The organism is Chitinophagaceae bacterium (assembly GCA_016710165.1).
In the GTDB taxonomy this organism is placed as follows: domain Bacteria; phylum Bacteroidota; class Bacteroidia; order Chitinophagales; family Chitinophagaceae; genus Ferruginibacter.
Window position 1 is genome coordinate 518,605 of sequence record JADJLJ010000002.1, and the last position, 57,671, is coordinate 576,275.

48 protein-coding genes, 1 tRNA gene and 3 pseudogenes (2 of these 52 only partly in view) are annotated in these 57,671 nt (G+C 44.9%); 20 read left to right on the forward strand and 32 right to left on the reverse strand.

The genetic code is table 11. The features are described from left to right. Positions 1-41: the final stretch of a hypothetical protein gene (locus IPJ02_12710; GenBank protein ID MBK7376383.1), read on the forward strand. 982 nt of this gene lie to the left of the window's left edge; the window shows 41 of its 1,023 coding nt (coding positions 983-1,023); its start codon lies off the left edge, out of view; it ends in the stop codon at positions 39-41. Between the two features lie 97 nt (positions 42-138). Here IPJ02_12710 and IPJ02_12715 read toward each other — a convergent pair whose 3' ends face one another. Further along, on the reverse strand, positions 139-342 hold the full coding sequence (locus tag IPJ02_12715) for a helix-turn-helix transcriptional regulator (protein ID MBK7376384.1): 204 nt from the start codon (positions 340-342) through the stop codon (positions 139-141). Next, a complete protein-coding gene (locus IPJ02_12720) occupies positions 329-805 on the reverse strand; it encodes a hypothetical protein (GenBank protein ID MBK7376385.1) in 477 nt (158 codons plus the stop codon). Before IPJ02_12720 ends, IPJ02_12715 begins: the two co-directional genes overlap by 14 nt. A 135-nt stretch (positions 806-940) precedes the next feature. Between IPJ02_12720 and IPJ02_12725 the strand changes: the two genes are divergently transcribed. Both IPJ02_12725 and IPJ02_12730 read left to right on the forward strand, forming a co-directional pair. Next, complete coding sequence (locus IPJ02_12725) at positions 941-1,543, forward strand: SGNH/GDSL hydrolase family protein (protein ID MBK7376386.1); 603 nt, start codon at positions 941-943, stop codon at positions 1,541-1,543. Continuing rightward, entirely contained in the window at positions 1,543-2,076 is a 534-nt protein-coding gene (locus tag IPJ02_12730) for a hypothetical protein (GenBank protein ID MBK7376387.1), read from the forward strand. Before IPJ02_12725 ends, IPJ02_12730 begins: the two co-directional genes overlap by 1 nt. A 3-nt stretch (positions 2,077-2,079) precedes the next feature. Here the strand turns inward: IPJ02_12730 and IPJ02_12735 are convergent, their stop codons facing one another. The 8 genes from IPJ02_12735 to IPJ02_12770 form a co-directional block, all read right to left on the reverse strand. Further along, entirely contained in the window at positions 2,080-2,997 is a 918-nt protein-coding gene (locus IPJ02_12735; protein ID MBK7376388.1) for a metallophosphoesterase, read from the reverse strand. A gap of 15 nt (positions 2,998-3,012) precedes the next feature. Beyond that, complete coding sequence (gene pyrF / locus IPJ02_12740; GenBank protein MBK7376389.1) at positions 3,013-3,873, reverse strand: orotidine-5'-phosphate decarboxylase; 861 nt, start codon at positions 3,871-3,873, stop codon at positions 3,013-3,015. Between the two features lie 26 nt (positions 3,874-3,899). Beyond that, on the reverse strand, positions 3,900-4,514 hold the full coding sequence (locus IPJ02_12745; GenBank protein ID MBK7376390.1) for an FMN-binding negative transcriptional regulator: 615 nt from the start codon (positions 4,512-4,514) through the stop codon (positions 3,900-3,902). A gap of 109 nt (positions 4,515-4,623) precedes the next feature. Then, positions 4,624-5,991, reverse strand: coding sequence for an FAD-dependent monooxygenase (locus IPJ02_12750; protein MBK7376391.1), 1,368 nt, complete (start codon positions 5,989-5,991; stop codon positions 4,624-4,626). After that, positions 5,991-7,265: a kynureninase gene (gene kynU / locus IPJ02_12755; GenBank protein ID MBK7376392.1), complete on the reverse strand. Its 1,275-nt coding sequence runs from the start codon at positions 7,263-7,265 to the stop codon at positions 5,991-5,993. The genes IPJ02_12750 and kynU overlap by 1 nt, the downstream gene beginning before the upstream one ends. A gap of 30 nt (positions 7,266-7,295) precedes the next feature. Next, positions 7,296-7,715: a four helix bundle protein gene (locus IPJ02_12760; protein MBK7376393.1), complete on the reverse strand. Its 420-nt coding sequence runs from the start codon at positions 7,713-7,715 to the stop codon at positions 7,296-7,298. A gap of 27 nt (positions 7,716-7,742) precedes the next feature. Further along, positions 7,743-8,159, reverse strand: a complete 417-nt coding sequence (locus IPJ02_12765) for a RidA family protein (protein ID MBK7376394.1) — start codon at positions 8,157-8,159, stop codon at positions 7,743-7,745. An 84-nt stretch (positions 8,160-8,243) separates the two neighbouring features. Further along, positions 8,244-9,701, reverse strand: coding sequence for an aldehyde dehydrogenase (locus IPJ02_12770; GenBank protein ID MBK7376395.1), 1,458 nt, complete (start codon positions 9,699-9,701; stop codon positions 8,244-8,246). 201 nt (positions 9,702-9,902) lie between these two features. Here IPJ02_12770 and IPJ02_12775 point away from each other — a divergent pair, with 201 nt between their 5' ends. Then, positions 9,903-10,427, forward strand: a complete 525-nt coding sequence (locus IPJ02_12775; GenBank protein MBK7376396.1) for a 3-hydroxyanthranilate 3,4-dioxygenase — start codon at positions 9,903-9,905, stop codon at positions 10,425-10,427. Between the two features lie 106 nt (positions 10,428-10,533). Then, positions 10,534-11,519: pseudogene (locus tag IPJ02_12780) on the forward strand (amidohydrolase). A 12-nt stretch (positions 11,520-11,531) separates the two neighbouring features. On the opposite strand, the gene IPJ02_12785 reads toward IPJ02_12780, so the two are convergent. The 7 genes from IPJ02_12785 to IPJ02_12815 form a co-directional block, all read right to left on the reverse strand. Beyond that, entirely contained in the window at positions 11,532-12,374 is an 843-nt protein-coding gene (locus IPJ02_12785; protein ID MBK7376397.1) for a glycerophosphodiester phosphodiesterase, read from the reverse strand. 184 nt (positions 12,375-12,558) lie between these two features. Further along, positions 12,559-13,263, reverse strand: coding sequence for an SMC-Scp complex subunit ScpB (gene scpB / locus IPJ02_12790; GenBank protein ID MBK7376398.1), 705 nt, complete (start codon positions 13,261-13,263; stop codon positions 12,559-12,561). Between the two features lie 88 nt (positions 13,264-13,351). Beyond that, positions 13,352-14,233: an ATP synthase F1 subunit gamma gene (gene atpG, locus IPJ02_12795; protein MBK7376399.1), complete on the reverse strand. Its 882-nt coding sequence runs from the start codon at positions 14,231-14,233 to the stop codon at positions 13,352-13,354. A gap of 94 nt (positions 14,234-14,327) precedes the next feature. Continuing rightward, the gene (locus IPJ02_12800; GenBank protein ID MBK7376400.1) at positions 14,328-16,637 is read right to left on the reverse strand and encodes an outer membrane beta-barrel protein; all 2,310 of its coding nucleotides are present in this window, start codon (positions 16,635-16,637) and stop codon (positions 14,328-14,330) included. Continuing rightward, positions 16,634-17,179 carry a carboxypeptidase regulatory-like domain-containing protein gene (locus tag IPJ02_12805; protein MBK7376401.1) on the reverse strand — a complete coding sequence of 182 codons (546 nt, stop codon included), beginning with the start codon at positions 17,177-17,179 and terminating at the stop codon, positions 16,634-16,636. Before IPJ02_12805 ends, IPJ02_12800 begins: the two co-directional genes overlap by 4 nt. Before the next feature lie 115 nt (positions 17,180-17,294). After that, a complete protein-coding gene (locus IPJ02_12810) occupies positions 17,295-17,876 on the reverse strand; it encodes a hypothetical protein (protein ID MBK7376402.1) in 582 nt (193 codons plus the stop codon). A gap of 45 nt (positions 17,877-17,921) precedes the next feature. Continuing rightward, positions 17,922-18,626: a hypothetical protein gene (locus IPJ02_12815; GenBank protein MBK7376403.1), complete on the reverse strand. Its 705-nt coding sequence runs from the start codon at positions 18,624-18,626 to the stop codon at positions 17,922-17,924. Between the two features lie 248 nt (positions 18,627-18,874). Here IPJ02_12815 and secA point away from each other — a divergent pair, with 248 nt between their 5' ends. Then, positions 18,875-22,207, forward strand: a complete 3,333-nt coding sequence (gene secA, locus IPJ02_12820) for a preprotein translocase subunit SecA (GenBank protein MBK7376404.1) — start codon at positions 18,875-18,877, stop codon at positions 22,205-22,207. A 154-nt stretch (positions 22,208-22,361) separates the two neighbouring features. Here the strand turns inward: secA and IPJ02_12825 are convergent, their stop codons facing one another. Further along, positions 22,362-23,309, reverse strand: a complete 948-nt coding sequence (locus IPJ02_12825; GenBank protein MBK7376405.1) for a calcium/sodium antiporter — start codon at positions 23,307-23,309, stop codon at positions 22,362-22,364. A gap of 429 nt (positions 23,310-23,738) precedes the next feature. Here IPJ02_12825 and IPJ02_12830 point away from each other — a divergent pair, with 429 nt between their 5' ends. The 6 genes from IPJ02_12830 to IPJ02_12855 all read left to right on the forward strand — a co-directional run bounded on the left by IPJ02_12830 (position 23,739) and on the right by IPJ02_12855 (position 31,412). Continuing rightward, positions 23,739-25,076, forward strand: a complete 1,338-nt coding sequence (locus IPJ02_12830) for a TIGR00341 family protein (GenBank protein ID MBK7376406.1) — start codon at positions 23,739-23,741, stop codon at positions 25,074-25,076. 196 nt (positions 25,077-25,272) lie between these two features. Next, a complete protein-coding gene (locus tag IPJ02_12835; GenBank protein ID MBK7376407.1) occupies positions 25,273-26,667 on the forward strand; it encodes a Gfo/Idh/MocA family oxidoreductase in 1,395 nt (464 codons plus the stop codon). Positions 26,668-26,787: 120 nt separating this feature from the next. Beyond that, the gene (locus IPJ02_12840) at positions 26,788-28,110 is read left to right on the forward strand and encodes a DUF4147 domain-containing protein (GenBank protein ID MBK7376408.1); all 1,323 of its coding nucleotides are present in this window, start codon (positions 26,788-26,790) and stop codon (positions 28,108-28,110) included. Between the two features lie 200 nt (positions 28,111-28,310). Next, complete coding sequence (locus IPJ02_12845; protein ID MBK7376409.1) at positions 28,311-29,684, forward strand: HAD-IB family phosphatase; 1,374 nt, start codon at positions 28,311-28,313, stop codon at positions 29,682-29,684. Between the two features lie 2 nt (positions 29,685-29,686). Further along, the gene (gene nhaD / locus IPJ02_12850) at positions 29,687-30,961 is read left to right on the forward strand and encodes a sodium:proton antiporter NhaD (protein MBK7376410.1); all 1,275 of its coding nucleotides are present in this window, start codon (positions 29,687-29,689) and stop codon (positions 30,959-30,961) included. A gap of 73 nt (positions 30,962-31,034) precedes the next feature. Beyond that, positions 31,035-31,412, forward strand: a complete 378-nt coding sequence (locus IPJ02_12855; protein MBK7376411.1) for a hypothetical protein — start codon at positions 31,035-31,037, stop codon at positions 31,410-31,412. Positions 31,413-31,458: 46 nt separating this feature from the next. Here IPJ02_12855 and IPJ02_12860 read toward each other — a convergent pair whose 3' ends face one another. The 9 genes and pseudogenes from IPJ02_12860 to IPJ02_12900 form a co-directional block, all read right to left on the reverse strand. Continuing rightward, positions 31,459-32,355: an aldehyde dehydrogenase family protein gene (locus IPJ02_12860; GenBank protein MBK7376412.1), complete on the reverse strand. Its 897-nt coding sequence runs from the start codon at positions 32,353-32,355 to the stop codon at positions 31,459-31,461. 50 nt (positions 32,356-32,405) lie between these two features. Beyond that, entirely contained in the window at positions 32,406-32,801 is a 396-nt protein-coding gene (locus IPJ02_12865) for a four helix bundle protein (protein ID MBK7376413.1), read from the reverse strand. A 211-nt stretch (positions 32,802-33,012) separates the two neighbouring features. Continuing rightward, the gene (locus IPJ02_12870; protein ID MBK7376414.1) at positions 33,013-34,491 is read right to left on the reverse strand and encodes an aldehyde dehydrogenase family protein; all 1,479 of its coding nucleotides are present in this window, start codon (positions 34,489-34,491) and stop codon (positions 33,013-33,015) included. A 116-nt stretch (positions 34,492-34,607) separates the two neighbouring features. Further along, positions 34,608-35,518, reverse strand: a pseudogene (deoC, locus tag IPJ02_12875) (deoxyribose-phosphate aldolase). A 47-nt stretch (positions 35,519-35,565) separates the two neighbouring features. Next, positions 35,566-36,438 (reverse strand): nucleoside phosphorylase, encoded by an 873-nt coding sequence (locus IPJ02_12880; protein ID MBK7376415.1) that lies wholly within the window; start codon positions 36,436-36,438, stop codon positions 35,566-35,568. Positions 36,439-36,538: 100 nt separating this feature from the next. Beyond that, positions 36,539-37,366 (reverse strand): DUF3667 domain-containing protein, encoded by an 828-nt coding sequence (locus tag IPJ02_12885; protein MBK7376416.1) that lies wholly within the window; start codon positions 37,364-37,366, stop codon positions 36,539-36,541. 297 nt (positions 37,367-37,663) lie between these two features. Then, positions 37,664-38,947, reverse strand: coding sequence for an amidohydrolase family protein (locus IPJ02_12890; protein MBK7376417.1), 1,284 nt, complete (start codon positions 38,945-38,947; stop codon positions 37,664-37,666). Between the two features lie 107 nt (positions 38,948-39,054). After that, positions 39,055-40,363: pseudogene (locus IPJ02_12895) on the reverse strand (amidohydrolase family protein). Positions 40,364-40,380: 17 nt separating this feature from the next. Beyond that, entirely contained in the window at positions 40,381-43,476 is a 3,096-nt protein-coding gene (locus IPJ02_12900) for an amidohydrolase family protein (GenBank protein MBK7376418.1), read from the reverse strand. A 214-nt stretch (positions 43,477-43,690) separates the two neighbouring features. On the opposite strand from IPJ02_12900, the gene IPJ02_12905 reads away from it, so the two are divergent. The 3 genes from IPJ02_12905 (at position 43,691) to IPJ02_12915 (ending at position 46,908) form a co-directional block, all read left to right on the forward strand. Then, on the forward strand, positions 43,691-44,137 hold the full coding sequence (locus IPJ02_12905; GenBank protein ID MBK7376419.1) for a hypothetical protein: 447 nt from the start codon (positions 43,691-43,693) through the stop codon (positions 44,135-44,137). Between the two features lie 78 nt (positions 44,138-44,215). After that, positions 44,216-45,391: an amidohydrolase gene (locus tag IPJ02_12910; protein ID MBK7376420.1), complete on the forward strand. Its 1,176-nt coding sequence runs from the start codon at positions 44,216-44,218 to the stop codon at positions 45,389-45,391. Positions 45,392-45,504: 113 nt separating this feature from the next. After that, entirely contained in the window at positions 45,505-46,908 is a 1,404-nt protein-coding gene (locus IPJ02_12915) for an MBL fold metallo-hydrolase (GenBank protein MBK7376421.1), read from the forward strand. Here the strand turns inward: IPJ02_12915 and IPJ02_12920 are convergent. After that, positions 46,905-48,146, reverse strand: coding sequence for an FAD-dependent oxidoreductase (locus tag IPJ02_12920; GenBank protein MBK7376422.1), 1,242 nt, complete (start codon positions 48,144-48,146; stop codon positions 46,905-46,907). The genes IPJ02_12915 and IPJ02_12920 overlap by 4 nt on opposite strands. 102 nt (positions 48,147-48,248) lie before the next feature. Further along, positions 48,249-49,250: a 4-hydroxyproline epimerase gene (locus IPJ02_12925; GenBank protein MBK7376423.1), complete on the reverse strand. Its 1,002-nt coding sequence runs from the start codon at positions 49,248-49,250 to the stop codon at positions 48,249-48,251. Between the two features lie 66 nt (positions 49,251-49,316). Between IPJ02_12925 and IPJ02_12930 the strand changes: the two genes are divergently transcribed. Further along, positions 49,317-50,597 (forward strand): sterol desaturase family protein, encoded by a 1,281-nt coding sequence (locus tag IPJ02_12930; protein MBK7376424.1) that lies wholly within the window; start codon positions 49,317-49,319, stop codon positions 50,595-50,597. Between the two features lie 93 nt (positions 50,598-50,690). On the opposite strand, the gene IPJ02_12935 is transcribed toward IPJ02_12930, so the two are convergent. Both IPJ02_12935 and IPJ02_12940 read right to left on the reverse strand, forming a co-directional pair. Then, the gene (locus IPJ02_12935) at positions 50,691-52,172 is read right to left on the reverse strand and encodes an aldehyde dehydrogenase (NADP(+)) (GenBank protein MBK7376425.1); all 1,482 of its coding nucleotides are present in this window, start codon (positions 52,170-52,172) and stop codon (positions 50,691-50,693) included. A gap of 31 nt (positions 52,173-52,203) precedes the next feature. Beyond that, the gene (locus IPJ02_12940; GenBank protein MBK7376426.1) at positions 52,204-53,100 is read right to left on the reverse strand and encodes a dihydrodipicolinate synthase family protein; all 897 of its coding nucleotides are present in this window, start codon (positions 53,098-53,100) and stop codon (positions 52,204-52,206) included. Positions 53,101-53,379: 279 nt separating this feature from the next. Here IPJ02_12940 and IPJ02_12945 point away from each other — a divergent pair, with 279 nt between their 5' ends. Beyond that, positions 53,380-54,183: a hypothetical protein gene (locus IPJ02_12945; GenBank protein MBK7376427.1), complete on the forward strand. Its 804-nt coding sequence runs from the start codon at positions 53,380-53,382 to the stop codon at positions 54,181-54,183. Positions 54,184-54,550: 367 nt separating this feature from the next. On the opposite strand, the gene IPJ02_12950 is transcribed toward IPJ02_12945, so the two are convergent. After that, a tRNA-Glu gene (locus IPJ02_12950) sits at positions 54,551-54,622 on the reverse strand. 221 nt (positions 54,623-54,843) lie between these two features. Here IPJ02_12950 and gap point away from each other — a divergent pair. From gap to IPJ02_12965, 3 genes are all read left to right on the forward strand, one after another. Beyond that, positions 54,844-55,854: a type I glyceraldehyde-3-phosphate dehydrogenase gene (gap, locus tag IPJ02_12955; protein ID MBK7376428.1), complete on the forward strand. Its 1,011-nt coding sequence runs from the start codon at positions 54,844-54,846 to the stop codon at positions 55,852-55,854. Positions 55,855-55,954: 100 nt separating this feature from the next. Further along, entirely contained in the window at positions 55,955-57,187 is a 1,233-nt protein-coding gene (locus IPJ02_12960; protein ID MBK7376429.1) for a phosphoglycerate kinase, read from the forward strand. Between the two features lie 170 nt (positions 57,188-57,357). Then, on the forward strand, positions 57,358-57,671 hold the 5' portion of the coding sequence (locus tag IPJ02_12965; GenBank protein ID MBK7376430.1) for a LemA family protein. 274 nt of this gene lie beyond the right edge of the window; the window shows 314 of its 588 coding nt (coding positions 1-314); its start codon is at positions 57,358-57,360; its stop codon lies beyond the right edge, outside the window.

The following is a 57,671-nucleotide window of genomic DNA, read 5'->3' on the forward strand; positions in this document are numbered from 1 at the left end:
ATAAGGGAAAAAATAAAACAAAGGATAAGTCCAGGACCTAGCTCGTAAATATATAGCCATGAATCATAAAGTGCCGGTGTTCAGTTACCGGCACTTTGTAGTTTTATAAGACAGGCTTTGAAATCAGGACATCACCAACTAATCATTTTTTTCAAGTATGAATATCTCCTCCACCGGTTTACCAAAGACCCTGGCTATTTTCAAGGCCAGCACCGTTGAAGGGACGTATTTATTTGCTTCCATGGCATTGATCGTTTGCCGGCTGACGGATACTTTATTGGCCAGGTCTTCCTGTGTAAGCCCTTTGATCGCTCTTTCTATCTTGATATTATTTTTCATCAGGAACGGTTTTAGCATTTCGGTATAAGATAAAATTGAACCGTACAATAAAGATGATCAGTACGGTGAACATGTTGTACACCATCACATCAAAAAAGGGGGTGCCATATACGAATAAGAAGGCCAGCAACAGCAGCAGGTAGCTGACACAAACAGCCCATAGCAGCGAAGAAAGCCGGAGTTCGGCAATGAATTCATCTTCATTTTTTTCTTTGGAGAACCCCACGAGCATCGCACCAAGGATGAATAAAGACCCGATCACCGTATTGGTAATATTGGTGTCTATAAACCCAAAGTACGTGGGGTTCCCCGGAAAGCCATCACTTGCGAATGCAAATACGCTGGCATGCATCCAGTTCGCATCAAAATCGTAGTAACGCAGTACCAGGCCTGCAATGCAGGCCGGAACCAGGATGAACCAGCCAAATTTTTTATAGCGGTTCGGTAATAATAACTTGGTAGACATAAATTAATTGTTTTCACAAATGTAAAGTATATCTTACATTAAGTCAAAATAATTTTACATTTTGTAAGAATATTTTAACAAATAAAGTATGGGGATTTTGTGATTAGCCATAAATTTGTACTAATAAAGTATACCATGACAACCTATTCTTACCTGGCACTGGGCGACAGCTATACCATTGGTGAACAGGTACCCTTTGCAGAAAATTTCCCCAATCAAACTGTGCAGTTGTTACGGAAAGAGGGCTTTGCATTTTATGCGGCCGAGATCATTGCAAAAACCGGCTGGACAACAGATGAACTGGACCATGCCATCGGAAATACATCCCTGCTCGGGGGATATGATATCGTTTCGCTGCTGATCGGTGTAAACAACCAATACCGGGGCCGCAGCACAACTGAATTCAAGACCGGGTTTGAACAGTTGCTTCAGCAAGCCATCCGGTTTGCAGATAACAAACCCTACCGGGTCTTTGTGCTCAGCATCCCCGACTGGGGTATTACCCCCTTTGCAGCCGGAAGGGACAGGAGCCAGGTGGCTGATGAGATAGATGCCTTCAATTATGTTTGTGAAAAATCGGCAAAGCAATTCCAGGCCAGCTTTATTGATATCACAACTTCCCAGCGGGTGGATGGGCACAAAGCAGATTTCCTGGTAGCGGATGGTTTGCACCCCTCGGGGAAAGAATATGAAAAATGGGCGGCTAAATTATTTGATGCGATTTTAAAAGAACTCTGATGAAGGATGTCCTGAATTTTTCAGAAACACAGCGGTTCAAAACATGGTGGGCATGGGGTGCCGTGGGGGTGTTGAATATGCTTTTCATTTATGCGATCCTGCAGCAGGTATTCATTGGCAAACCATTCGGCACAAAGCCCGCCCCTGATCTTGTTTTGATCCTGGTTGAACTGTTCCTTCTTGCCCTTTTTATCTTCCTGGGTTCCATCCGGTTGAAGACAAGGATCACCGAAACCGGGATCTATTACCGGTTCTATCCATTCCAGTTCAGGGAAAAAGCCATTGAGTGGCATGAACTGAATGATGCATATATACGGGAGTACAATTCCTTTCATGAATACGGGGGGTGGGGGATACGGACCGGGTCCTCAAGAACAGGCAGGGCCATTAATACGTCTGAATCCTCCAATAAAGGACTGCAACTGAAGTTTGTTGACGGCAGACTTTTACTGATCGGCACAAAAAGACCCGACGAGATCCAGGCCATTGTTGAAAAAATAATGTCAACCGGGAAAATAAACCGGGGAGTATAAGGATCAGTATTCAACCATCTTTCTTTCAACCGTTCCATCTTTATAAAAATCAAACAACGCATAGGCCGGTGCAAAATCCTGGAAGGGGCCGCCCCACCAGTTGCCGCTTACCGCACCGTTGCAGTAATATTTTATGCCGAGGTAATTCACTTCGTCCTGCAGGTGTATGTGCCCGCTCAGGCAGGACCGGATATTGGGATGTTTTTTGAAAAGATCTTTTATTTTCCTGGCATCGGTGTGCAATAAGGCCCTCGAGAGTTTCCAGTCACCGTTGGGCAACATGTCGTTGAAGAACATAGCGCTGCAAAAAGACATGATGGGGATATGGGAAATGATGCAGATGAATTTTTCTTTATTACTGTTCAGTTCATTGTCCAGCCAGTTGAATTGTTCTTCATCCAGCAGGGCAATATAACCTCCCTTGTTTTCCTGCACACTGTCTAAAACTATAAAATGCCAGTTGTGGTGACCAAAACTGTAGTATGTTTTGCTATACCCTGTTTGCCGCAGCCACCAGGCCTTGCCGTAAAGTTCATCGCTTTTTACGTCCTCTTTCAGTTGCCAGCCCCAGATATCATGGTTGCCCAGGCAGTGTCTTACGGGGAGCTTGTTTTCTGCTTCCATTATCTTATTGAACAGGTCCCATTGTATTTGGGTCTTTTCCTTATCGGCAGCCAGGGCATCCATGATACTATCGCCCCCGTTTATGATAAAATCGGGTTGATGTTTCATCTGGTTGATGGTCTGTAAAGCCCTTTTCATTCCGGCTTCAGCCGCATCCAGGGCCTTGATGTGTATATCACTGATGAAAGCAATGGTAAACTGTTTTTTCTTTTCAGCAGATCCTGCATTTGCCAGGGAAGGCAGGACAGAAGCTGCAGAAATAAGAGATACGTTCTGGAGGAATTTTCTGCGTTGCATAAAGATTGGTTTCAGCTATTTAAGATAGGTTGCCATTTCGGCCTGGTACTGGTGCGCAATGGCCCTTGCTTCGGTTGCAAAATCCTCGTTTTCGCTGGCATAGATGATGGCTCTTGACGCATTTACCAGCAAACCGCAATCTGTGTTCATTCCGTATTTACTTACTTCTTCCAGGCTTCCTCCCTGGAAACCCACACCGGGCACCAATAAAAAATGATCCGGAATTATTTTTCGTATGCCTTCCAGGTCACTGGCCCTGGTAGCACCCACCACAAACATCAGGTTGCTAGGGCTTCCCCAACTGCTTACTTTCCGTAAAACGGATTCATACAAATACTCCCCGCCTTGGTTGACCTCCCTGTCGTTGTTGGTCTCCTTGCCGTTGTTGGTCTCCCGACCAACAACCCTAAGCTGTTCAAAATCCTTACTGCCCGGGTTGCTGGTCAGCCCCAGCACGATGGTCCATTTATTCTCAAATTCCAAAAATGGTCTTACACTGTCTTCACCCATGTACGGAGCAACCGTAATGGCATCAAAATTCAGGGTTTCAAAAAAAGCCTTTGCATATTGCGAAGAAGTATTGCCAATATCACCCCGCTTGGCATCGGCAATGGTGAAATGTTCTTTGGGAATATAGTTTACGGTCTTTTCCACTGCTTCCCATCCTTTCAGCCCCATGGCTTCATAGAATGCAGTGTTTATTTTGTACGAAACACAAAGATCCTTCGTGGCATCGATGATCTGTTTGTTGAATTCAAAAACAGCATCGGGATGTGACTGGAGATGGGCTGGTATTTTGCTGATGTCGGTATCCAGGCCAACGCAGAGGTACGACCTCTTTGTTTGTACCTGCTCTATAAGTTGTTTTCTGGTCATGTGACAAAGTTAATTGGCAAAACCGGTCAGTCCAGCCTCCGTATCATTTCCTTGGCGATCTTCCTGGAATGCTCATCCCCCCGTTTCACCAGTTGTTCAATGATATTCCGCTGAGATGCCTCATCCCTGTTCTGGCTGAGCTTAAAGGTGTTTTCCAGGCTTTCTACTTCAATGCTAAAGCCAACAATGGCTTTCATCATGTGGTCAATGTATTCCTTTGGCAGGTTGTCAAAAGCGCCGGCAGACTGTGTACCCACATATTTATCTGAAACTTCTTTCACGGCATTGTACGTTCCTTCTGCATCCATAAAACGGATATTTCCTTTTGCCTGCACCGTCATATAATTCCAGGTAGAGCCCATATGCGGATCGGTGTACCAGTTTGCGCTTACAAAGCAATGCGGACCGGTAAAGATCACCAGCACATTATTATTCTTTTCAAATGCCAGGTGATGGTCGGTCTTCCGCATGATGTGTCCTTCCAGGAAAATTTTACCTTCCTTTTCTTTTATTGCCAAAGGAACCTGTGTTGCTGCCGGGTATTCTTCTCCTATGCCGGTGACCAGGGCAAAGGCATTCTCTTTCATGAAGTCGATGACCTTCTGCCGGTCTTTTTCTGTGTAATAATCGAATTTGTACATGTGGCTGTTCTTTTAAATGCACGAATTTTAACGAATTACACGAATTAAATTCAGACCCAGGTAAATTTAGTTCTTTTTGAAACCTACCAATTCGTGTAATTCGTTTAAATTAGTGTAATCTCTCCAATATCATTTTTTCAATTTCTTCCGATTCCCACCTGGTTTCAATGCCGGGCAACGACATGATCTCCTGCATAATGGCTTCCTGTTTTCTTCCATTCACCAATGCACTGCTGTATCGTATCTGCGGACTGAAAGTAACCTGCGAATAGGCCGGGATCCATTTATCCGGGTGCTTTTTGCTGAAGGCCGCTTCGATCTTCTTCTGCAGCAAAAACTTCGGGTCGGCCACCTTATCCCTCATCTCCACGAAATTATTCAGGGCCAGGTCGGCAATCGCATCGCCATCGGGCTTTCTTAATGACTGGTATTCCGGTAAAATGGCTGACCAGTTTTCGTTGTGCTTATCCAGTAAACTGTTCAATACAGCGCAATCCTCAAAACCGCAATTCATTCCCTGTCCAAAGAATGGAACAATGGCATGGGCAGCATCGCCGATCAATGCAAATTTATCTCCCCGTATCCAGGGGAAGCATTTTACAGTGACCAGGGAAGAGGTAGGGTTTCTGAAAAAATCTTCCTGCAGGGTTGGCATCAGCTTTTCTGCATCGGTAAAGGTCTTTTCAAAAAATGATTTTACTTTTTCCTTCGTATCCAGGCTTGCAAAGGAAGGATCCCCATCAAACGGGAAGAACAGGGTGCAGGTAAAACTGCCATCCATATTGGGCAGGGCGATGAGCATGTAATTACCCCGTGGCCAGATATGCAGTGCATTTTTCTCCATTAAAAATCCGCCATTGGCACCTGCAGGGATATTCAGTTCCTTATAGCCGAAGTCGATATAATATTGCTGGTATTGAAAACGGTCGTGCTGTAAATGGTGGGTGAGGCGGGCTGCAGAGTAGGCACCGTCGCTGCCAAATAGCAGTTTGAAGTTTGTGGTTTGAAGCCTGCCTGTCCGGTAGGCAGGTTTGTGGTTGAGTGTATTCTCAAAAATGATCTCATCCTTTTGCCAGTCGATGCTCCTGCACATTTCATTAAATAAAATTTCAACACCGTTTTTCTCAGCCAGGTCCATCAGCTTGCAGTTCAGTTCACCCCGGGAAACGGAGTTGATGAACTGTCCTTCTTTGCCATAAGGCTGAAAGGCAGTACTGCCATCTGCATTGTGCAGGTACCTGCCGTGCATGGGAATGCATATCTTCCTGATCTCGTCCATTAAGCCAACTTCTTCCAGGGCCCTGATACCCCGGTCGCTGAGCGCCAGGTTTATGGAACGGCCTGCCACCATGTCTTCCTTCCGCATGTCGCCGCGGCGTTCATACACGATTACTTTATATCCCCGCTTTGACAAATAAATGGAAAGCAATGAGCCAACCAGCCCGGCACCAATGATGGTCGATTCCTTTTTCTGCATCACGAATATTTTAAAATTGAGTTTACTATTTCGCCAAACTTCCAGATGTCTTCAAAAGAATTGTATAATGGAACCGGGGCAACACGTATCACATTCGGTTCCCTCCAGTCGGCTATCACACCGTTTTGTTTCAATGCTTCAAAAACTTCTTTTCCTTTTTTAAGCATCAGCATGGAAACCTGGCATCCCTTTGCATCTTTCGGGGTAATGACCTCAATGAGTTTTTCTTTGGCATTTTTATTCAGTTCTTCAATGATAAAGAACAAATAATCGCTGAGCATTTTTCCTTTGGCCAGTAAATTATCCATTCCGGCATCTTCAAAGATATCCAGCGATGCTTTATGTGCAGCCATGCTTAAAACAGGCGCATTGCTTAATTGCCAGCCTTCGGCTGTTGCAATGGGTTTAAATCCCTTCTCCATTTGAAAGCGGGTTGCTTTCTCGTAACCCCACCAGCCCGCCAGTCTTGGTAAATTCTTATTGGCAATATGTTTCTGGTGTATGAATGCGCCGGCCACACCACCGGGGCCACTATTCAGGTATTTATAACTGCACCAGCAGGCAAAGTCAACACCCCAGTCGTGCAGGTGCAGTTCAATATTACCGGCTGCGTGTGCCAGGTCGAACCCGCAGTAAGCACCGGCATCATGTGCTGCTTTGGTAATGGCTTTCATGTCAAACACCTGCCCGTTGTAATAATTCACGCCGCTGAAGATGACCAGCGCCGTTTGACCGGCGTTTTGCTTTATGGAATTGAGTATGTCTTCTGTCCGGATCACGTATTCCCCTTCTCCGGGGCCCACTTCAATAATGGCATCATCCGGGTTCAGTCCATGAAATCTTGCCTGCGATTCGAATGCGTACTGGTCAGATGGAAATGCCTTGGCTTCGCAGATGATCTTAAAGCGCTCTTTCGTTGGCTGGTAGAATGTTGCCATCAGCAGGTGCAGGTTCACCGTAAGCTGGTTCATCACCACGATTTCTTCCGGCAGGCCGCCCACAATCTTTGTTAAGAGGTTCGGGAACATTTCATGATAGCTGAGCCAGGGCTGCCTTGCATGAAAATGACCTTCTACGCCAAAACTGGCCCAGTCTTCCAGTTCGTTCAGTACATAATCCTGGGTGGTCCTGGGTTGCAGGCCAAGGGAATTGCCGGTGAAGTAGATGCATTCTTTTCCGTTGATGACAGGAAAATAAAATTTAGAACGGAAATCCCTTAACGGATCGGATACGTCCAGTTTTTTTGCAAAGTCAGCGTTATTTTGGAAATTCATTTTGGGTTACCATTTACCATTTACTATTTACTATTTACCATTGGCCTTTATTGCAGTCCTCTCCTTGAATTTTGTGCCTTTAACTAAGGTTGTATTTAAATACTTAATAAAACCATTTATCTTTTTATAAATTGCATTTGTTTTTTCATATAGGGTATCAAAAATATCTTTACTGATATATTCCTTATCCAAACACCTGTAAAGCTGTGATTTTAATTCATCGGCCGATCCTGTTGAAATGCTCAAGAACTGAATAAACTCAAGTCTGCTTGCCCTTCCAGACCCTTCAGCTATGTTATCCATTATAGAGCCTGAACTCCTGCCCATTTGATCTTTTAATGAAAATTTTTTTGAAAGCTTTCCATTTTGGGTGAGTAAAAAGATATCTTTTGCAAGTACTCTCGCCAGTTGCCAGATTTCAAGGTCTTCGAATTTTTGTATGGTGCTCATAATGATAAATAGTAAATGGTAAACGGATCATTCTATGGTGGCTATTACTTTTAATTCAATGGCTATTGGTGTGGGTAAACTTTTTACTTCTACGGTGGTGCGGCATGCCTGCACGGCTGTAAAATATTCCGCATAGATCTTATTATAAACAGGAAAATCCTTTTTCATGTTGGTAAGAAAAACGGTCACATCCACCATTTTATCCCAACTGCTGCCACTGGCTTCCAGCACGGCTTTTACATTGGCAAAGCATTGATGACATTCGGCTGCAATATCGTACTTAATGATATTCCCATCTGCATCCTGCTCTAAACCCGGTATGGAATTATCTTTTGCACTCCGGCTGCCGATACCGGAAAGGAATAATAAGTTTCCTACACGCCGGGCATGGGGGTAGGCGCCTAATGGCTTTGCTGCTCCTTCTGTATTGATTATTTCACTCATAATATTTCGCCGCTAAGGCACAAAGCCGCAAAGAAAATAAATAGTATCCAGCAAAACTTTGCGCCTCTGCGTCTTTGCGGTTAATTAAAATTGTATACAAACATTTTTAGACTCTGTAAAGAACCGCAATGCTTCCCATCCGCCTTCTCTTCCAACCCCGCTGTCCTTCATTCCGCCAAAAGGGGTTCGCAGGTCCCGCACCAGCCAGCAGTTGATCCAGATGATACCACTCTGAATTTTAGCTGCCACCAGGTTTGCCTTGCTGATATCCTGCGTCCAGACGGTTGCTGCCAGTCCATATTGCGTTGCATTGGCCAGTTGCAAAGCTTCTTCGGTTGTTTTAAAGGACTGCAGGGTAACCACCGGGCCGAAGATCTCATCGGTATTGGTCTTACAAGCCGGCCCGAGCCCTTCTATTATGGTCGGTTTAATGAAATAGCCCCCGGCACATCTTCCTTCCGGCTTTACGGCATTTCCCCCGCATAATATTTTACCGCCTTCTACTTTTGCCAGGATGATGCAGTTCATTACTTTATCAAAATGGATATTACTTACTATTGCTCCCTGTTTGCTTTTCTCATCCAATGGGTCGCCAACGGTCAGCTGCTTTACTTTATGTACAAATTCAGTTTTGAATTTTTCATAAACAGATTCTTCCACCAATATCCGGCTGCCGCATAAACAGATCTGCCCCTGGTTACTGAATGAGGAACGGATGGTTGTTTCCATCATCTTATTCCAGTCGCAGTCGGCAAAAATGATGTTGGGATTTTTGCCACCCAACTCCAATGAAAGTTTTTTGAACATGGGGGCAGCAATGGATGCAATGCGTTCGCCCGCTCTTGTACTGCCGGTAAAGGAAATGGCTTTTATTTCCGGGTGTTTTACAATGGCTTCGCCGCAATGCTGTCCCAGGCCATGAACAATATTTAAAACACCATCCGGCATGCCGGCTTCTTTGCAGATCCTGCCTAAGAGAAAAGCGGTTACGGGGGTGACTTCCGAGGGCTTGGCAATTACACAGTTACCTGCGGCCAATGCCGGTGCGATTTTCCAGGTAAACAAATACAGGGGAAGGTTCCAGGGAGATATGCAGCCCACAATGCCGATTGGCTGGCGAAGGGTATAATTCACGGCCCTGTCTTCCATGGCGTGACTTTCGCTGGCAAAATGCATGATGCTGGTGGCAAAGAACCGGAAGTTGGAAGACGCTCTTGGAATATCAACCAGTTTACTCAGCCAAAGGGGTTTGCCATTGTCATTGGTCTCTGCCAGGGCCAGTGCATCCAGGTTCTCATCTATGAGGGAAGCGATCTTATTAAGGATATCAAACTTTTTTTCAACCGGCATCACACTCCAGGCCGGGAATGCTTTTTTGGCCGCTTTTACAGCGGCATCAATATCTTTTGAATTACTGTCGGGCACCTGGCCGTAAACAGCCCCGGTGGCCGGGTTCACATTGTCAATGAAATTTCCGCTGAGGGGGCCAATGAAATTTCCCCCGATGAAATTTTCCAGGTGATAAGGAATATCCGGTTGCATGGTTTAAAGGTAAAGAAAAGCTGGATACCGGATGCCGGATGCTGGATGCCGGATGCCAAATGCCAGATCCAAGATCCAAGATCCAGGATGGAATCTGCATCCAGTATCCATTATCTGGTATCCGGTATCCGGTATCCCGCATCCCGGATCCTGCCCTTCCTCCCAAAAAATAATTAACTTACAACTCTAAAAACTCTTGCTATGGCAGTAACAGCCCCTTTTAACCTGAAAAAATGGATTGATGAACACCGTGACACGCTGAAACCCCCGGTAGGAAACCAGTGTGTATATAAAGACGCCGAGAACTTCATTGTGATGGTGGTGGGCGGACCCAATGCCCGAAAGGATTACCACTATAATGAAAGCGAGGAACTGTATTACCAGGTAGAAGGTAATATCGTTCTTAAGATCATTGATGATGGTGTGCCGAAAGACATACCTATTAATGAAGGAGATATGTTCCTGCTGCCACCCAAAACTCCCCATTCACCACAGCGTGGACCCAATACCGTAGGACTGGTGATTGAAAAAGTAAGGGAAACAGAAGAGGACGGATTTTTATGGTATTGTGAGAACTGTGGCAATAAATTATACGAAGAATACAAAGTGATCACCGATATCGTAAAACAGCTTCCGCCCGTGATGGAAGGGTTTTATAATGATGAACAAAAAAGGACCTGCAGTAAGTGTGGAAGTGTGATGGCGCCTCCGGTGAGAAAGGGTTAATTAGTTAATCCGTATATCCGTTATCCGTATATCCGTTAGCCCGAGCATACGTTTAAACAGATTGACCAATTAACGGATTAACGTATAAGCGCATTAACTGAATTACATGAAAATAGACATCCACACGCACATCATGCCCGGCAAAATGCCCAACTGGGTACAGAAGTTTGGCTATGGAGAATTCATTCACCTGGAACACCGCAACTGCAAAGCCTGTATGATGAAGGGCGATAAACTCTTTCGGGAAGTAGATGATAATTGTTTTGATGCGGAAATACGGTTGACAGAGATGGATGATACGGATGTGACCGTACAGGTGCTTTCCACCATTCCTGTTTTATTTAATTACTGGGCCAATGCAGAAGACGGGCAGGAAACCTCCCGTTTTTTTAATGACCATATTGCTGAAACCGTAACAAAAGGCCCGAAACGTTTTATCGGGATCGGAACGGTACCCTTGCAGGATGTGGACATGGCCATAAAAGAAATGGAACGATGTGTAAAAGAATTGAAGATGCCGGGGCTGGAGATCGGAACTAATATCAATGGCATCAATTTAAGCGATCCGCAATTCTTCCCGTTTTACGAAGCGGCTGAAAAACTCAGTTGTGCCTTATTTGTACATCCTGGGAGATGATGGGGGAGGCACAAATGCAGAAATACTGGCTGCCCTGGCTGGTGGGGATGCCGGCTGAAACTTCCCGGGCCATCTGTTCGATGATCTTTGGCGGGGTCTTTGAAAAATTTCCCAAACTGAGGGTGGCATTTGCACATGGAGGGGGTTCTTTTCCCATCAGCATCGGAAGGATCGAACATGGGTTTAATGTGCGGCCCGACCTGGTGGCGGTTGATAATTCAGTGAATCCAAGGGACTATATTGGTAAATTCTGGATAGACAGCCTGGTGCATGATGATAAAGCCATGCGTTATATCATCGATGTGATGGGGGAGGATAAGATATGCCTGGGAAGTGATTACCCGTTTCCCCTGGGAGAGCATCGCCCGGGGAAACTGATCGAAGAAATGGATCTTGCAGGTAGCCTTAAAGAAAAACTGCTGTTTAAGAATGCAAAGGATTGGCTGAATGCATAAACCTTACAGGTTTCAATTGAACAGATCCGGGTAATCACTGATGATCCCATCCACCCCCATCAGTTTATACTTTTCAATTTCAGCTTTGGTATTAATGGTCCAGGGAATGACCTTGATATTTTGTGCATGACATTTTTCGATCAGTTCTTTTGTTACCAGTTTATAGCCCGGGCTGTAAATGGTTGGTATGAAGCCCAGGGCTTTTAACTGCTGTTCCATTGTCCGGGTATCAAGATCCTCAACCAGCATCGCTGTTTTTATCTTCGGGTAGTGCTGGTGTAGGTACTGCAATGTCCTGGGATCGAAGGACTGGATGATCACTTGTTCTTCCACCTGGTTTTCCCGGATCACGTTCATCAGCAGTTCCACAAACTCAGCCGGCGCCGGGTGATAGATATTATCCGTGACCGGCATTGTTTTGGTCTCAATATTATAATAGGGGAAGGGCCTTCTCCGGGTCGTCATTTCCTTTTTTATTGCCTCAAAAACATTGGCCAGCAAAGGTTTAACCGCTTCCATTTTTTGCTGTTGCGGAAAACGGGGATGGGGTTTCAGGCCTACGTCAAAATTTTTGACAGCTTCATAATCCATTTTATATATGTTGTAATCCTTTTCTTCTTTTGCCGTAATGAAAGCACCGCCGGGTTTGGTGGTTATTTCATGATTGAAAAATGGCTCATGGGACAGGATCACCTGTTTGTCTTTTGTGATCACCACATCCATCTCCAGGGTGGTAACGCCCAGGCCAAGTGCATTGATCATGGCCGGGATGCTGTTTTCGGGCATTAAGCCACGACAGCCACGATGTCCTTGTTTATCAAAACCTGTTTGATCTGCCTGGTTGGGTTCTTTCATTTCGCTATTCACCGTTTTAACCTGCCGGGTGGATGTACAGGCAATGCAGAACAGGGCTGCCAAAAAAAGGATCACCTGTTTGCGGAGACCTGCTTGTGAAATACTGTCCTTCATTCATTAAAGTTAAACCAAAAAATAAAGGCATGAACTGATTCATGCCTTTAAAGATATTCCTGAAAGGGGATCAACCTTCCGCCTGTTCATTGGTATTGTTCTCGCCGGTCACTTCTTCCACGATCTCGCCGGTTTCGGTAACCGCCAGTACGGTTTCGCTTAGTTCTGTTATTTCAGCAGTGGCATTGTCTTCTGCTTCTTTAACATGGGTGGCCTGTACCAGTTCTTCCATCAGCACTTCTGATATTTTAGGCAGGTCCTCCGAACTGTTGATGCCGAAGTAGTCCATAAAGGATTTGGAAGTGGCATAGATGAGTGGTTTGCCTACCGCATCTTCATTTCTGCCAGAGATGATCACCAGGTCTTTTTCCAGCAGTTTCTGTACAGCATAATCACAGTTCACGCCCCGGATGGCTTCGATCTCGCTTTTGGTGATGGGCTGTTTGTAAGCAATGATGGCCAGGGTTTCCAGTGAAGCAATGGAGAGGCGCTTTAAGAATTTATCGCCGTTCAGCTGGGCAACGGTCTTGTGGTATTCTTTTTTGGTAAGAAACTGCCATCCGCCGCCGATCTGTTTCAGTTCAAAGGCATAAAACTCAGAATCATATTTCTCTGCAATTCCTTCAATGGCGGCATCCACCTGTTCCTGGGTGGCCCGGTCTTCAATAAAAGCAAGGGCGCTGTTTACCAGTTCAAGCAGTTCGGTATTGTTCAACGGTTTATCGCTGGCAAATATCAGTGCTTCTATGTGAGGAATTATTTCTGAAAGTTCCATGGCCCCTATCCCCTAAAGGGGTATCTGTTTTAGGTTATAAAAATTGTTTTCTGCCTTGTTCTCCGCCAACTGGCGGAGACAGGGGCGTTTAACCCTGTAATGCAGCAGCCCCGCTTACGATCTCTGTCAGTTCGGTTGTAATGGCTGCCTGCCGTGCACGGTTGTAACTTATCTTAAGTGTCTTCAGCAATTCATTGGCATTGTCGCTGGCCTTATCCATCGCGGTCATCCTTGCACCATGCTCACTGGCATTGCCGTCGAGGGTTGCTTTGAATAACTGGGTATTCAGGATCTTTGGCATCAGTTCAGCGATCAGGATGTCTTTGCCCGGCTCAAAAATAAAGTCGGCATTTTTCTGCCCTTCTGCCTTTGCCACTTTTTGTACCGGTAAAAATTGCTCAGCTACAAAACGCTGGGTGGCGGCATTCTTGAATTCGCTGTAAACCAGTTCAACAGCATCCACTTCTTTATTGGCAAATGCATCCATGGCATGTTTGGCAGCGGCCTGTGCTTTTTCAAAGGTCAGCCCGTTTAAAATATCCCAGTAATTATTGATGACCCTGAAGTCAGTCTTGGAAAAATTCTCATAGCCCTTTTTGCCGATCGGTAATATGGTCACATTGCCTTTGGCATGCTGGGCAGCATATTTTTCCTGGATGGTCTGTTTGGCCAGTTTGATGAGGTTACTGTTATAACCACCGCACAAACCCCGGTCGCTGGTAACCACAATGATCATTACTTTTTCCACCGGCCGCTGGGCTGCCAGGGCCATGCTCACATCGCCTTCGCTGTTGCTGACAATATTGCTCAGCATTTCCTGTAATTTCCTGGCATAGGGCCTCATCTGGGTAATGGCATCCTGGGCACGGCGGAGTTTGGCCGCACTCACCATTTTCATGGCTTTCGTGATCTGCTGCGTACTTTGAACACTCTTGATACGGTTACGAACCTCTTTTAATGCACCACTCATAGTTATTCTGTCTGGTTAATTTAACGGCGGCAAAGGTAATAAAAAAGGGGTGTAAAAACCCCTCGAAAAATTATATTTATTCAGGTTTTGATCCCTAAAACTGGGGGGGAGCACCGGTAGGGGGGGCCATCCTCCTGAAATCAACGCCCCGGGTCTGAATGGGTTGCCCGGCAAACCGTTGCAGGCGGTACGTGAAAGTGGCAATGAAATACCGGGTAAGGCGGTTGGTACGGCTGTCAACAATGCTGTTGGCGGTCACACTGCGGTTGATATTGCTGTTTTGTTTGAAAAGGTCGAATGCCTCTATCCGGATGATGCCGTTCTTCTTTTTAAAGAGTTGTTTTTCCAGCGACGCATTCATGATGGCCTGGTTGCGGCTCACATTGCTGGCCAGCCCGGAGTTGATGGTGTAATCAAAATCGTATTTCAGCACCAGCGTTTTGGTGATGTTGAGGTTGATGTTGCTGCTGAAGGTCCAGGCATTGCTCGATGAGTTTTGCAGGGTGGTAAGCGGTTTTCCCGATTTGTTCTTATACTTCACATCGTTCAGGTTGTAGTTAACGCCGGCGCCGAGTTCCAGTATCTCTTTGTAATTGTATTCAAAGGTAAAGCCCTGCCCGATCACCCAGTTGCTGCCGATGTTACGGATGCTGTCGATCAGGTTGATGTTGTGATTGTAATTTGCCGTACCCCTCAAAGACAACACATATTTCCTGTTTTTGTAAGGCCTTGAATACACATAAAAGCCAAGCAGGTTATAATAGCCATTCACATTTTCGGGAATGCTTAACTGTCGGCCTGCCCCTTTATTGATGGTATTGTTCACGATCTGGTTCCTGATGGTGCTGAAGGTAAAATTGGTGAATAATACCTTTCCGCTTATAAAATTGAAATTGTTATAGGAGAAGTTCAGGTTGTGGTTCATCGATGGTTTCAGGTTCGGGTTACCGGTGGTGATGCTTTGCTGGTTACTTACGTCCTGTACGGGCTGCAACTGGCTGAAACTTGGCTGGGTGGCATTCCCGTTATAGCTGAAGTTTAATGAACGGGTGCGGTTGAAATTATACACAAACCGGGCAATGGGAAAAACATTGGCCCGGCGGATGGTCTGGTAGGCACTGTCCTTTGTTATTGAATTGCCCTGCAGGTTCACCGGCTGCACACTGATGCCGATGGTGTAATTGTATTTCTTTTTGGTGGTACGCATGGAAACGCCGATGCGGTTGTTGTAAAAATCATTTTCATAATCATTGCTTAAAAAGCTGTTCAGTGTTTTTGTTTGGGTAGCTGAATCCACGTTATAGGTCTGCCGGTTGTTGCGGCTGTGACTCAGGTTATGCGAATAGCTGAGGTCGAGGCTGCGGTATTTGGTAAGTGGTTCAGAATACGTGAAACGTACCCCGTAGTTGTAGTTGTCGTTTTCCTGGTCGATGAACTGGAAACTGTTGCGTGGACCGATAAAGGGCGGGACATACTGGTAACTTAGATTGGTCACATCCTGCTCCGAATCATTATCCGAGGTTCCCAGGGTTAAACTGGTGGAGAAATTACGGCCACGCTTCCTGAATTTATGATTGTACAAAATGGTGGCTGCCAGGTTGGGTGCCTGCGAATTGGTCAGGTTCCTGTTGTTCCCGTCACTGGTCCTGGTTCCGTTGGTTGTTTCGAAGTAATCAAAAACGGTGTTGTTGTTGGCATCGCTGCCGCTGTAATTTATGCTGGGACTTATTTTCAGGTAATTGAATGAATCGACCTGGTATTCAAAATTGAAAGTGAAACGGTGTGAATTTCCTTTGGTGAGGTTGTTCACATCCTGGTTATTGATAAAACTGTTCGTTTCAAAAAAGTTCTGGGAAGACGTGTATTGAACCTGGCTGGTATTCCGGTGATTGTAAGAATAGCTGCCGTACACACTGATCCGCTTGCTCCATTGGTCGCGGTAATTGAACCCGAATGAATTGGTGGTGGATATGCCGCTGTTGCTGCCTCCGCCAAAATTAGGGCTGTTGCCGCTTTGCATCATGCTGTTCATCTGGCCCATGCCACCCATATCACTCATAACGCTCATACCCTGGCGCATCATGCTGGTAGCCCCGCGGTTACCGCCTCCGCTGAAGTTGAAAAGCGATGTGTTCGTATTGTTGCTGTTAGCCAGTACAGATATCTGTGTATTGTTCCGGAAATAATTTCCGTTCATGGATGCCTGGTATCTTTCTTCGGTTCCATACCCCCCGGTAACTCTTCCAAAAAATCCCCGGTTCTTGTCTTTCTTTATTTCGATGTTCAGGATCTTATCCGGGTCGCCGTCTTTGATGCCGCTTACCGTTGCCTGGTCACCGTAATCATCGATCACCTGTATCTTATCAACAATATTAGCCGGCAGCTCCTTGGTGGCTGTTTTCACGTCGCCGCCAAAAAGTCCTTGCCATTCACTTTCACCCGGCTCACGGCTTTGCCCTGGGCGGTCACGTTCCCGTCTTTGTCAACCTGCCCACCGGGCAGTTTTTTCAGCAGGTCTTCCACCACGGCACCTTCTTTTACTTTGAAAGCATCGGCCCGGTATTCAATGGTATCTTCCTTGACCACGATCGCCGGGGCCACTACGGTCACTTCACTCAGCAATTTGGCATCCTGCGCCAGCACAAAATTACCGGCATCAATGGTTTTTTCCTGTTTGCTTACGGGCACAAAACGGGCCACGGGCCAATAACCCAGGTGGCGGATGACGATGGAAAAATTGGAGGAAGGCACTACATCAAAACGGAACTGTCCTTTGTCATCTGTAAATGAATACGTGGTATCGGTGGGATTTGACTTCACCACCAAACCCACCACGGCATTCTCTATCGGCTTTTTTGAAGCAGAATCTATCAATGTTCCTTTTACCTGCGACCGGGCAGCAAAACCTGAAAGAACCACAAGGAAAGTGAGGTATAATTTACTCATAAACAAAGTTGATATACGAACTAATTCGTGTAAAAATAACCTAGAAAACCTATCACCCGAACTTATTTTGATGAATGGTTTATGTTTTGAGGATTTATTAACAGAAATGACGGCTTTAAAATCTATAAACCAGCGATACAGAGCCGGGAGCTCCACTGAGTTCCATCTTGTCTAAAAGTTTGCGATGCTTGCGGTGTATGGCATAATTTACCGCATCATATAAAAGCAGGAAACCTCCCTGCAGCATGATCGAATTGCCATATCCTTTGAACTTATCGGGATTTTTCTGATGATCGCTTGCCTTGTTCATCCATAAACCACCGCCCACATAAAGCACATCGAGTCCTGCATTGATCAGGTAGGTCTTTTCTGTTTTGCTTTGGTGTTTCAGTACTGCCGCTAATGTTGGGTTATCAATATTTTCCCTGCCGGCTCCCCAGTAACCCAGCCCGGCAATGGCCAGGTTGATACCGCCCCACATCACATTCATCTGGTGAAAATACCGCATCTCCCGGTTGCTGGTATTGGTGGCAATACCACTTACTGCAATGTTTGCCACAGACCATGCACCCAGTACCAGCATGGATCTTTTTGAAATGCCGGTTCTTTCTTTCTCAAACTTTACCAGGTCTGCCTTTTGTGAAAAAGAAGAGAGGGCCATGCCAATAAAGCCAATGAACAGAATGGAACGTTTCATATTTTGTATTTTTCAAAATACGAAACAATATTCTGAAAAGATTGTTCAGGGGAGCAGTTTTATTTTAACCGGTTTAAGTTCCTGGCGGATCCGTATCAGGCCGCCTTCAGCAGTGCTTTGCTGCAGGTCAATCTCCCGGTACAGGTCGCATTCCAGTGAAAGATTTTTTCCTTTCTGACGCATTAATTCCCTGGCAGGAATTACAATTTCGCTTTTAGGTCCATCCTGGCTGAAATGAAAACTGCTGTCGGTATCAGTGCTGTACACTTCTATATGATCCGCTTTGGTCAAAGGTGCCGACTGGTAAGTGATTATTAGATCTTTGGTTCTGCCTGTTTCCCTGGCGGCGTTGGTCAATGCAAAGGGAGCAAAACTGAATTTGTTCTCAAATCTTTTCCCATCGGTATTGGTAAAGTTGATGGTATGGTTGCCATAAAAACCGGTTACCGGCTTTCGGATTTTATAGTAAGCTCCGCCGCCAGCACTGCTGTCCACGTTCAGCTTTTCGCCGTCAAACTCCACGTTGCTGTCATCGCTTAAAACAAGGGTGGTTCCACTGTTACCGGCAAAGCGGAACTGGCAGGTGACGTCCACATATTCATCCCCTTCTGTATGGCTGATGAAATGATCCATGTAGATCTTGTCCTGGTTAACATCTTTGCTGTCTCCAATTTCGTTGCTGCTGCAGGCAGCAAAGACTACTGCCAATGCAATGAAGCCGGCTAAAAAGGGGTTTAGTTTCATTTTCATATTTATGGTTTGCTGTTTATACGGCCAGGGGCTAAAAGGTTAGTTAACAAAAGATTAAAGCCTGGAAAAGGGCTAATATCTTCTTTAAGTCAATAAAATTCAACCCCCAAACATTTACTATCTTTGTCGCCCTGTTTAAACGGGGCAGGCTCTGTCATTATGGCTCGAATCTTATTTCAGCACCATATTTGACAATACAATGGTCTTTATAATAACGTATTTAAGCAATACCCAACAACACTGAATTTATGATCGGCGCAATTTCGAAACTTTTTGGAGGCAATAAAAGTGAAAAGGATGTAAAGAAGATACTGCCACAGGTTGAGAGGATCAACCAGTTCTTTGCACAATACAGATCCCTCAGCAATGATGAATTGCGCAATAAGACCAACGAGTTCAAACAACGCATTGCGGCACACCTGGCCGCTATTGACCGGCAAATAGAAGATAAAAAGAAAGCAGCGGAAGAATTACCCATCGCCGATATCAATGGCCGTGACATCATCTACAAGGAGATCGATGACCTGAAAAAGGAAAGAGACAGCCAGCTGGAAGTGGTGTTACTGGAGATTTTACCGGAGGCATTTGCAACCGTAAAGGAAACCAGCCGCCGTTTTGCTGAGAACACTACGCTGGAAAGTACCGCTACGGAACTGGACAGGACACTTTCCGTTAAGAAAGACAATATCATCATTGAGGGCGATAAAGCCATTTATAAGAACAGCTGGACCGCCGGCGGAAGCATCGTTACCTGGAACATGGTGCACTATGACGTACAGTTGATCGGTGGCGCTGTATTACACTCCGGCAAAATTGCCGAGATGGCAACGGGTGAAGGTAAAACACTGGTGAGTACGTTACCGGCCTACCTGAACGCATTATCCGGCGAAGGCGTGCACATCGTTACCGTGAATGATTACCTGGCCAAAAGGGACAGTGAATGGAACGGCCCCATCTTTGAATTCTTAGGACTGCGGGTTGATTGTATCGATAAACATGAGCCGAACGGAGATGCCCGCCGCAATGCCTATAATGCCGACATCACGTATGGTACCAACAACGAATTTGGTTTCGACTATTTAAGGGATAACATGGTGCATACACCGCAGGAAATGGTACAGCGAAAACACCATTTTGCCATGGTGGATGAAGTGGATAGTGTATTGATCGATGATGCCCGTACCCCGTTGATCATCAGCGGACCCGTTGGTCACAGCGATAATACCCAGCAGTTCTTCGACCTGAAGCCACGTATTGAAAAATTAATAGAGGCACAACGAAAGGCAGTGAACCAGTTCCTGATCGAGGCAAAGAAAAAAATTGCTGAAGGCAATGATGATCCCAAAGACGGCGGCCTGGCCCTGATGCGGGCACACCGTGGTTTACCCAAGAACAGCGCCCTGATAAAATTCTTAAGTGAACCCGGTCACCGGGTGAAACTGCAGAAGGCGGAAAATTATTACCTGGCCGACCAGCAGAAAGAAATGCCCAAGGTGGATGCGGAATTATTCTTTAACATCGATGAAAAGAATAACCAGGTTGACCTGACCGACCAGGGAATACAATTGATCACCAGGGCCGGGGAAGACCCCGAGTTCTTCATCATACCCGATATTGCCACCAAACTTTCTGAAATTGAAAAGAGCAGCCTGGCCGATGATGAGAAATTTCACAAAAAGGAAGCGTTGCTCAATGACTATGCATTAAAGGCCGATCGTATTCACACGGTTCAGCAGTTATTAAAGGCCTATACCTTATTTGATAAGGATGTGGAGTACGTGGTACTGGATGGCGCTGTGAAAATTGTAGATGAACAAACAGGCCGTATCCTGGATGGCAGAAGGTATTCCGACGGGTTGCACCAGGCCATTGAAGCCAAGGAAAATGTAAAGATCGAAGCATCTACACAAACCTATGCCACCGTTACGCTGCAGAATTATTTCAGGATGTATCACAAACTGGCCGGTATGACGGGTACGGCCGAAACGGAAGCAGCAGAGTTCTGGAGCATTTACAAACTGGATGTGGTGACCATTCCCACGAATGTGAAGGTGATCCGTAAGGACGATCAGGATTTTGTTTACAAAACAAAACGGGAAAAATATAAGGCGGTCATTGATGAAGTGGAACGGTTACGCAGCATTGGCAGGCCATCGCTGGTAGGTACTACTTCTGTGGAAGTAAGTGAATTGCTGGCGAGGATGCTGAAGCAAAAGAATATTCCCCATAATGTATTGAACGCAAAGCAACATGCCCGGGAAGCACAGGTGGTAGCCGAAGCCGGACTGGCAGGAGCTGTTACCATTGCCACCAACATGGCCGGCCGGGGTACCGATATTAAACTCGGCCCCGGTGTAAAAGAGGCCGGTGGCCTGGCCATCATTGGTACCGAGCGGCATGAAAGCCGCCGGGTGGACAGGCAGTTGCGTGGACGTGCCGGCCGCCAGGGTGATCCGGGTAGCTCCAGCTTTTTTGTTTCGCTGGAAGATGACCTGATGCGTATGTTCGGCAGCGAACGTATTGCCGGGCTGATGGACCGGATGGGTTACAAGGAAGGCGAAGTGATCCAGCACAGCATGATCACTAAATCAATAGAACGGGCGCAGAAGAAAGTGGAGGAAAACAACTTCGGCATCCGTAAGCGTTTGCTGGAATATGATGACGTGATGAACAAGCAGCGTAACGTGGTGTATAAGAAACGTAACCATGCCCTGTTTGGCGAAAGGCTGGCGCTTGACCTCGATAACGCATTTTATTCTGTTGCCAATGGCCTTATCAATTCTTTCAAAGAATTGAATGACCACGAAGGATTCAAACTGGCAGCCATTGTGAATTTTGGAATTGATACATCCATTACGGCTTCAGAACTGGACAAAGATGATGTGAATGTGCTGAGCGAACGTTTATACAACGAGGCCATTACGCAATACCGCCGGAAAACAGATTCCATCATCCAGCAGACATTGCCCATCATAAAGAATATCCGCAAGGAGCAGGGCGATCATATCGAGAATGTGGCGGTGCCATTTACCGACGGGAAGAAACAGATACAGGCACTGGCCAACCTGGATAAATACCTGGCCAGTGAAGGAAGGGAACTGAATGATGCACTTGAACGCAACATCACGCTGGCCCTGATCGATGATGCATGGAAAGAACATTTACGAGCCATGGATGACCTGCGCCACAGTGTGCAGACGGCAGGTTACGAACAGAAGGACCCGTTGGTCATTTATAAGATCGAAGCATTCAATGCCTTTAAGCAGATGGATGACCAGGTGAACAAGGATATTGTGAGTTTCCTTTGCCATGCACAGATACCGATGGAGCAGACCAATGCCGGGCAGATTCGGGAAGGAAGGGAGCGCCGGACGGATATGAGCAAGATGCGCCAGCGCAAGGAAGAATTTGCAACGGCCGGAGGAGGCCCCGAGCATATCAGTGCAGAGAATGAATACATCGATCCGTCCGGACCGGTAAAGCAGGAACCGATCCGTGTGGAGAAAGCACCGGGCCGTAATGATCTTTGTCCTTGCGGCAGTGGCAAGAAGTATAAGCATTGCCACGGGAAGGATGTATAAAAAAGACTTTCTTTTGTAAAGAATTGGGCTAAAGCCCATGAATAAATTTGTTTCAATTGCCCCGCCCTTTAAGGTGGGGCAATTCATTTACAGCTCACGGGGGCTTTAACCCAATTTTCATAAAGTTGGATAAAAATATTTTTTTAGAGTATTCTTATAGTGAGAATTTCCCTTCAAAGAAAAATATTTTTGCAAGGATATAGAGAAGGAAGATAACTATGAGAATTATGCCTTCCGGTTTTGAAATACCTTTTTTTTTCAGGAATACTAATACCAATAAGGTAGCTGCAAGTAAAACCGGCAGATCAAATTTTAAAAGATTGCTTTCCATAGTGGTTGTGCTTATTGTAGCCCCAAGCCCTATCGGAATAAAGCCATCAAAAATATTACTCCCGATAATATTACCTACCGACATTCCAGCTGATCTACGGATTGCAGCACCAACTGATACCGCTAATTCCGGTAAACTGGTCCCGAGCCCAATAATAACAATACCAATAAAAGATTGGGCAACACCCCATTTTTCAGCAAGTTTCATTGCATTCTCAACCACTAAATGTGAAGAAAAAATCAACACTGAAAAACCAAACACCAGGAATAATACCAAAGTACTGCTTGAATAATCTTTACTATTGGCATTGTCATCGGTATTGACTGTTTTATTTCGCACCAGGATAAAGTAATACAGCAAATACATTATCAGCAAAATAATACCTTCCAACCGGGTGACGATCCCGTCAATTCCAAAAACAAACAGCAATAGTATAGAACTGAGTAATGCAATGCCATCACGCCATAGATCTTTTTTTACTATTGTAAAGTTCAGTAGTAATCCGGCAACCCCAAGTATGAAAGTTATTTGACTGATGCTGCTGCCAATCGCATTCCCGGTGATAATGCCGGAGGATTCTATTCCCTGCAAATGAAGGAGGGAAGCTTTTATCGTAACAAAAACTTCGGGAAGGTCGGTACCCACGGCAAGAATAGCCACGCCAACAAAAGAATGCGACAGGTTGAACCGTTTCGCAATACCGAGGGCGCCGTTAATTATCCATTTTGTTCCAAGCCATAAACCAACTAAACCTGTTATTATTAAAAGCATGATCACGTTTTATTCTCTTTTGATTTTTTTTATGACAGGCAGGTGAACCTAATTTTAAAATACTATTTCACTGCCACAGTTATGTCACGGGCTTTTCCAATAAGGTTTATTTATGAGTAAACATGTTGAGCATACAGGCATTTACGGAAATTAAAACTATCAGTCGGTAAAAAATTAAATCCTTAACATCTTTATTTACATAAAAGCAATTAATCGTATGCTTTATCTTATAAAGCAAGACAAAAATGGGAAATAGGCAAATGATATTTGTCAATGAAATTGCTGATTGTAAATTAACCACTTATTTTTGATCTGCTTACCCTGCTTTTAATGGACTCCTGAGATTTCTTATTGCATATTGTAATTATGGCCTGTCAAATAAGTCCTGAAATTAGTTGCTCAAATACAGCTTTATTTATTAAGCCTTAAATTTGTCTCTCACAAAATCACCAGGTCAGCTTGAATAATTATTTTGATAAATTTAAACTCCATGCAGAGAAAGAAGAACTGCAAACTGTTATCGCAAACATTGATAATGGCGTGGTTTTCCGTGGCACCAATCTTTGGGTACTTATTTTTGCCATATTTGTAGCATCCCTTGGATTAAATGTAAACTCAACTGCAGTTATCATTGGCGCTATGCTTATCTCACCTTTAATGGGCCCCATTATGGGTATTGGTTTAGGCATAGGTATTAATGATGTGGCATTATTACGTAAAGCTGTTTATAATTATAGCATCGCAACAGGCGTGGCATTAACTACTTCTACAATATTTTTCCTGATTTCACCTTTGGATGATGCTCACTCTGAAATTTTAGCCAGGACATCTCCAAACATTTACGATGTATTGATAGCATTGTTTGGAGGATTTGCCGGTATTCTGGCTACTTCCAGCAAACAAAAAGGAAACGTAATTCCGGGTGTAGCTATTGCTACAGCATTAATGCCGCCATTATGTACGGCAGGCTACGGGATAGCGACTTTGCAATTCAGTTATTTTATCGGCGCTTTTTATCTTTTCATCATCAATACGGTTTTTATAGCACTGGCAACTTTTACTATAGTTCGCTTTCTTCATTTTCCCTACAAACACCAGCAGAATATAAGAGCAGAAAGATTTGCAAAACGGATTATCTGGTTAGTTGTGCTGGCTACATTATTGCCAAGTATTTATTTTGGGTATGATATGGTACAGCAAAACAGGTTTATAAAAAATGCCAATCGCTTTATTGCGGGTGAAGCTCATTTCCCAAATGATTATTTATTAAATAAAAGGATTGATCCCAAAAGCAGGAAGATAACCCTGGTGTTTGGCGGAAAAGAAATAGTACCGGAAGAAATAACGCAGTTGAAAGAAGAATTAAAAAAGTATGGCCTGGCTTCTGCATTGTTGGAAGTGAAACAGGGCTTTGCGTATCTGTCAGAGGACAAAAGTAATGAGCAAAATGATCAACTTGCACAGATGACTATTGCCATGGTTGAAAAGGATAAGCAAGAGAAAGAACTTCGCTATAAATTAGACAGTATCAGCAATCTACAGAAACTGGGTACACAGGTATTTGCTGAGTTAAAAGCACAATACCCTGCTTTAAAAAATGCTGTGATACAGTCATCAATTTTATTCAGCGACAGTTCAGCAAAAACACCGGTTTTTCTTGTTTTATTATCACTTTCTGCCAATCTATCCGGGCCGGATAAAAATAAAATGGAGAACTGGCTCAAAGTAAGATTACAGCAGGATAACATTAAACTGATTTTTCAATAAGGAATACAGTAATCCCTGCAGTGTTGAATAAAAAAACCATGAGCTGATCTAACAGATATGTAATTGATTTTATGGCGGCAAAACGGGAATTAAACATTCCTTAAAATATTGATGCCGCTAAAATAAGGTTACATATAGTATTGTAATTTTATGAAACATTAATTAAAACAGGTTAGCAGTTAAAAAATATCCGCACATGTCGTTACGCCAGTTCATTGCTTCCAGGAAATTTCTCCGGTCTCTGAATATATTGAAAGATAGTGTTGAGCTTAAATGGAAAGAGTTTGCTGAATTATTTGGATTACATGAGGATGTATTTGAAAATCCGCGGCATATCAGGTTAAAAAAACCGGTAACTGTAATATTGATAGGTGCAGGCCACAGGGGTAATATCTATGCAGCATATGCTCTTGAAAATCCGGGAGAGTTGAAAATAATTTCAGTAGCTGACAGCAATACCAAACGCCTGAACAGGATAAAATCATTGCACCACATTGAAGATAAGTTTTGTTACAGTAACTGGCATGATGTGTTCAAACAACCAAAATTTGCAGATGCCGTTATTATTGCAACACCCGATAATTTACATACACAGCCCTGCCTGGCTGCTTTAGATGCCGGCTATGATGTATTACTGGAAAAGCATATTGCACCTACAGAAGAGGAATGCAGGCTGATCTTAAAAAAAGCGGAATCCTGTGAACAAATTGTAGGGGTATGTCACGTACTTCGTTATTCTCCTTATTTCAGGGAATTAAAGGAAGTAATAGATGCAGGCCTGATTGGTAATATTATCAGCATACAGCATATGGAACCTATTGAACAAGTGCATATGAGTCATTCTTATGTAAGGGGTAAGTGGAAAAACAGCAAAGAAACTACGCCCATATTACTGGCTAAATCAAGTCATGATACTGATATTATCCGCTGGCTGGTGAATAGTCCGGCAAAAGATGTGCATTGTTTCGGTAACCTGAAATGGTTCACTAACATCAATGCACCTGAAGGAAGTACGGAAAGATGCACAGATGGATGCAAGGTGGAACAATCCTGTCCTTACTCTGCCCTGCAGATATATTTACGGGATAAAAAAAGGTTGTATGTTTTTGACATGCCTGAAAAAAGATCCGGGTGGGATGATTATATTCTTGAGCAGCTAAAGACCACTGATTACGGCCGCTGTGTTTACAGGATGGATAATGATCAGCCGGATCATCTTACTGTTAATATGCTGTTTGAAAATGGGGTAACTGCTGCTTTTTCTATGGAAGCACATGTTTCTTATGAAGGAAGAAGAACAAGGATCATGGGCTCAAAAGGCGATATTTTTGGTAATATGGAAACATTTATCATGAACGATTTTCAAACAAAAAGGCAAACTTCCTGGAGGATGAAAACAGATGCTCATGGAGGTGGTGACCATGAGTTAATGAAAGACTGGATCCATGCAGTAGCCCAACAGGATAAAAGTTTACTGAGTTCATCAATAGAAGTTTCAATAGAAAGCCACCTGATGGCTTTTGCGGCAGAAAAAAGCAGATTAAACAGGACCATTGAAGAAGTAAAACTTTTCAGGGAAGGGCTGATCTAATAGGTATACCGGGCGTATCTTAAAATAGCTTTCGGCTTATTATCTGGTATAGTTTCCGGTACAATTTCAACAGGGTCATTACCGTATTCAGGGTTTTCATTTGTTCAATATTCAGTTGTTATGTACATCAAACAGGCAAAGGAAATATTTTATGCTGCAATTAATGCTGTACAGCCGCAGGTATTATTACCCGATCATGTTTATGTACATGAAGAAATGCTGCACATAGCCGGGCAGAAAATAAATGTTTCTTCAATAAATAATCTTATAGTTATTGCTGCCGGTAAAGCTGCACCTGCTATGGCTAAAGAAACAGAAAAACAACTGGGTAGCTTAATTACGAAAGGAATATGCATAACCAAGTATGAGCATGCTGTTCCGCTTGATGAATTCCAAACAGTGGAAGCTGCACATCCTGTACCTGATAAAAACAGCATCCTGGCCGGAAAACTGGTATTGCAGGCTGTGCAAAATGTGTCTGTTAATGATATTGTTTTGATATTGTTAAGCGGAGGAGCATCTTCTTTACTGGCTGATATTCCCGAAGGATGCAAACTGGAGGATATTCAGCAGTTATCTGATCTTCTTGTAAACAGCGGGGCATCCATTGAACAAATAAATATTGTACGCAAACATGTAAGCAGCATTAAAGGCGGACAATTGGCTAAAGCAGCTTATCCTGCAACAGTATTTACACTGATCATCAGCGATGTGCCGGGAGATGACCCGTGCAGTATTGCAAGTGGCCCTACCGTTCCCGACAGATCAACATTTGAGGAGGCGTACCATGTACTGGTGAAATATGATATATGGAATCAGGTTAGTGAAAGTGTAAGACAATACTTAGAAAAAGGATTAAATGCGGAGATTGAAGAAACGCCCAAACCCGGTTCTTTATTTTTTATAAATACTTTTTCGGAAATAATAGGGAATAATAAGCGTGCACTTGAAGCAGCAAAAATGAGTGCATCACAGGCAGGTTATCATGTTGTCATTTTAAACAATGTTCTTTCCGGTGATACAGAAATGGAAGCCCGGCAATTTGTTCAATACCTTTTGGATTATGACGGTAATTTGCCTGCCTGCATTATAATGGGCGGTGAAACAACTTTAAAAGTAACCGGTAATGGAAAGGGTGGGCGTAACCAGCATTTTGCCCTATGTTCGCTTTATGAATTATTACAAAAAAGTAAAACAAAGTATGACAGGAATATAACGATCCTGAGTGCAGGAACAGATGGAACAGATGGCCCCACTGATGCGGCGGGAGCAGTAATTGATGCGGAAATGATTAAAGCGGGAATGATAAATAAAGTCAGGTTGAATAAGCATCTTGCAGATTTTGATGCCTATTCTTTTTTCGATAAAGTCGGCGGGTTGATCATAACGGGGCCTACACAAACAAATGTGATGGATATGGTGATTGGACTTATAAACCGTTAACCGGTCATGCCGGATAACGTGTTATAACATATCAAATAAGCTGAATTATCACTATCAAGCTCCTGCAGGTTACCGTCTGCAATACATTGTTACCCGAAAAACATTCTTTAAATTGCAAGCCCTGCATCAAATTTAATCAGTTTATAAACGATCCGGAACAAATTAATAGCCGGGAATACTAATAAACAAATATCTTGATAATGGTTACAGTCATCATACCCGCATTGAATGAAGAAAAAACCATTGCACATGTTGTGAAACTTGCTAAAAATTCACCACAGGTTACGGAAGTTTTAGTTGTGGATGATAAATCAATGGACAATAACATTGAGCAGGCCCGGAAAGAAGGAGCATCTGTTATTACTAGTACAAAATTAGGGAAAGGAGCATCTATGAAAGACGGGGTGTTGGTTGCAAAGAATGAAATAATAGCCTTTCTTGATGCAGACATTATTAGTTACCCGGACAATGTAATAGAATTACTTACAGCGCCATTGATCAATGGTGAAAGCGATTTTGTGAAATCTTATTTTACAAGACAGGCAGGCAGGGTTACGGAACTGGTGGCAAAACCATTACTCTCGATCCTAAATCCCACTTTCCCGAATTTTCAGCAACCTTTAAGCGGTATGATAGCAGGAAAAAAAAGTTTGTTTAAAAAATGCGAATTTGAAGAAGGCTATGGTGTGGACATCGGTATTTTAATGGATATGCATAATATAGGTGCAAGAATTACAGAAGTAAATATCGGGAATATTGAAAACCGGATGCAACAACTGGAGCAATTGGGCAAAATGAGCCGGGAAGTTGCAAAAACCATTATGACGAAATCAAAAACTGCGGATGTTCAAAATCTGGAAACCTATGAAAACATACAGGTAATAAGGGAACAAATGGAATTTGCCATAAGGGAAAACCTGATGTCTTTAAAAAAGATCGCCATGTTTGATATGGATAATACCATTTTGCGTAAAAGTTTTATTAATACTGCGGCAGCTGAATTTGGATTTAAAAATGAACTGACAGATATAGTTACCAATAATAGTAACCCGTTTATACGTACCAAACTGATCGCCCGTTTGCTAAAAGGTAAAACCATTGGCGATCTGCTGGCTTTAACAGATAGTATTGATGTTACGCCACATTTACAGGATGCAATAAAGGAATTAAAACAACAGGGATATATTACCGGGATCATCAGCGACAGCTATGATTGTATTACCAATCACCTGAAAAATAAATTCGGTTTTGATTTTTCTATTTCCAACGAGCTTGAATTTTCAAAAAGCATAGCAACCGGTGAAGTGAAAATTCCATCTTTATTTTTATTGGATGATGCAAGCCAGTGTAAACACGATTATTGCAAACTCAATGCCCTTATCAATATTTGTAACAAATATGATGTGGATTTAAAAAACACCATGGTGGTTGGGGATGGTGAAAATGATATTTGCTGTATCCGGAAAGCCGGCATTGGTGTGTCCTTCTGTTCAACCAATCATTTTGTTGATTCTGTTGCAGACTATGTAATAAAGGAACCTGACTTTAATTTATTAATTCCAATTCTAAACTGATGATCTCATCCCTGTTAATTATTGTTTTTGTATTGGGCTATATCGCCATAGCTTTTGAACATCCGTTAAAACTCAATAAGGCCGCTTCGGCATTGATCACTGGTGTTATTTGCTGGACGATCTATATCCTTCAAAGCGGTTCTGCAGAAGTTGTGGGCGAGGAACTGCTTCATCACCTTGGAGAAATAGCTTCGATACTGTTCTTTTTATTGGGTGCCATGACGATCGTTGAGTTAATTGACACCCATGACGGGTTTAACATCATTACCCAGAAAATTAAAACCACTAATAAAAGCAAACTGCTTATCATTATTACAGTACTCACCTTTTTTCTCTCTGCTTTGCTGGATAATTTAACAACTGCAATAGTAATGTCGTCTTTGGTTACTAAGCTCTTAGTTATCAAAGAACACAGGCTTTGGTTTTGCGGAATGATCGTCATTGCAGCAAATGCAGGCGGAGCCTGGTCTCCGTTGGGAGATGTTACCACAACAATGCTTTGGATAGGTGGGCAGATAACCGCATTGAATATTATGAAGCAATTGATACTGCCCAGTATTGCTGTATGCCTTTTCCCGGCAATTATTGTTGCTTACAAATTCAGGGGTACCAAATTCAATCCTATTCCTGAATCAACTGCTACTTACAAAGAAAAGGCCGACAGCCGTATTGTACTGTTCTCTGGCATTGGATTTTTAATTATTGTACCAGTGTTTAAAACAATTACACATCTGCCACCTTTTATGGGAATGATGCTGGCCCTTGGTTTAATGTGGGTGATCACTACCATAATCCATAAGAATAAAAGACCTGAGGTTTCTGAAAAGCTAACTGTAGCCAAAGCATTGCAAAAAGTTGACACGCCAAGTATATTGTTTTTCCTGGGCATTTTACTGGCAGTTTCGGCTTTGCAATCATTTGGGTTGTTACAGGGAGTTGCCATATTTTTAACTAATACCTTAAAGAATGATTACCTGATTGGAATTACCCTCGGCCTCCTTTCGGCAATAGTTGACAATGTACCATTGGTGGCAGCTGCACAGGGAATGTACGATCTTAGTACATATCCCACTGATCATCCTTTTTGGGAATTTCTTGCACTCACGACAGGAACAGGTGGCAGCGCAATTATTATTGGCTCAGCTGCTGGTGTTGCAGTTATGGGAATACAGAATATTAATTTTATATGGTACCTTAAAAAAATAACCTGGCTGGCACTTATTGGGTTTGCAGCTGGAGTATTGGTATTCCTGCTGCAATTGCAGTTAGGCCGGTAGTACAGGATTAATTTCCAGAAAAATAGTACTGGCGTGGTTGGGTTTTTGTAGTTTACAGGGTAGTAAATTTCATATGCGTAGAGTAGTAATTATAATTTGTTCAATTCTTATAGTAGTAATTTTTACCCTGCTGGTGGTAAGGCAGAATTATAAAAATTCTCCGGATTATAATTATATAACCGCTAAACTGGACATCAAAAACAAGAATGCAAGAATTGTCAATATAGGGCTACGAAAGCCATCTTCAAAAGATAAAGAAATCGATAGTATTGAAGCCTGGTTTGGCTTTAAAAATATTTATATTGGATACGATACTACAAAGCAAATTAAATCAGGAATTAATAATTATAATGAAGTTATCGAGGCTTTTTTAAAATTGCGCAATGGAATGGATTGGAGAGCACATTACCAACGTAAAATTGATTCAATTTATAATGCAGCCTCAAAATAAAAGCAAGGAATAGGGCCGAAGTACCATTCAAAATGGTCATGCGTATTCAATACCCTGCTTTTGCTCCTCCAATATTCTCGATCGGGTGCCAGGTGGTCTTTATTTCCTGGAAGTCCATGATGAAGTAAGGAGATTGCCCGGATGCAGTTGCCCATTTCACGTTATCATACAGCACAACCCGTTTCACATTCAGCGCCGATCTTTCTTTTATCATTTTTTGTGTGGCAGCATCGCTTTCGCAATAAGTCGTTGCATTCACATCCATGTGGTCGGCAAAGAAGGGAGCCAGTTCAGAAACCTTGCCGGTAAGGATATTCACCACGCCGCCCGGGAGATCAGAACTATTGAGCACTTCGGCGAAAGTTACCGCACAAAGCGGCTTTGCATTCGAGGCAAGCACCACGCAGGTATTTCCGCCGGCAATGACGGGAGCAATTACCGAAACCAATCCCAGCAATGAGTCATTTTGTGGTGCAACGGCAGCTACCACACCGGTAGGTTCAGGCACCGAAAAATTAAAATGAGAAGAAGCTACCGGGTTTACCGAACTGTATAACTGCTGGAATTTATCGCACCAGCCGCTGTAATAAATAAGGCGGTCAATGGCAAGATTCACTTCTTTCTCGGCCTGTGATCTTGAAGCATCTTGTTTGATGAGTTCCTCAATGAACTGTGCCTTTCTTCCTTCCAGCATCTCGGCAATTCGGTACAATATCTGTCCACGGTTGAAAGCAGCCCTTCCGCTCCATCCGCCAAAAGCACCACGGGCTGCCACGACTGCGTCACGGAAGTCTTTTCTTGAACCCAGGCAAATATTGGCAAGTTTTTCTCCTTTGCTGTTTGTTGCAATATAATACCTGCCCGATTCAGTTCTGGGGAACTGACCACCTATGTAAATTTTATAGGTCTTTAAGACTTCAAGCCTTTTTTCTGCTGTTGCCATGATGCTATTTCGTTTAAAACGTTTAAGTCATTGAATTCGTTTCAGTCGTTTCAGGAGCTTTTCTTGCGCAGACCTTTTATATCTGATTTGAGCAGATAGCTAATGAATTTCTGCAACATCGTACTGATCCGGACCGCTAATAGATATAATTCTTCGAACTGTTCTTTACTAATATATCTCCTGTCCAATGCCCTGTACAATTGGGATCTTAATTCACCACATGATCCCTTTGAATACCCCAGGAACAATATGAATTCATTTTTTGTTCCTCTTTCAAAACCCTCAGCTATATTATCCATTATCGAGCCTGAAGAGCCTTCAATTTGTCCAATTAACCTGAAATTCCTTTTTAAAGAATCACCATCGATTATTTGACCTAACTTATTACATAGATCGCGGCTTACTTTCCATACATCTAAATCCTCAAACCTTTTAATAGTTGCCATGGGAAACGTTTAAAGGTTTAAATGTCGTTTAAATCGTTTTATTCGTTAGGGTGCTTTCTATCAAGAAAGACTGCTTTTTTTCTCAACCCTCAAACGACTTAAACGTCCTAAACCCTGCAACGATTGAAACGTCTTAAACCCTACAACGATTGAAACGTTCTAAACCCTGCAACGATTGAAACGTCTTAAACCCTGCAACGATTGAAACGTTCTAAACGATATTAACGTACGCCGATAATCCATGCACGCCGCCTTCTCTGCCATATCCACTTTCTTTATATCCACCAAAAGGTGATGCAGGATCAAACTTATTGAACGTGTTTGCCCAAACAACACCGGCTCTCAATTTAGTCGTCATATTGAATATCTTGGAACCCTTGTCAGTCCATACTCCGGCAGAAAGCCCATACGGTGTGTTATTAGCTTTTTCGATCACTTCATCATCTGTGCGGAAACTCTGGATGGCAAGTACAGGCCCGAATATTTCTTCTTGTGCTATTCTGTTTGATTGAGCTACATTGGTAAAAATGGTTGGCCTGCAGAAGAATCCTTTCCGGGGTAATGCACAGGAGCTTTGGTACATTTCTGCACCTTCCTGCAAACCGATCTTGATGTATTTATTAATGATGTCTAACTGCGCTTTTGAATTGATGGCGCCGATGTCGGTGTTCTTGTCAATGGGGTCACCAACAATTAAGGTCTCTAACCTGTCTTTTAATTTGCGGACCACCTCTTTAAAAACAGATTCCTGCACATATAAGCGGGAGCCTGCACAGCAAACATGTCCCTGGTTAAAGAATATCCCGTTGATCACACCTTCCACGGCCTGGTCAAGGGGTGCATCATCAAAAATGATGTTGGCGGCTTTCCCACCTAATTCTAGTGTTGCTTTTTTATTGGTTCCGGCAATGGCACGCTGAATTATTTTTCCTACTTCGGTACTGCCGGTAAAAGCGATCTTGTTTATATCGGGATGGTTAACGATGGCAGCACCCGTTGCGCCGGCACCCGTAATAATATTTACAACACCTGGTGGAAGGTCTGCTTCCTGTATTATTTCAGCCAGTTTCAATGCCGTAAGTGAAGTATTCTCTGCCGGTTTTAAAACAACCGTATTTCCGCATGCCAGAGCCGGGGCGATCTTCCAGGCAGCCATCAGTAATGGGAAATTCCAGGGAATGATCTGTCCCGCTACACCCAACGGTGCCGTAGTTCTGTTAGGAAAAGCATATTCCAGTTTATCGGCCCAGCCTGCATAATAAAAGAAATGGTTGGCGGCAGTGGGTACGTCAAAATCGCGGCTTTCACGGATGGGTTTACCGCCATCCAGTGTTTCGATGATGGCAAATTCCCTCGCTCTCTCCTGGATCATCCGGGCAATGCGGTAAATATATTTTGCCCGTTCGGCAGGGGGCATTTTTTTCCAGACCTTTTCATACGCATTTCTGGCAGCCACCACGGCCTTGTTTACATCAGCTCCGTTTGCCTCGGCGATCATGGATAATTTTTCTTCGGTTGCCGGGTTGATAGTTGGAAAATATTTCCTGCTCTGCGGCTTTTCGGATTTGCCATTGATGAAGAGTTCGTACTGCGGATCTATTTTGGCAGCGCTCTTGCTTTCCGGGGCGGGGGCGAGGTTACGGGCAGAGTCGAATTTTAGTTTGATGGTATTGGTCTTTGCTTTAGCCATTTGGTTCGTTTAAATCGTTTAAGTCGTTTAAGTCGTTTAAATCGTTTAATCCGTTTAGGTCGTTTAATGGTTGAAAACCCTGCAACGTCTGAAACGATTTTAAACGTTGAAACGTTTTAGTCAATTGAAAAATAATTCGCTGACTGGTAAACACCCGTCTTCTGTTTCATCAACTGCATCAATATATCATTGGCCAGGCTGCTTGCACCAAACCGGAACCATTCGTTGTTCATCCAGTCTTCACCCAGCACTTCATTCAGCATTACCAGGTAGTGCAGTGCCAGTTTAGCTTTTGAAATACCCCCTGCGGGTTTCATAGCAATTTTCTTTCCCGTCTTGTAATAAAAATCACGGATGGCTTCGAGCATTACAAGTGTAACAGGCATTGTAGCAGCCGGGGAAATTTTTCCGGTAGATGTTTTTATGAAATCCGCACCGGCATACATGGCAATATCACTGGCCCGGCGCACTTTATCATACGTGACCAGTTCGCCTGTTTCCAGGATCACTTTCAGTCTTGCTTCACCGCAAGCTTCTTTAATAGCAGCGATCTCATCAAACACAAAATTGTATTCGCCCTGCAGGAATTTTCCTCTTGATATCACCATATCAATCTCATCAGCCCCGTTCTGCACGGCATACCTGGTATCCCTGAGTTTTACATCACGGGGAGCCTGCCCGCTGGGGAATGCCGTTGCTACAGCGGCTACTTTCACCCCGGAATCTCCTAATGCTGTTTTAGCCACTTTCACCATACTCGGGTAAACACAGATAGCGGCCACGGTTGGTAAGCCTGGGTATGCATCATGTAAATGCAATGCTTTGTAACAAAGCTGTTTCACTTTTCCATCGGTATCTTTCCTTCCAGCGTGGTCAGGTCGATCATGTTGAGGGCGAGCTTGAGCCCGTTCACCTTGGTCTCGTTCTTAATGCTCCGCTTGGTGAACCGGGATGCCCTTTCTTCAATACCCACCTGGTCAACATGGGGTGATAAAGAAAAGCCGGGTATCGTTTTGGTAGCGATCATTTAATTCGGTTGAAAATAGTTGAAAGTCGTTTAAATCGTTTAAGGGTTTAAGCCGTTAGTGATTCCAGTGCTTTTTTTATCATGTTCTCCACAGCGGCGTCACTGTCTTTAGAGAATTCCTTTATCACGCGGTTGGCAATGATGGCATTCACACTCAGGCATTCATGCCCCATCAGTTTTCCCAATCCATAAATGGCGGATGTCTCCATTTCAAAGTTAGTGATTCGGTGATTATTAAAGCTGAAATGGGTGAGTTTATCAACCAGGCCCGGACTGCTTAATCCAAGGCGCAATACCCTTCCCTGCGGACCAAAGAAGCCCGGGCAGGTTACCGTAATGCCTTTGTGAAATCCTTTGCCGAATTTTTTCAATAACATTTCGCTGCCGCTAAAGGCATAAGGAATGGTAACGGCCGTATCTAATTTTGTTTGTTCAATAAAAGCATTCACGATCGCTTTATTGGCATCTGTTTTTTCGTAGTTGTAAAAATTAAGCAGGTTATCCAGTCCCAGTCCGTGGGAAGAAGCGACAAAACTGTCCACCGGTATATCGGCCTGCAATGAACCCGATGTGCCGAAGCGGACGATGCTGAGTTTGGTGAGTTCTTTCCTGATAACCCTCGTTTCAAAATCAATATTGGCCAGGGCATCCAGTTCGTTGAAGACGATGTCGATATTATCTGGGCCGATCCCGGTGGATATGACGGATAGATTTTTGTTCCCGATATAGCCGGTATGGGTAATGAACTCCCGGTGCTGCCGTTTGTGTTCGGTCTTATCAAAATAAGCACTTACTTTTTTAACCCGGTCCGGGTCGCCAACGACAATAACAGTTGGAGCCAGCTCTTCAGGCCGTAGATCAAGGTGATAAATGGCGCCGCGGTCATTGATGATGAGTTCTGATTCGGGGATGGGTTGCATAGGTGATCGTTAAGGAACAAAGATATTGATTAAAGGATTTGATTATTGGGTTTTAAATATCAGCAGGGTTTAAAGTAACCGGTATTCTTTTTTTGGGTTGCTACCTGCCGGAATAGGTTGATATAAAATAATGCACCAGTTGGTAAACAGCAAATGACAGCAGGCAGGCAACCAGCATCCTGGTTAATGTACTTATCCATCGAAAAGTAAATACCATTTTCATAGAAATCGCCAGGTAAACAAGTAATGCCAGGAGAAAAATACAGGCCAATATTAATAACAGCAAGTAGCTTACAGACTGAAATAGTAATATACAAAGTAACATAGCCGGGAAGATGATCAGGAAAAAGCAGCCAAAGTGAATGGAAAAAAGCATTGCGTCATAATAGAACAGTCCCTTGCGGTAAAATACGATAAAGCAGATGAAGGCATTGATGGGGATCATGATGAGGAATAGCCATTTGAAAATACCTGTTACCATCGGCACGGCTTCTTGCATGGTCATTTGCCGGCTGATTCGTTTTTTTTTATTGACCGCAAATAAGCGGCTGATGACATTGTTGCCATAACCATGATCTGCAAGCCATATCCCAATACTGTCTTTATGTATTTTTTTCAGCACCCTAAGGTCTCCATTGGTGACATCCGGGTTGTTCATCACCCAGGAAAAAGGTGGCACCAGTATATTATCCTTCACATTGTCTTCAGCTTTATCAAATAGTTGGCTGATGGTTATATTTTTTTCAGCGGTGCCCGTGGTTTCCCCGAAAAGCCCTTTATTCAGCAGATTTGTTTCATAAAAACCCATCACAAGCAGACCGAAAATCGAAAGGAAAATAAACATCCTGAATGGCGGGGTATAGCGGCCCCGGATATTATGTATATAGTCATGAGTGATCTTCCCGGGCCGGAACAAAAGCGTTTTCACTGAATAAAAAAACTTGGTATCAAAATGCAGTAGGCTTTCCAGCAGTTCATAGCCATAATGCACCAGGGGAAAACGGGGGTTGTGATTTTCCTGACCGCAATTTGGACAAAAATTGGTGTGCTTACTGTTTGTGCTGAACTGAAAATTGCAGTTTGCACAAGTATGTTGCTTGATTTTTTTTCTGCGCATGCTGTTTGATTAATACCGTTGCCGGCTGATCTTTCCGATACTGGATATTAACCAACGAAACAGGCATTGATCTTTTGTTGAATAACAGGTTACATAAAAACTGCCCGTTTATTTGTTTTTATATACCACCCCATCCTTCATCACAAAAACCACTTTCTCCATTACGCTGATATCTTTCACCGGGTCGCCATCCACTGCAATGATGTCTGCCAGTTTTCCTTTTTCAATTACACCCAGTATGTCCGAAATACCAAGCAGTTCTGCTGTGTTATACGTTGCCGACCGTATTGTTTCTATTGCCGGCATTCCGCCTTCCACCATATACACAAACTCTTTCCAGTTCTTACCATGTGCATACACACCGGCATCGGTACCAAATGCGATCTTTACTCCTGCTTTATACGCTTTCGTAAATGTTGCCTGTATCCTGGGGCCTACAACCAATGCCTTGGGGGTAACAATATCTGAATAATAACCCGGCATCCTTGCAGAGTCGGCAGTGGATTTGCCGGCAATGATGGTAGGCACATACCAGGTACCGTATTTTATAAATAACTCAATGGCTTCATCATCCATATACGTGCCATGTTCAATGGATGTAACACCGGCCCTTATCGCCCTTTTCATCCCTTCGGGGCCATGCGCATGGGCAGCTACTTTAAAACCATAGTCTTTTGCTGTTTCCACAATGGCTTTTAATTCTTCTTCCGTGAATTGTGCACCCAGCGCATCTTTTGCCTGGCTTAATACGCCGGCAGTGGCGGTTATCTTGATCAGGTCAGCACCATCCTTATACCGCTGGCGTACTGCTTTTCGTGCATCATCAGCCCCGTTAATTACACCTTCATTCGGGCCAGGGTCACCCATCAGGTTCTTGCGGTAACCATTTGTAGGGTCGGCATGCCCGCCGGTTGTTGCAATGGATTTACCGGCAGTGTATATCCTCGGACCGGTGATGAATCCTTTGTTGATGGCATTGCGTAAGGAAACATTGACGCCGCTTCCACCCAGGTCACGAACGGTGGTGAATCCGGCCATTAAGGTAACATTGACATATTTCACCGATTCAAAAGCGATGTCCTGTGGGTTCATGGTAAACCGGTCGGCAACGCCTCCTCTTTTTGTTTCACCCTCCAGGTGTACGTGCATATCCATCAGGCCGGGCATAACGGTCCGGTTCTTCAGGTCCATCAGTTTGTCGGCTGGCCGGGCCTGAACATAACCCTGTTTTACATCAACGATCTTATTCCCTTCAATGATCACCGACATATTTTCCAGCACAGCCTTGTTCTTTACGTCGATCAGCTTTCCGCAATGGAGTATGGTTTGCTGGGCATGGGTTAGGATGCAGGCAAAGAGTAGTGTAGCAAATAAAGCGAGGAGTCTTTTCATTTTGTCTATTTGATGTTAAGTTAGGATAAATGGGTGGATGATAAAAATCAACAAAAAAGACAGGATCAATCTTCATCGATCCTGCCTTTCAGATTTATGAATGGTTTTTATTTTATCCCGTATTTCGTTTCATACTTCTCTGCTAACTGTGTTTGCTTGTTGTGCAGGTTTATCTGCCGGCCTTGTATAAAGGCATTGTGGATGATGTTGGTACGCATGTCCAGAATATCCCCTTCGCTTACCAGCATATTGGCATCCTTGCCGGTTTCAATGCTGCCGGCCTTGTCGGCAATGCCCAGGATGGTTGCTGCATTCAGGGTAATGGCAGAAAGGGCTTCTTCTTTGGTCAGTCCATATGAAGCAGCGGTGCCGGCATTAAAAGCCAGGTTCCGGCTGCGGGTATTCTCATCATCGTCGTTGATGGTGAACAGCACCCCTGCTTTCTGCAGCATGGCCGGCGTTTTAAACGGCTGGTCAATATCATCATCGATCATGGCGGGCAGGTTGTGCAGTTGATTCAGTATTACGGCAATGTTGTTCTGCTTCAGCAGGTCAGCGATCTGCCAGCTGTCGACAGCGCCAACAAGCACCAGGTCAAAACCGGAATTCCTTTGCAAAATCTACCGCCAGCAACATCTCTTTTACAATATTGCAGTGGATGAACAGTTTTTGTTTCTTCTCAAACAAACCTTTTACCGCTTCAAATTTCAGGTTGGTGCTTTCGTGTTTGCTTTCTGCCAGGTATGCTTTTGCTTCCCGGAAAAATACTTTCACTTTTTCGATCTGCTCCAGGCCTGCTTTAACAGGATCGGCACTTGATGGTGCTGCACCAAAATTTCCAAAACCGCCTCTTCCGCCGCGGCGGGTGAGTAATGAAGGCATGCGGAAATGAATGCCGTTATCTGTTTTGTATGCGGCGTCTTCCCAGTTCCATGCATCCAGTTGCACTACAGAAGAAGAACCGGAAATGATACCTCCGGCAGGAACGATGTTTGCCAGCAGGATCCCGTTGGTGCGCAACGTGTTTATCACTTTCGAGTCAGTATTGTACGCCACCAGTGAACGGATGCTTGGGTTTATTTCACCGATCTCGGAGCCGTCGATGGTTGCACGTACCGAAGGCACTTCCACCAGGCCGATCTGTGAAGAAGCTAAGATCAGCCCGGGATAAATATGCTTTCCCCTGCAGTCGATCAGTTTTGCCCCTGCGGTTGATGCCGTGGCGCCTACTTCGGTTATCTTCCCGTCTTTAAAAACAACGGTGCCGTTATTTATCACCTGGCCATTGCCTACGTGAATGGTGGCATTGGTGAGGGCGATGGGTTCTTTTTGTGCATTGGCCGGCAAAATGGTTTCCTGTGCAGAAACTGGTGCAGCGGCTAAAACGGAACTTATATATAATATGATCTTTTTCATTTTACTGTTTTTTCAGATTATTTATTGTCTTCTATTTCGTCCGCATCAATGGTTAATAAACCTGTGTTGTGATTATGATCGCTGCAGGTATTCACTATTTCATACCGGGGCCTTGCCCGTTGAAAATTTCCGCCACCACCGGCACCACCTGCTGCTGTTCTTTTCAAAGTGGCCAGTTTCTGAACGATCCTGGACCGTTCAACCTGGTTCTTTTTACGCATTTCTGCATCTTTCTCCCGGTCGAAATAAATGGTTCCGTCCACAATGGTCTTTTCGGCTTTTGCATAAATGGATAAAGGATTGTCGTTCCATACTACCAGATCGGCGTCTTTACCCACTTTTATACTGCCTGTTTTATTGTCCACGTGCAGCATCTTTGCCGGGTTGATGGTTATCATCTTCAGTGCCTCTTCTTCGCTCATGCCGCCATACTTCACACTCTTGGCAGCTTCCTGGTTCAGGCGGCGGGCCATTTCGGCATCATCGGAATTGATGGCCACATTCAATCCTACCTTACTCATGATATAGGCATTGTACGGAATGGCATCCACCACTTCCATTTTATAATTCCACCAGTCGCTGAAGGTAGACGCATTGGCGCCGTGCGCTTTCATCTTATCGGCCACTTTATATCCTTCCAGGATATGGGTGAATGTATTTACCGGGAAACCGAAACGCTCGGCCACTTTCATGGTTGCATTGATCTCGCTCTGTACATACGAGTGGCAGGTGATGAACCGTTTTTTATTCATGATCTCCGCCAATGCATCCAGTTCAAGGTCTCTTCTTACAACGATCGGCGTGGCGCCTTTCTTCTTATTATTATCTTCAGCCGCCCTGATCGCCTTCTGATAATCCGATGCCCGCTGGAATGCATCCGTCAATACCTGTTCCACACCCATCCGGGTATCGGGGAAACGGGGATTGCCCTGGGTGGATGAACTTCTTTTTACATTTTCACCCAACGCAAACTTTATGAATGGATCAGCACCGGCAAATTTCAGTTCCTCGTCATCCATGCCCCAGCGGAGCTTTATCAGTTGTGTTTGTCCGCCGATGGTATTGGCAGAACCATGCAGGATGTGAGAACTGGTAACGCCACCGCTCAACTGGCGGTAGATGTTCATGTCGTCCGGGTTCAGGTTGTCACCGATCCTTACTTCGGAAGTAACGCTTTGTCCGCCTTCATTGGTAGATGAGGAAGCGATGTGAGAGTGTTCGTCAATGATCCCGGGCGTAATATTCTTGCCGGTGGCATCGATCACTTTGGCAGTAGGGTCAGAAAGACCTTTTCCAACAGCTGCGATCTTTCCATTTTTAATGAGGATGTCGGTATTCTCTAATTTGCCTTCTTTTTCACTGGTCCATACAGTGCCGTTCCTGATCAGGATATTTTCCTGCCTGGGCAGTTCTTCCCAACCATAACTTAGGAAGGGATACGTTACTTTTCCCAGCACCAATGGTTGCCTTGGCCTTGCGCTATCGGCTTTTGCTTCGGCTTTTTTATCAAAGGTTGCGGTCCAGGTAAATTTATTTCCCTGTGCATCTGCCCCATAGCCATTCCATGTTTTTCCGGCAACAGCCCCGCTCAAAATGGTCTCTCTTGCACCCGGGCCACGGCCTTCGGTATAACTCAGTTTTACCAGTTTGCCATCATAGGTATATTTTCCGGTGAGGGTATCCTTGCTTACAAAACTGGCAACGCCGGCATCTTTCAGTTCCAGTGAAAAAGTCTTGACACCTGCATGGGTATTGGCTGCTAAATTGTAAAATCCTTTTGCGTCGTACCAGTTCTCATCCTTCACCGCATTTTTAATTCCCTGTGTCCAGTTTTGCAGCAGCACGGTCTTTTCTGCAAATACCGGCCCGGAAGTAATGATGAAGTTAGCGATCTTGCCCGCATCCAGGCTTCCTATCTTATCATATACACCCAGTAAGGTTGCCGGGACTTTTGTCAAAGCCTCCAGCGCTTTTGGTTCAGTTAATCCATACTCGATGGCTTTGCGAAGGTTGGCCATAAAGTCTGCCGGATTGCTAAGGTCGGCTGTTGTAAGGCAGAAATTGATCCCTGCTTTTTCAAAAGCTGCCGGATTTCCCGGGGCAAGTTCCCAGTGCTTGAGGTCATCGAGTCCCACAAAACGCAGGTCATTCGGATCATCCACATCCATGGGGGCCGGATAATTCAGTGATAAGATGAATGATGCTTTTGTCTCTGCCATCTCACGCATACGCTGGTATTCATTACCACCGCCTTTTATGATGTACTGAACACCAAATTCATCGCCGATCCGGTCGGCCCTCAGGTCATTCCATTTATCATTGGCATCAAATATCTGCGGCAGGTTTTGGTTGTCGTTCCAGCTTTTTAAAGAAAGGTTTATTCCTTCTGCAGCAGGATTGGATTTATACCATTGTGCATCTAAATAGGTCTGGCGTAATAAAGCAATGGTTCCCATCATGGAGCTTGGATAGCTTTGTGCCGATGTTCCCCTGCTGAAAGAATAATGGGCAGAGGCCCTGTCTTTTATCAATGCAAAATTATCGGGCTGGCTTGCAAGTGTGACGAAAGCGCCGGTTCCCCTGGCAATACCGTCTTTCTGGTGCGTGAGTACCGAGCCAAAACCAATGTCCCGGAGCGCTTTTGCTTTGGCATCATCTGCGGTGAAGATCCTGTACGCATCGGTCTCCGCTTTGATGGCCTGGTTCCAGCCATAGGCACCCTTGGTACTGGAAGCCAATTGCTGGGTACGGAAAAAAGCGGCTGCACCACCGGCAACACCTGTCTGCTGGGCACTGGCCGATGCACTCCCATAAGCGCTGTAAATATCAATGAAGGCGGGGTAAATATATTTCCCCTTGCAGTCGATCAGCACGGCGTCTTGTGGAACGGGGATATTATTTCCTACGGCCTCGATCTTTCCCCTGCGTATGACCAGGGTCGCATCTTTTAAAGTATCCCGGGCACCTTTAAGAATGGTGGCATTGGTAAAGGCATAATACCCGTCCTTTGGGTTTGCCACATCATTTACCGGGAATGTTGCCTGGGCCTTCAGCAGTTGAAAGCTGCCTGCCAGGAAAGCAAACAGCATTAACCCGTTTTTTAGTTTTTGCATGCAGTTATTTTTTATTGGGCGATAAATATAACAAATGATTAATTGTGAAAACACCCGCCTGAATAATTTAGCCGCTGAATAGCCGTAATTTTACGGAAGCAAAGCCATTTGGTGGATAAACAATAGCTTTTTGCGCATAATATGATAGTTTTGCCTTGAGGGTAACGATGCGCAGGGATGGATAGACGGAACGGTTTTTGCAAATCAGGACAACATGAAGAAAGCAATCGGCATATTATTTTTGATCTCGTTTTCTGCTACGGCAATGGCACAGGCTGTGGTTGCAGACAGTGCAGTACCGAAAGTGATCGTTAATAAGGACCCCCGCCTGGACATACTGGCCAGGGCCGAAGCGGAGATCAACAACTATGCAAACCGGTTCACCAAGGGTTACCGCCTGTTTGTATTGAAGTCCAATAACCGGGACTATGCCATGAAAGTGCGGGCCTATCTTTTGCAGACCTTCCCGGAAGAGAAGGTCATTATGACCTACCAGTCGCCCTTTATTAAAATGAAGTTTGGTGATTTTGTGGAGAAGAAGGATGCGGAGAAATACCGTGACCTCATCATAAAATCCGGTATCGTGACCGGGGGTGTTTACCTGCTGCCGGAAATGGTGGAATTGAAACCCGACAAGATAAAAGAGCAGGAGTTGAAATAGGGCTCATTAAAATTCATATGAGGGAGTTTCTGACAGGAACTCCTTTTTATTTTGCCTGTTTAAAGTTATTTTTATTGCATGATAAAGAAAAGCATCCAGGACCTCGCCAAAAGATACGCCAATGAGTTTATCAGTATCCGTCATCATTTACATGCAAACCCGGAATTAAGCTATAAGGAATTTGAAACTTCTGCATTTGTTCAGCAAAAATTAAGTGAGTGGGGTATTCCGTTTGAGGTGAAAGCCACTACCGGGGTTGTTGGCCTGGTCAAAGGAAAGAACCCGGGGAAAAGGGTGGTGGCCTTAAGGGCCGATATGGATGCCCTGCCCATTTCCGAAGAGAATGATGTGGATTACAGGTCGAAGAATGCCGGCGTAATGCATGCCTGCGGACATGATGTTCATACCACCTGCCTGCTGGGCGCTGCAAAGATCTTACATGAGCTGAAAGATGCGTGGGAGGGAACGGTGAAATTGATCTTTCAGCCGGGGGAAGAAAAAAATCCCGGGGGCGCCAGTTTATTGATCGGGGAAGGGGTACTGGAAGATCCGAAGCCGGAAAAGATATTTGCCCTGCATGTACATCCCGGGCTGGAAGTGGGGAAGCTGAGTTTCCGCAATGGCATGGTGATGGCAAGTGCGGATGAGTTATACATCAGCATCAAAAGCAAGGGCGGCCATGCTGCAGCGCCGCAATTCACGGCCGATACGATATTGATCGCATCGCATCTTGTGGTAAGCCTGCAGCAGATCGTAAGCAGGAATAACAGCCCGTTCAATCCTTCGGTCCTGTCCATTACTTCATTCCAGGGCGGTCATACCACCAATGTCATTCCATCGGAAGTGAAGCTGATGGGTACTTTCCGGGCTATGAACGAGGAGTGGCGTTTTAAAGCGCATGAACTTATAAAAAAGCAGACCATTGAATTGGTAACAGCCATGGGTGCCGAAGCAGACATTCATATCGATATAGGGTATCCCTTTGTGTTGAATGATGAAGCATTGGGCAACGCAGCAAGAAAAAAGGCGGAGGAATACATGGGGGCCGCCAATGTGGAAGAAACCGAGTTGCGGATGGGAGCGGAGGATTTTGCATACTACTCACATAAGATACCGTCTTGTTTTTTCCGGTTAGGGGCTGGCAATAAAGCAAAAGGAATAACCAGCGGGGTGCATACACCTACTTTTAATATTGACGAAAGAGCGATCGAGACCGGGATGGGGATGATGGCCTGGCTGGGGGCAGATATTTAACGTTGGAGGGTTTAAGTCGTTCAATGGTTAGGAAGCCTGATTATTAAAACGACTTAAACGATTTGGAACGACTTAAACGATTTGTAACGACTTAAACGTTTTAAACGACAAATATGAAAATAGCATTCCACGGCGCAGCCAGAACGGTAACCGGTTCCAAACACCTGCTTACCCTGAAGAACGGAAAGAAGTATTTACTGGATTGCGGCATGTTCCAGGGCATGGGGCGACAAACCGATGCCATGAACCGTACCTGGGGTTTTGAACCATCGGAAGTCACTCACCTTATCTTATCGCATGCACATATCGACCACTGCGGACTGATCCCCAAGTTTGTGAAAGATGGGTTTGACGGGAAGATATTCTGCACACCGGCCACCAAAGAATTATCGGCCGTGATGCTGGAAGATTCTGCCGGCATCCAGGAAAGCGAGATCAAATACGAGAACAAGCGAAGGGCACAGGATGGCCTGCCTTACCTGAAACCATTGTACGATACAGCCGATGCAATGGCGGCCATGGATCATTTTGTAGAAGTGGATTATGATAAATGGTTTACGATCGATGAAAATGTGGAAGTGCAGTACACCGATACCGGCCACATCATCGGCAGTGCTGCGGTGCATTTGAAGATCAAAGAAAACGGAAAGATCACCCGCATCAGTTTCAGCGGAGATGTGGGGCGATACCGGGATGTGATCTTACGGTCGCCGGCTGAATTTTCGCAGGCCGATTATATACTGCTGGAATCAACCTACGGCAACAGCCTGCATGATGTGAACACCACCACCCCCGACCTGGTCTTAAAATGGATCGAGAAGGCCTGTATCCAAAAGAAAGGGAAACTGATCATTCCTGCTTTCAGCGTGGGCCGTACCCAGGAAATATTATATGCCCTGAACCAGCTGGAACTGGAAAGGAGATTGCCTGACCTGAATTATTTTGTTGACAGTCCGCTGAGCGTGAAGGCCACAGAGATCATCAAGAATTATCCGCATTACTTTAATAAGACCATACAAAGGATATTGGCAAGCGACACGGATCCCTTCGGTTTTAAAGGATTGAAGTTCATTAAATCGGTGGATGAATCGAAGTTGCTCAATTTCCGCAACGGACCTTTTGTTATCATTTCGGCAAGCGGCATGGCAGATGCCGGGCGGGTGAAGCACCACATCAGCAACAATATTGAGAACAGCCACAACACCATTTTATTCACCGGGTATTGCGAACCGCACTCCCTGGGCGGTAAATTACTCGACGGCAGGAAAGAAGTGAATATCTATGGCGTGGCGCATGAAGTGAATGCCGAGATCGGTTCCATAAGAAGCATGAGTGCCCATGGAGATTACGATGACCTATGCCAGTTCCTGGCCTGCCAGGACCCCAAAAAAGTGAAACGGTTATTCCTGGTGCACGGTGAATATAATGTTCAGACGGAGTTTAAAGAACGCCTCATCCGGAAAGGGTTTGTTGATGTAGAGATCCCTGAAATGCACTACGAGATAGGGCTTACTTAAAACCGTTGCGGTTTAAATGCCGTGATATCGATCGATGTTGTCTTGCGCTGGATGATCTCACTCACCAGTTTGCCGGTACCTGTTCCTTCCGAAATGCCCAGCATAGCATGGCCACCTGCAAAAACAACATTTTCAAATTCTGAAACTCTGCCGATATAGGGCAGCCCGTCCGGCGTGACAGGCCGTAAGCCATTCCATATTTTTTCAACGGGAGGAAAATCTATTTTTAATCCCGGGTAAAAATTCCTGGCTGAGTCATAAATGCCCTGCATGCGTTTTACAAGTACGTTATTATTGATGCCGCTGAGTTCCATCGTGCCGCCAATGCGCAACTGGTGCTTCCAGGGTGTTATGGCGCATCTCCCGTCGACCAGGATAGCCGGGTATTTGATATTCTTTTCTACATGCTGGTACGTGTGGCTGTAACCCTTGCCCGGTTGCAGTAATAATTTAATGCCCAGCATCTTTGCAACCACGGGCAGCCAACTCCCGGTTGACAGAACGATCTCATGGCAATCAAATTTTCCCTTGTTGGTGATCACTGCTGAGATCTTTTTGCCCGATCTTTCAAAACCGGTAACCGTTGTATTGAGCTGAAACCTTACTCCTTTCTTGTCTAAATCGTTTTTGAGGGCGGTCATCATCTTGCCGGGATTAAAATGGCAATCGTCTTTGAACAGAACAGCCCCGGCAACATCCACTTCCACATCTGTTTCCAGTTGCTGTACGGCATCCCGTTTCAGCCGCTCCACTTTCAGTCCGAATTTTTCTGCATCATCGGCCAGGTGAAATTCATGCTCCAGTGTTTTCGGCTGCTTGCACATCATCAGGCACCCGATCTCTTCCATATCAAAGGTATCACCGATCTCATTCCGCATATCGTTGATCAGCTGCCGGCTCAGGTGCAGAATATTATTCAGGTGTGGTGCATTTTGTTTTACGGTGGCCGCGTTGCTGTTCTTCCAGAAATGATAGCCCCATTGAACCAGGTCCCAGTTCAGTCTTGGTTTTATATAGAACGGGCTGCTGCTGCTGAGCATATGCCGGATACCTTCGGCAATGATTCCGGGGCTTGCCAGCGGAATAAAATGGCTGGGCGACATGTATCCCATGTTGCCAAAAGAACAACCGTCTGTTATATCGCCCCGTTCAATAACGGTTACTTCGTATCCTTCCTTTTGCAAATAATAAGCGCTGCATAATCCGATTACACCGCCACCAACGATCGTTACTTTCATAGACCTTTATTATATGTTGTTTTTAAATATGAATCAGGATGCCATTTTACGGATGACAGAATCCGCTTTCATCCGTACAGATCTGTGTCATCCCTTTTTCCATCACAAAACCTGGAAACCCAATGCATACGGGTCATCTTCGGTATCAATGGTAATTATATTATGCCCGTAAATCCTTGCCCAGCCTTCAATGCCTGGCCTGATCGCCGGTTTCCCGGCAACCGTTAATTCTTCTTCGATCCGCCCGGTGAATTTACTGCCAATGATGCTTTCATGTATGAATTCATCTCCTTTCTTTAATTTGCCTTTCGCATACCACTGTGCCATACGAGCCGATGTGCCGGTACCACAGGGGCTGCGGTCGATGGCCTTATCGCCATAAAAAACGGCATTTCGGGCTGTTGACGTTTTGTCGATCACCGCACCGGTCCATAAGATATGGCTGCATCCATGTATGGTCTCATTTTCGGGATGGACAAAATCGTATTTGGTATTGATGTTCTTTCTCAGTTCTCTTGCCCAGCTTATTAATTTGTCGGCTGAATAATTTTCCAGTCCCTTGAAATTTTTCTGAACGTCCACAATGGCGTAAAAATTTCCGCCGTAAGAAACATCAATTACCAATTCTCCCAGGTCCGGGCAATGAACAGTTAGTTCTGTTGCTGCCAGAAATGAAGGCACATTGGTAAGATTAACCGATTTTACTTTTTTGCCTTCTTGCTTATACGAAATTAAAACCAATCCTGCAGGGGCTTCCATCCTCACGATGCCGGGTGTTTTTGGTTTTATCAACCCTTCTTCTATGGCGATGGTGATGGTGCCGATGGTTCCGTGTCCGCACATGGGCAGGCAGCCGCTGGTTTCAATGAAAAGAACGGCCACATCATTCTGCAGATCATGCGGCGGGTAGAGGATGCTTCCGCTCATCATATCATGCCCGCGGGGTTCAAACATGAGGCCCCTACGTATCCAGTCGTATTCTTTCATGAAATGCTGGCGCTTTTCGCTCATGGTATTCCCTTGCAGTTCCGGGCCGCCTTCTTTTACAAGACGAACGGGATTGCCGCAGGTGTGGGCATCTATGCAGTGGAATGTATGCTTCATTTTGGTTGCCAGGTTCTAAACTTCGCCAAAGTTCTGAACTTTGGCGAAGTTTTGTAAATTTAAGGCATGGAAGCATACGGTAAAATTTTATTGATCGCCATGCCGGCATTTTTGCTGCTGGTGCTTTTCGAAAAATGGTATGGCTGGCGTAAGGGGAAAGACACCGTTCGCAACATGGATATGATCAGCAGCCTCAGCAGCGGCGTTACCAATGTTACCAAAGATGTAGTAGGACTGGCTTTTGTCATCATTTCCTATCCGTTCCTGGTGCGGAACCTGGCAATAACCCAGATCAACAATACGGTGCTTGTTTACATCATTGCTTTTTTTGCCCTTGATCTTGCCGGGTACTGGGTACACCGCCTGCAGCATGTGGCCAATTTTTTCTGGAACGGGCATATCGTTCATCACAGCAGTGAAGAATTCAACCTGGCCTGTGCGTTGCGGCAGAGTATTTCGTCCATTGTAAAAACCTTTGCCATTTTTCTTTTACCGGCAGCCCTGCTGGGTGTGCCTGCACCGGTGATCGCTGTGGTGGCGCCCCTGCACCTGTTTGCACAGTTCTGGTACCATACACAGCATATCGGCCGGATGGGGTTTTTAGAAAAGATCATTGTTACTCCATCGCACCACCGGGTACACCATGCCATCAATAAGGAATACATTGATAAGAACTACGGGCAGATATTTATTTTCTGGGACAAATGGTTCGGCACTTTCCAGGAAGAACTTCCCGACGTACCGCCAGTTTATGGCATCACCAGGCCGGTTCGGACATGGAACCCCATCAAAATTAATTTTCAGCATGCGTGGTTGCTGCTCAAAGATGCCTGGCGGACCAGCAACTGGAAAGATAAATTCACTTTATGGTTCCGGCATACGGGCTACCGGCCTGCGGATGTGGCAGCCAGGTACCCGTTGTATAAGATCGAAGACGTGTATCATTTTGAAAAATACAATACGCCTGCCTCACCGGCCTTGAAGACCTGGAGCTGGATCCAGTTGCTGCTGATCCTGTTGTTCGTCAGTTATATGTTCGGCAATATTGCACTCATCAACAACCTCGACAAATCCTATATTTTCTGGTATGGCGGGTTTATTTTCTTAAGTGTGTATGCGCTTACCGATCTGATGGACCGGAATGATTCTGCCCTTGTGTGGGAATGCATCCGCTCTGGCCTGGGCCTTTATTTTCTCTTCGGGCAAAATGATTGGTTTGGAGCCGGTACGTACCTGGCAGCTGTTAAATTTATCCTTGGGGGGTATTTTGTCGTCTCCATTTTTGTAACGGGATGGTTTGTGATGAAGCATAAGAAAGAAGACCAGCCGATGAAACTGGTAGTATAGATCAAACAGCAGCCCTCATCAATTCATTATTCACCGTTCACTCGTCCCTGTCTCAGACAGGGATGCAATGGTTTCAGGACTTTGTCCTGGTAATCATAGAGGAGATTTCGTTAGTTCATTATTCACCGTCCGGAATATCCCCAGCGGGTTCTCATTCTTCAGTTCATCCGGCAACAGGTCGTTGCTCCAGTTCTGAAAGGCAATGGGCCTCGCAAAACGTTTGATGCCATCAGCGCCAACCGATGTAAACCTTGGATCGCTGCTGGCAGGGAATGGTCCGCCATGCTGCATGCTCAGGCAAACCTCCACACCGGTAGGAACGCTGTTTAAAATAAAGCGTCCGCAGATATTTTTTACGGCTTCCACCAGTTCTTCGTTTTGTTTTATGTCGGCATCGGTTGCCATCAGGGTGGACGTCAATTGGCCTTCTAAATGCTTTGCTACTTCGATCATCTCTTTCATGTCTTTGCACCGGATGACAATGGAGTAGGGGCCAAATACTTCCTGGTGAAGAACAAGGTTGTTTAAAAAAGCCTGCCCGCTTGCAGTAGCGATAGCAGGAAGCCCTTCATTTTCTTTTACCATGGTTTCGCTTTCAGCAACCAGGTGAACATCTTCCTGCAGCAATGCATTGCCCTTGTTTTTTTTATACGCTGTTACAATTCCTTCATGCAACATAGGAGCCGGGGCGATTTTCTGGATAGCTTTTCCCAGGTCGTGAATAAAGGTTTGAAGAGAATCGCTCTCTATGCCAATGATCAGCCCCGGATTTGTGCAGAACTGTCCAACACCTAAGGTAATGGAACCGGCATACATGGTTGCAATATCAGCAGCAGATGCTTTTAATTTTTCAGGCAACAGAAACACAGGGTTAATGCTCCCCATTTCTGCAAAAACAGGAATGGGTTCTTTGCGCTGGTTGCCCCAGTCGAATAATTGTTTGCCGCCGGTATAAGAGCCGGTGAAGCCCACGGCTTTTGTGTGCGGGTGTGTTACCAGTGCTTTACCCACTTCAAAGGAAGCGCCATGCACATGGGCAAAGATCCCTTTCGGCATGTTGCATGTTGAAGCTGCTTTGAGGATTGCCTGTGCAACAAGTTCTGATGTTCCGGCGTGGGCTGGATGCGCTTTTACGATCACCGGGCAGCCGGCCGCAAAGGCACAGGCTGTATCTCCACCGGCTGTTGAATAGGCAAAGGGAAAATTACTTGCACCAAACACAACTACCGGGCCCAGGGGCACCAGCATTTTCCGGATATCGGGTTTGGGGGGTGTTTTATCCGGTATGGCAGTATCAATCCTTGCATCCAGCCAGTTTCCTTTTTCACAGGCTTCGGCATAACTGATCAGCTGGAATATCGTTCTTGCCCTTTCGCCACGCAATCTTGCTTCCGGAAGATTGGTCTCACGCATGGCAGTATGGATCAATGCATCGCCGCAGTTCTCCAGTTCAACAGCAATGGCTCTCATGAATGCTGCCCGTTGCTTTAAAGGGAATTTTCTATAGACATGAAATGCATTCCATGCCTGCTGCATGATGGTTTCTATTTCGGATGGACTGCCTTCGTTGAACATTGATCATTGAGAATTGATTATTGAATATTGTTTATAGCGCCGGTCTCGTAGCGATCCCTTCATTGATGATCTTCAGGATCTCTTCTCTTTCTTTCCCGATCAACATCAGTCTTGGTGCCCTCACCTGTTCGGAGCCCAGCCCAGCCTGTGTTTCGGCCAGTTTTATATACTGCACCAATTTGGGATGAATATCCAGTTCCAACAAGGGCATAAACCAGCGGTATATTTTGGTGGCTTCTTCAATCTTACCGGCTTTCACCAAATTAAATATCGCAACTGTTTCTTTTGGAAAAGCACAAACCAATCCGGCTACCCATCCATCAGCGCCCAGGCAAAGTTCTTCCATGGCCAGCGTATCCACACCACATAAAAGCCTGAACCGGTCGCCAAAACGGTTCCTCATTCTTGTTACGTTCGTTACATCCCGGGTTGATTCTTTTACGGCATTGATATTTTTGCAGGCGGCCAGTTCGGCGAACATATCCAGTGTTACTTCAATCTTATAATCCACCGGGTTGTTGTAGATCATAATGGGAAGATCAGTTGAATCAGCTACTGTTTTAAAATAAGTGACCGTCTCCCGGTGATCGCTTTTGTAACGCATAGGTGGTAAAATCATGATTCCTTCAGCTCCCCAGGCTTTTGCATAAGCAGCCTGTTGTAATGCTTCCCTTGTACTTCCTTCAGCAATATTTAAAACCACAGGAACTTTACCTGAACATTTCTCTACGGCAAATTTTACCAGTTGTTCTTTTTCTGATGTGGTCAACACACTGGCTTCACCCAGGGTGCCGCCAAGTACTACGCCGTTCACCCCGGCTTCGAGTTGGGCATGAAGATTTTTCTCAAACAGGGGCAGGTCTAACTGGTCATCTGCAGTAAATTTTGTAGTAAGCGCAGGGAATACACCGTTCCATTGAAAGCTCATGATGGTTTGATTTAATTTTTCCACAAACTACGAAATCGGGGAATAAAAACGCTGCTGAAATTTGAAAGTCTCAACCATTTACTATTTGCCATTTACTATTTACCATTGCCCAATCCCCAATGGCTAATGGCTATTGACCAATGACCAATGCCTTGGTTCGTCCCCGGTCCGGGAAAGTTCGATTTGCATCTTAAGCAATTAAAGGTTACATTGTTGGCTCTATACCAGTGCATCTGCTTAATTCTGCCCCACCATTTATTAATAATTAAACACGTAAAAATGAAAAGAATCGTAATTATTCTGGCAGGGCTTTCTATATTGGCAGCCTGCAACAATTCGAATGAAAAGACGGCTGAAAAAAAGGTGAAGTACAGCGATCTCGCCAATGACTATCTGAAAGGGGATATTGAAACCATTGAGGATACCCCTTACCAGGTGGACAGTACCGGTAAGGCCGGTGCCATGGATTCCTGTTGTATTGATATTACCCAGTACGACGAGAACGGGAATGCCGTTAAGTTTACTTCAAAAGACAGTAAAGGAACCGTAAAGAATGAATCCGTTTTCACCCGGCATGAAAACGGGTTATGGACAGGGGCTACAGATACCAAAGAAGGCAAACCCTCAGGAGGAATGAAGGTTACCGTAGATGAAAAAGGCCAGTACACAATAGCGCAAACAACTGATTCAACCGGTAAACCGGATATTTATTATACCGGGATAACACAAAATGAATACGGGCAGGTTCTTAGCTGGAAACAATATGATAAAGACAGTGTTTTCAGGCAGGAGGGAGAAAGTAAATATGACAAAAGTTTATTTATGGGATTTACTTCAAAAGACAGCGTAGGCAAGGTGAAATCTACCAGTTCGGCAAAGTATAATGATAAGGGAGAGCAAACGGAGTTTTCGAATACAAAGATCACCAAGGATTCTACCACAACCAAGGTAACCAAGTATACCTATGAAACGCATGATGAAATGGGCAACTGGACCCAGCGTACAGAATGGAATGATAAGGGAAAGGCAACGAAGATCACCAAGCGGGTTTATACCTACAGGAAAGAAGAAGCAAAAAAATAATTTTATCTGTTTCTATGGGTTTTAACGCAAAAGCCCAGGGTCATGATATTAAAAGCCTCCCGGTAATTACCGGGAGGCTTTTAATATCTGGCGTCTCTCGTCCCTGTCGCTGGCAGGGATGCCCTGGTTAATTGTTTCAAAACAATTAAAGTAAGGATGAAAAAATATACCACTTAGCGGCCGCCGGATTGAAGTGAAAAGCATAACGCAGTGAAGCTTGTAACGGATAGCTCCCGGAATGATCGGGACAGGCGGGACAAAAGCAAAATAGAATTACAATCGGTGACTACCCCCAGTAAAAAAGCCTTTCAGAATTCTAAAAGGCTTTCCTAATGACCAATGACTAGTGACTAATGACTAGTCCCTGTACCACGTACGGGATTCGAACCCGTGATTCCTCCGTGAAAGGGAGGCGTCTTAACCCCTTGACCAACGCGGCGTTTTATTAAAGGACGGCAAAGATAACATCTAACCCTTTTTCAACCAAATATTTTAAGCCAACTGTATCAGTTTGTATTTTTGAGGCTATATCAGATGAAAACCTTTGACTGTATTGGGTTTTCGCTACTTATTCACAGCCTGGTGTGGCCAAAAATAATCCGCCAAATATCTTTCACATCCTGTAATTTTGCCTCTCAATTTTAAATTCAAATTAAAGCTATGAGTACAGTAAAAGTTGCAATCAACGGTTTTGGTCGCATCGGCCGCCTGGTATTCCGCCAGATCTATAACATGGATGGTATTGATGTGGTTGCCATCAATGATCTTACAAGCCCTGCAGTGCTTGCACATTTATTAAAGTATGACAGCGCACAGGGCCGCTTTGGTCAGAATGTGACCTCTACCGAAAATGCAATTGTGGTAAATGGCCACGAAGTGAAAGTGTATGCCCAGAAAGACCCGGCACAGATCCCCTGGGGTGCTCATGACGTGGACGTGGTGATCGAAAGCACCGGTTTCTTTACCGATAAGGCAAAAGCCGAAGCGCATCTTACCGCAGGTGCAAAAAGAGTGGTAATTTCTGCTCCCGCTACCGGCGACCTGAAGACAGTTGTGTTTAACGTAAACCATGCTATATTGGATGGCAGCGAGACCATCATCAGCTGCGCAAGCTGTACCACCAACTGCCTGGCGCCCATGGCAAAAGTGCTGGAAGAAAAATACGGCATCATCACCGGCTTAATGAGCACCATTCATGCGTATACCAACGACCAGAATACGCTGGATGCACCGCATCCGAAAGGAGACCTGCGCAGGGCAAGGGCTGCTGCGGCTAATATTGTTCCCAACAGTACCGGCGCTGCAAAAGCGATTGGACTGGTGATACCAAGCCTGAAAGGCAAACTGGATGGCGGCGCCCAGCGGGTACCAACCATTACCGGCAGTGTTACGGAGCTTTATTCTATATTGGGTAAAGATGTGACAGTAGAGGAAGTGAATGCCGCCATGAAAGCCGCCAGCAACGAAAGCTTTGGTTATACCGAAGACGAAATTGTGAGCAGCGATGTGATCGGCATCAGTTTCGGAAGTTTGTTTGATGCTACCCAGACAAGGGTGATCAAAACCGGCGACAAGCAACTGGTGAAGACCGTAAGCTGGTACGACAACGAGATGAGCTATGTATCGCAACTGGTGCGTACGGTGCATCATTTCGCCAAACTGATCAAGTAATTTTTTAAGTATATATTTATAACCGCAGAGGCGCTGAGACGCAGAGGAAATTATTCTTAGCGACTTGGCGCCTTTGCGGTTAATTTATTAAATAGCAACTATGTCAAAATTCAGCAACTTCAATTTCTCAGGCCATAAAGCATTAATTCGTGTTGACTTCAATGTACCACTGGATGCGTCCCACAACATCACCGACGATACCCGGATGCGGGCAACGATCCCGACCATTAAGAAAATACTGGGCGATGGGGGCAGTGTTATTTTAATGAGCCACCTCGGCAGGCCAAAAGAGGGCCCCACTGAAAAATACTCTTTAAAGCACCTGGTAAAACATTTGTACGGATTGCTTAACTCCCCGCCAGCCGGCGGGGAAGGGGGCGGAGACGGCAGCACCCGGGTCTTCTTTGCCGATAATTGTATTGGCGAGCAGGCGGCACTCACGGCATCCATGCTTAAACCGGGTGAAGTGCTGTTGCTGGAAAACCTTCGCTTTTATAAAGAAGAAGAAAAAGGCGATGAGGCATTTGCAGAAAAATTAAGCAAGCTGGGCGATGTGTATGTGAATGATGCGTTTGGTACTGCTCACCGGGCACATGCTTCTACGGCCGTTATTGCAAAATTCTTCCCGGCAGAAAAAAGAATGTTTGGTTTGCTGATGGAAGGAGAAGTGGTAAGTGCGGAAAAGGTATTGCATGGTTCGGAGAAACCTTTTACGGCAATCATCGGAGGGGCGAAGGTTTCAGATAAGATTCTCATCATTGAAAATCTTTTGCAGCGGGCTACGGATATCATCATCGGCGGCGGTATGGCGTACAGCTTTTTAAAAGCAAGGGGTGGTAAGATAGGTTCTTCTCTTTGTGAAGACGACCGCCTGCAGACCGCCCTGGATATCCTGGAGCAAGCGAAGCAAAAGAATGTAAGCATTCATTTACCCGAGGACTCTGTGATCGCCGATAAGTTTGCTGCCGATGCAAATACCGATGTTCGCCCCAGCGATGCCATTCCCGATGGCTGGATGGGCCTGGACATTGGTCCCAAGGCAACCGGCATCTTCAATGAAGTGATCGGTAAATCAAGAACGATCTTGTGGAATGGCCCGATGGGGGTTTTTGAAATGGAAAAATTCCAGGCAGGAACCAAAGCCATTGCGGAGTCAGTGGCAGCATCTACTGCAAACGGCGCTTTCAGCCTGGTGGGCGGCGGCGACAGTGTGGCGGCGGTGAATAAATTCAACCTGGCAGATAAAGTAAGCTATGTAAGTACGGGCGGGGGCGCCATGCTGGAGTATTTCGAGGGAAAAACGCTTCCCGGAATAAAGGCTATTAGTGGTTAGTATACTGCTTAAAGCCCCTCTCTCCTGAGCGAAGCCGAAGGATGGAGAGGGGTTTGGGGTGAGGTAAAAGATTAACGGTTTTAAAAGGTTACTTTTACTGAAACGTCTGATTAATACAGAGTATCTCAGGAAAATATTAATTTTAACTTCTAACACTAAAACAAAAAATTATGAAACGCACCGGATTATTAGTCATACTGGGCATTGTTCTTATTCTCGGTTTCTGGGGTTGCAATGGTTACAATGGGTTGGTAACAGCCGACCAGGATGTGAAGAAAGTATGGAGTAACGTGGAAACAAACTACCAGCGCCGTACCGACCTGTACAGCAGCATCATCAAAACAGTAGAAGCATCGGCCAATTTTGAAAAATCAACGTTGCAGGCTGTGGTGGAAGCAAGGGCAAAAGCAACTTCCATTACCGTGGATATCAACGACCCGGCTTCCCTGGCAGCCTACCAGCAGGCACAGGCAAACCTGCAGGG

Bases quoted from the DNA above. Each gene is read 5' to 3' on its own strand.
- IPJ02_12720 (MBK7376385.1), bottom strand. From the start codon at position 805: ATGTCTACCAAGTTATTATTACCGAACCGCTATAAAAAATTTGGCTGG.
- IPJ02_12725 (MBK7376386.1), top strand. From the start codon at position 941: ATGACAACCTATTCTTACCTGGCACTGGGCGACAGCTATACCATTGGT.
- IPJ02_12730 (MBK7376387.1), top strand. From the start codon at position 1,543: ATGAAGGATGTCCTGAATTTTTCAGAAACACAGCGGTTCAAAACATGG.
- IPJ02_12735 (MBK7376388.1), bottom strand. From the start codon at position 2,997: ATGCAACGCAGAAAATTCCTCCAGAACGTATCTCTTATTTCTGCAGCT.
- pyrF (MBK7376389.1), bottom strand. From the start codon at position 3,873: ATGACCAGAAAACAACTTATAGAGCAGGTACAAACAAAGAGGTCGTAC.
- IPJ02_12745 (MBK7376390.1), bottom strand. From the start codon at position 4,514: ATGTACAAATTCGATTATTACACAGAAAAAGACCGGCAGAAGGTCATC.
- IPJ02_12750 (MBK7376391.1), bottom strand. From the start codon at position 5,991: ATGCAGAAAAAGGAATCGACCATCATTGGTGCCGGGCTGGTTGGCTCA.
- kynU (MBK7376392.1), bottom strand. From the start codon at position 7,265: ATGAATTTCCAAAATAACGCTGACTTTGCAAAAAAACTGGACGTATCC.
- IPJ02_12760 (MBK7376393.1), bottom strand. From the start codon at position 7,715: ATGAGCACCATACAAAAATTCGAAGACCTTGAAATCTGGCAACTGGCG.
- IPJ02_12765 (MBK7376394.1), bottom strand. From the start codon at position 8,159: ATGAGTGAAATAATCAATACAGAAGGAGCAGCAAAGCCATTAGGCGCC.
- IPJ02_12770 (MBK7376395.1), bottom strand. From the start codon at position 9,701: ATGCAACCGGATATTCCTTATCACCTGGAAAATTTCATCGGGGGAAAT.
- IPJ02_12775 (MBK7376396.1), top strand. From the start codon at position 9,903: ATGGCAGTAACAGCCCCTTTTAACCTGAAAAAATGGATTGATGAACAC.
- IPJ02_12785 (MBK7376397.1), bottom strand. From the start codon at position 12,374: ATGAAAGAACCCAACCAGGCAGATCAAACAGGTTTTGATAAACAAGGA.
- scpB (MBK7376398.1), bottom strand. From the start codon at position 13,263: ATGGAACTTTCAGAAATAATTCCTCACATAGAAGCACTGATATTTGCC.
- atpG (MBK7376399.1), bottom strand. From the start codon at position 14,233: ATGAGTGGTGCATTAAAAGAGGTTCGTAACCGTATCAAGAGTGTTCAA.
- IPJ02_12805 (MBK7376401.1), bottom strand. From the start codon at position 17,179: ATGAGTAAATTATACCTCACTTTCCTTGTGGTTCTTTCAGGTTTTGCT.
- IPJ02_12810 (MBK7376402.1), bottom strand. From the start codon at position 17,876: ATGAAACGTTCCATTCTGTTCATTGGCTTTATTGGCATGGCCCTCTCT.
- IPJ02_12815 (MBK7376403.1), bottom strand. From the start codon at position 18,626: ATGAAAATGAAACTAAACCCCTTTTTAGCCGGCTTCATTGCATTGGCA.
- secA (MBK7376404.1), top strand. From the start codon at position 18,875: ATGATCGGCGCAATTTCGAAACTTTTTGGAGGCAATAAAAGTGAAAAG.
- IPJ02_12825 (MBK7376405.1), bottom strand. From the start codon at position 23,309: ATGCTTTTAATAATAACAGGTTTAGTTGGTTTATGGCTTGGAACAAAA.
- IPJ02_12835 (MBK7376407.1), top strand. From the start codon at position 25,273: ATGTCGTTACGCCAGTTCATTGCTTCCAGGAAATTTCTCCGGTCTCTG.
- IPJ02_12840 (MBK7376408.1), top strand. From the start codon at position 26,788: ATGTACATCAAACAGGCAAAGGAAATATTTTATGCTGCAATTAATGCT.
- IPJ02_12845 (MBK7376409.1), top strand. From the start codon at position 28,311: ATGGTTACAGTCATCATACCCGCATTGAATGAAGAAAAAACCATTGCA.
- IPJ02_12855 (MBK7376411.1), top strand. From the start codon at position 31,035: ATGCGTAGAGTAGTAATTATAATTTGTTCAATTCTTATAGTAGTAATT.
- IPJ02_12860 (MBK7376412.1), bottom strand. From the start codon at position 32,355: ATGGCAACAGCAGAAAAAAGGCTTGAAGTCTTAAAGACCTATAAAATT.
- IPJ02_12865 (MBK7376413.1), bottom strand. From the start codon at position 32,801: ATGGCAACTATTAAAAGGTTTGAGGATTTAGATGTATGGAAAGTAAGC.
- IPJ02_12870 (MBK7376414.1), bottom strand. From the start codon at position 34,491: ATGGCTAAAGCAAAGACCAATACCATCAAACTAAAATTCGACTCTGCC.
- IPJ02_12880 (MBK7376415.1), bottom strand. From the start codon at position 36,438: ATGCAACCCATCCCCGAATCAGAACTCATCATCAATGACCGCGGCGCC.
- IPJ02_12890 (MBK7376417.1), bottom strand. From the start codon at position 38,947: ATGAAAAGACTCCTCGCTTTATTTGCTACACTACTCTTTGCCTGCATC.
- IPJ02_12900 (MBK7376418.1), bottom strand. From the start codon at position 43,476: ATGCAAAAACTAAAAAACGGGTTAATGCTGTTTGCTTTCCTGGCAGGC.
- IPJ02_12905 (MBK7376419.1), top strand. From the start codon at position 43,691: ATGAAGAAAGCAATCGGCATATTATTTTTGATCTCGTTTTCTGCTACG.
- IPJ02_12910 (MBK7376420.1), top strand. From the start codon at position 44,216: ATGATAAAGAAAAGCATCCAGGACCTCGCCAAAAGATACGCCAATGAG.
- IPJ02_12915 (MBK7376421.1), top strand. From the start codon at position 45,505: ATGAAAATAGCATTCCACGGCGCAGCCAGAACGGTAACCGGTTCCAAA.
- IPJ02_12920 (MBK7376422.1), bottom strand. From the start codon at position 48,146: ATGAAAGTAACGATCGTTGGTGGCGGTGTAATCGGATTATGCAGCGCT.
- IPJ02_12925 (MBK7376423.1), bottom strand. From the start codon at position 49,250: ATGAAGCATACATTCCACTGCATAGATGCCCACACCTGCGGCAATCCC.
- IPJ02_12930 (MBK7376424.1), top strand. From the start codon at position 49,317: ATGGAAGCATACGGTAAAATTTTATTGATCGCCATGCCGGCATTTTTG.
- IPJ02_12935 (MBK7376425.1), bottom strand. From the start codon at position 52,172: ATGTTCAACGAAGGCAGTCCATCCGAAATAGAAACCATCATGCAGCAG.
- IPJ02_12940 (MBK7376426.1), bottom strand. From the start codon at position 53,100: ATGAGCTTTCAATGGAACGGTGTATTCCCTGCGCTTACTACAAAATTT.
- IPJ02_12945 (MBK7376427.1), top strand. From the start codon at position 53,380: ATGAAAAGAATCGTAATTATTCTGGCAGGGCTTTCTATATTGGCAGCC.
- gap (MBK7376428.1), top strand. From the start codon at position 54,844: ATGAGTACAGTAAAAGTTGCAATCAACGGTTTTGGTCGCATCGGCCGC.
- IPJ02_12960 (MBK7376429.1), top strand. From the start codon at position 55,955: ATGTCAAAATTCAGCAACTTCAATTTCTCAGGCCATAAAGCATTAATT.